This is a genomic window from Spirulina sp. 06S082, from assembly GCF_034932145.1.
Classification (GTDB): domain Bacteria; phylum Cyanobacteriota; class Cyanobacteriia; order Cyanobacteriales; family Spirulinaceae; genus CCY15215.
Genome location: NZ_JAYGHV010000004.1, coordinates 1 through 49,725 on the forward strand (window position 1 = coordinate 1; position 49,725 = coordinate 49,725).

Annotated in this window: 54 protein-coding genes; 29 read left to right on the top strand and 25 right to left on the bottom strand. The window is 43.1% G+C overall.

Features of this window, described 5'->3' with window-relative positions:
- From VB714_RS00805 to VB714_RS00845, 9 genes are all read right to left on the bottom strand, one after another.
- Nucleotides 1-281 (bottom strand): SRPBCC family protein (locus VB714_RS00805; RefSeq protein ID WP_323220194.1); only part of this gene is annotated, 281 nt, incomplete at its 3' end.
- 58 nt (nucleotides 282-339) lie between these two features.
- Complete coding sequence (gene zds, locus VB714_RS00810) at nucleotides 340-1,776, bottom strand: 9,9'-di-cis-zeta-carotene desaturase (RefSeq protein ID WP_416309572.1); 1,437 nt, start codon at nucleotides 1,774-1,776, stop codon at nucleotides 340-342.
- Nucleotides 1,777-1,917: 141 nt separating this feature from the next.
- Nucleotides 1,918-2,265: a phage tail assembly protein gene (locus VB714_RS00815; protein WP_323220199.1), complete on the bottom strand. Its 348-nt coding sequence runs from the start codon at nucleotides 2,263-2,265 to the stop codon at nucleotides 1,918-1,920.
- Nucleotides 2,266-2,335: 70 nt separating this feature from the next.
- Nucleotides 2,336-2,926: a phage tail protein gene (locus VB714_RS00820; protein WP_323220201.1), complete on the bottom strand. Its 591-nt coding sequence runs from the start codon at nucleotides 2,924-2,926 to the stop codon at nucleotides 2,336-2,338.
- 121 nt (nucleotides 2,927-3,047) lie between these two features.
- Complete coding sequence (locus tag VB714_RS00825; protein WP_323220203.1) at nucleotides 3,048-3,518, bottom strand: phage tail protein; 471 nt, start codon at nucleotides 3,516-3,518, stop codon at nucleotides 3,048-3,050.
- Between the two features lie 59 nt (nucleotides 3,519-3,577).
- Nucleotides 3,578-4,063, bottom strand: coding sequence for a phage tail protein (locus VB714_RS00830; RefSeq protein ID WP_323220204.1), 486 nt, complete (start codon nucleotides 4,061-4,063; stop codon nucleotides 3,578-3,580).
- Between the two features lie 66 nt (nucleotides 4,064-4,129).
- Nucleotides 4,130-4,603: a phage tail protein gene (locus VB714_RS00835; protein WP_323220206.1), complete on the bottom strand. Its 474-nt coding sequence runs from the start codon at nucleotides 4,601-4,603 to the stop codon at nucleotides 4,130-4,132.
- Nucleotides 4,604-4,718: 115 nt separating this feature from the next.
- On the bottom strand, nucleotides 4,719-5,192 hold the full coding sequence (locus tag VB714_RS00840; protein ID WP_323220208.1) for a phage tail protein: 474 nt from the start codon (nucleotides 5,190-5,192) through the stop codon (nucleotides 4,719-4,721).
- A gap of 110 nt (nucleotides 5,193-5,302) precedes the next feature.
- Nucleotides 5,303-7,036: a phage tail sheath family protein gene (locus VB714_RS00845; RefSeq protein ID WP_323220210.1), complete on the bottom strand. Its 1,734-nt coding sequence runs from the start codon at nucleotides 7,034-7,036 to the stop codon at nucleotides 5,303-5,305.
- A gap of 287 nt (nucleotides 7,037-7,323) precedes the next feature.
- Between VB714_RS00845 and VB714_RS00850 the strand changes: the two genes are divergently transcribed.
- Together VB714_RS00850 and VB714_RS00855 are read left to right on the top strand one after the other, a co-directional pair.
- Nucleotides 7,324-8,499 carry a DNA cytosine methyltransferase gene (locus VB714_RS00850; protein ID WP_323220212.1) on the top strand — a complete coding sequence of 392 codons (1,176 nt, stop codon included), beginning with the start codon at nucleotides 7,324-7,326 and terminating at the stop codon, nucleotides 8,497-8,499.
- Between the two features lie 13 nt (nucleotides 8,500-8,512).
- Nucleotides 8,513-9,382 (top strand): Bpu10I family restriction endonuclease, encoded by an 870-nt coding sequence (locus VB714_RS00855; RefSeq protein WP_323220214.1) that lies wholly within the window; start codon nucleotides 8,513-8,515, stop codon nucleotides 9,380-9,382.
- A 78-nt stretch (nucleotides 9,383-9,460) separates the two neighbouring features.
- Here VB714_RS00855 and VB714_RS00860 read toward each other — a convergent pair whose 3' ends face one another.
- The gene (locus VB714_RS00860; protein ID WP_323220215.1) at nucleotides 9,461-9,925 is read right to left on the bottom strand and encodes a peptidase C15; all 465 of its coding nucleotides are present in this window, start codon (nucleotides 9,923-9,925) and stop codon (nucleotides 9,461-9,463) included.
- A 38-nt stretch (nucleotides 9,926-9,963) separates the two neighbouring features.
- Nucleotides 9,964-11,046 (bottom strand): alanine dehydrogenase, encoded by a 1,083-nt coding sequence (gene ald / locus VB714_RS00865; protein ID WP_323220216.1) that lies wholly within the window; start codon nucleotides 11,044-11,046, stop codon nucleotides 9,964-9,966.
- A gap of 184 nt (nucleotides 11,047-11,230) precedes the next feature.
- Here ald and VB714_RS00870 point away from each other — a divergent pair, with 184 nt between their 5' ends.
- From VB714_RS00870 to VB714_RS00900, 7 genes are all read left to right on the top strand, one after another.
- Nucleotides 11,231-12,895, top strand: a complete 1,665-nt coding sequence (locus VB714_RS00870) for a DUF3685 domain-containing protein (RefSeq protein ID WP_323220218.1) — start codon at nucleotides 11,231-11,233, stop codon at nucleotides 12,893-12,895.
- A gap of 166 nt (nucleotides 12,896-13,061) precedes the next feature.
- Nucleotides 13,062-14,831, top strand: a complete 1,770-nt coding sequence (locus VB714_RS00875) for an ABC transporter substrate-binding protein (protein ID WP_323220220.1) — start codon at nucleotides 13,062-13,064, stop codon at nucleotides 14,829-14,831.
- A gap of 22 nt (nucleotides 14,832-14,853) precedes the next feature.
- Entirely contained in the window at nucleotides 14,854-15,627 is a 774-nt protein-coding gene (gene larB / locus VB714_RS00880; RefSeq protein WP_323220222.1) for a nickel pincer cofactor biosynthesis protein LarB, read from the top strand.
- A gap of 107 nt (nucleotides 15,628-15,734) precedes the next feature.
- Nucleotides 15,735-16,232: a DUF4079 domain-containing protein gene (locus VB714_RS00885; protein ID WP_323220224.1), complete on the top strand. Its 498-nt coding sequence runs from the start codon at nucleotides 15,735-15,737 to the stop codon at nucleotides 16,230-16,232.
- A gap of 52 nt (nucleotides 16,233-16,284) precedes the next feature.
- On the top strand, nucleotides 16,285-18,495 hold the full coding sequence (locus VB714_RS00890; RefSeq protein WP_323220226.1) for a ComEC/Rec2 family competence protein: 2,211 nt from the start codon (nucleotides 16,285-16,287) through the stop codon (nucleotides 18,493-18,495).
- A 135-nt stretch (nucleotides 18,496-18,630) separates the two neighbouring features.
- A complete protein-coding gene (locus tag VB714_RS00895) occupies nucleotides 18,631-19,065 on the top strand; it encodes an NfeD family protein (protein WP_323220228.1) in 435 nt (144 codons plus the stop codon).
- 2 nt (nucleotides 19,066-19,067) lie between these two features.
- Nucleotides 19,068-20,063 (top strand): SPFH domain-containing protein, encoded by a 996-nt coding sequence (locus VB714_RS00900; protein ID WP_323220229.1) that lies wholly within the window; start codon nucleotides 19,068-19,070, stop codon nucleotides 20,061-20,063.
- 68 nt (nucleotides 20,064-20,131) lie between these two features.
- Here VB714_RS00900 and VB714_RS00905 read toward each other — a convergent pair whose 3' ends face one another.
- Entirely contained in the window at nucleotides 20,132-20,518 is a 387-nt protein-coding gene (locus tag VB714_RS00905; protein WP_204105680.1) for a Fur family transcriptional regulator, read from the bottom strand.
- A gap of 168 nt (nucleotides 20,519-20,686) precedes the next feature.
- On the opposite strand from VB714_RS00905, the gene purS reads away from it, so the two are divergent.
- Complete coding sequence (purS, locus tag VB714_RS00910; protein ID WP_323220233.1) at nucleotides 20,687-20,947, top strand: phosphoribosylformylglycinamidine synthase subunit PurS; 261 nt, start codon at nucleotides 20,687-20,689, stop codon at nucleotides 20,945-20,947.
- 35 nt (nucleotides 20,948-20,982) lie between these two features.
- Here purS and VB714_RS00915 read toward each other — a convergent pair whose 3' ends face one another.
- From VB714_RS00915 to VB714_RS00925, 3 genes are all read right to left on the bottom strand, one after another.
- Nucleotides 20,983-21,423 carry a hypothetical protein gene (locus VB714_RS00915; RefSeq protein WP_323220235.1) on the bottom strand — a complete coding sequence of 147 codons (441 nt, stop codon included), beginning with the start codon at nucleotides 21,421-21,423 and terminating at the stop codon, nucleotides 20,983-20,985.
- Between the two features lie 209 nt (nucleotides 21,424-21,632).
- Entirely contained in the window at nucleotides 21,633-21,890 is a 258-nt protein-coding gene (locus tag VB714_RS00920; RefSeq protein ID WP_323220237.1) for a hypothetical protein, read from the bottom strand.
- A gap of 95 nt (nucleotides 21,891-21,985) precedes the next feature.
- Nucleotides 21,986-22,744: a hypothetical protein gene (locus tag VB714_RS00925; protein WP_323220239.1), complete on the bottom strand. Its 759-nt coding sequence runs from the start codon at nucleotides 22,742-22,744 to the stop codon at nucleotides 21,986-21,988.
- A 40-nt stretch (nucleotides 22,745-22,784) separates the two neighbouring features.
- On the opposite strand from VB714_RS00925, the gene VB714_RS00930 reads away from it, so the two are divergent.
- From VB714_RS00930 to VB714_RS00960, 7 genes are all read left to right on the top strand, one after another.
- The gene (locus VB714_RS00930) at nucleotides 22,785-22,946 is read left to right on the top strand and encodes a hypothetical protein (RefSeq protein ID WP_323220241.1); all 162 of its coding nucleotides are present in this window, start codon (nucleotides 22,785-22,787) and stop codon (nucleotides 22,944-22,946) included.
- A gap of 197 nt (nucleotides 22,947-23,143) precedes the next feature.
- Nucleotides 23,144-24,526: a response regulator gene (locus VB714_RS00935; protein ID WP_323220243.1), complete on the top strand. Its 1,383-nt coding sequence runs from the start codon at nucleotides 23,144-23,146 to the stop codon at nucleotides 24,524-24,526.
- Between the two features lie 27 nt (nucleotides 24,527-24,553).
- Nucleotides 24,554-24,922, top strand: coding sequence for a 2Fe-2S iron-sulfur cluster-binding protein (locus VB714_RS00940; protein ID WP_323220245.1), 369 nt, complete (start codon nucleotides 24,554-24,556; stop codon nucleotides 24,920-24,922).
- Between the two features lie 74 nt (nucleotides 24,923-24,996).
- Nucleotides 24,997-25,848, top strand: coding sequence for an inositol monophosphatase family protein (locus tag VB714_RS00945; RefSeq protein WP_323220246.1), 852 nt, complete (start codon nucleotides 24,997-24,999; stop codon nucleotides 25,846-25,848).
- Between the two features lie 202 nt (nucleotides 25,849-26,050).
- Entirely contained in the window at nucleotides 26,051-26,998 is a 948-nt protein-coding gene (locus tag VB714_RS00950; protein WP_323220248.1) for a DnaJ domain-containing protein, read from the top strand.
- An 11-nt stretch (nucleotides 26,999-27,009) separates the two neighbouring features.
- Entirely contained in the window at nucleotides 27,010-28,245 is a 1,236-nt protein-coding gene (locus VB714_RS00955; protein WP_323220250.1) for an ATP phosphoribosyltransferase regulatory subunit, read from the top strand.
- A complete protein-coding gene (locus VB714_RS00960; RefSeq protein WP_323220252.1) occupies nucleotides 28,245-28,514 on the top strand; it encodes a glutaredoxin family protein in 270 nt (89 codons plus the stop codon). The genes VB714_RS00955 and VB714_RS00960 overlap by 1 nt, the downstream gene beginning before the upstream one ends.
- A 39-nt stretch (nucleotides 28,515-28,553) precedes the next feature.
- Here VB714_RS00960 and VB714_RS00965 read toward each other — a convergent pair whose 3' ends face one another.
- Together VB714_RS00965 and VB714_RS00970 are read right to left on the bottom strand one after the other, a co-directional pair.
- A complete protein-coding gene (locus VB714_RS00965; RefSeq protein ID WP_323220254.1) occupies nucleotides 28,554-29,897 on the bottom strand; it encodes a hypothetical protein in 1,344 nt (447 codons plus the stop codon).
- Nucleotides 29,898-29,901: 4 nt separating this feature from the next.
- Nucleotides 29,902-30,267 (bottom strand): zinc ribbon domain-containing protein, encoded by a 366-nt coding sequence (locus VB714_RS00970; protein ID WP_323220256.1) that lies wholly within the window; start codon nucleotides 30,265-30,267, stop codon nucleotides 29,902-29,904.
- A gap of 235 nt (nucleotides 30,268-30,502) precedes the next feature.
- Here VB714_RS00970 and VB714_RS00975 point away from each other — a divergent pair, with 235 nt between their 5' ends.
- Complete coding sequence (locus tag VB714_RS00975) at nucleotides 30,503-31,099, top strand: peroxiredoxin (protein WP_323220258.1); 597 nt, start codon at nucleotides 30,503-30,505, stop codon at nucleotides 31,097-31,099.
- 71 nt (nucleotides 31,100-31,170) lie between these two features.
- Here VB714_RS00975 and nadC read toward each other — a convergent pair whose 3' ends face one another.
- From nadC to VB714_RS00990, 3 genes are all read right to left on the bottom strand, one after another.
- Nucleotides 31,171-32,025, bottom strand: a complete 855-nt coding sequence (nadC, locus tag VB714_RS00980) for a carboxylating nicotinate-nucleotide diphosphorylase (protein WP_323220293.1) — start codon at nucleotides 32,023-32,025, stop codon at nucleotides 31,171-31,173.
- Between the two features lie 56 nt (nucleotides 32,026-32,081).
- On the bottom strand, nucleotides 32,082-33,089 hold the full coding sequence (locus VB714_RS00985; protein WP_323220260.1) for an HD-GYP domain-containing protein: 1,008 nt from the start codon (nucleotides 33,087-33,089) through the stop codon (nucleotides 32,082-32,084).
- A gap of 107 nt (nucleotides 33,090-33,196) precedes the next feature.
- Nucleotides 33,197-34,081, bottom strand: a complete 885-nt coding sequence (locus tag VB714_RS00990; RefSeq protein WP_323220262.1) for a tRNA (5-methylaminomethyl-2-thiouridine)(34)-methyltransferase MnmD — start codon at nucleotides 34,079-34,081, stop codon at nucleotides 33,197-33,199.
- Between the two features lie 41 nt (nucleotides 34,082-34,122).
- Here VB714_RS00990 and VB714_RS00995 point away from each other — a divergent pair, with 41 nt between their 5' ends.
- From VB714_RS00995 to VB714_RS01015, 5 genes are all read left to right on the top strand, one after another.
- Nucleotides 34,123-34,512: a hypothetical protein gene (locus tag VB714_RS00995; protein WP_323220264.1), complete on the top strand. Its 390-nt coding sequence runs from the start codon at nucleotides 34,123-34,125 to the stop codon at nucleotides 34,510-34,512.
- 128 nt (nucleotides 34,513-34,640) lie between these two features.
- Nucleotides 34,641-36,074 carry an LCP family protein gene (locus VB714_RS01000; protein WP_416309571.1) on the top strand — a complete coding sequence of 478 codons (1,434 nt, stop codon included), beginning with the start codon at nucleotides 34,641-34,643 and terminating at the stop codon, nucleotides 36,072-36,074.
- A 65-nt stretch (nucleotides 36,075-36,139) separates the two neighbouring features.
- On the top strand, nucleotides 36,140-36,712 hold the full coding sequence (locus VB714_RS01005; protein WP_323220268.1) for a DUF3727 domain-containing protein: 573 nt from the start codon (nucleotides 36,140-36,142) through the stop codon (nucleotides 36,710-36,712).
- Nucleotides 36,713-36,765: 53 nt separating this feature from the next.
- Entirely contained in the window at nucleotides 36,766-37,830 is a 1,065-nt protein-coding gene (gene mltG / locus VB714_RS01010; protein WP_323220270.1) for an endolytic transglycosylase MltG, read from the top strand.
- 22 nt (nucleotides 37,831-37,852) lie between these two features.
- Nucleotides 37,853-38,398, top strand: coding sequence for a YqeG family HAD IIIA-type phosphatase (locus tag VB714_RS01015; protein WP_323220272.1), 546 nt, complete (start codon nucleotides 37,853-37,855; stop codon nucleotides 38,396-38,398).
- 200 nt (nucleotides 38,399-38,598) lie between these two features.
- Here the strand turns inward: VB714_RS01015 and VB714_RS01020 are convergent, their stop codons facing one another.
- On the bottom strand, nucleotides 38,599-39,996 hold the full coding sequence (locus tag VB714_RS01020) for a diguanylate cyclase domain-containing protein (RefSeq protein ID WP_323220274.1): 1,398 nt from the start codon (nucleotides 39,994-39,996) through the stop codon (nucleotides 38,599-38,601).
- Between the two features lie 255 nt (nucleotides 39,997-40,251).
- Between VB714_RS01020 and VB714_RS01025 the strand changes: the two genes are divergently transcribed.
- The 5 genes from VB714_RS01025 (at nucleotide 40,252) to VB714_RS01045 (ending at nucleotide 46,383) form a co-directional block, all read left to right on the top strand.
- Nucleotides 40,252-40,575, top strand: coding sequence for a hypothetical protein (locus VB714_RS01025; RefSeq protein ID WP_323220276.1), 324 nt, complete (start codon nucleotides 40,252-40,254; stop codon nucleotides 40,573-40,575).
- 72 nt (nucleotides 40,576-40,647) lie between these two features.
- A complete protein-coding gene (locus VB714_RS01030; RefSeq protein WP_323220295.1) occupies nucleotides 40,648-42,255 on the top strand; it encodes a protein kinase domain-containing protein in 1,608 nt (535 codons plus the stop codon).
- Nucleotides 42,256-42,411: 156 nt separating this feature from the next.
- Nucleotides 42,412-43,224 (top strand): DUF928 domain-containing protein, encoded by an 813-nt coding sequence (locus VB714_RS01035; protein ID WP_323220278.1) that lies wholly within the window; start codon nucleotides 42,412-42,414, stop codon nucleotides 43,222-43,224.
- Nucleotides 43,224-45,509 (top strand): adenylate/guanylate cyclase domain-containing protein, encoded by a 2,286-nt coding sequence (locus tag VB714_RS01040; protein ID WP_323220280.1) that lies wholly within the window; start codon nucleotides 43,224-43,226, stop codon nucleotides 45,507-45,509. Before VB714_RS01035 ends, VB714_RS01040 begins: the two co-directional genes overlap by 1 nt.
- A 67-nt stretch (nucleotides 45,510-45,576) precedes the next feature.
- Nucleotides 45,577-46,383 carry an MBL fold metallo-hydrolase gene (locus VB714_RS01045; protein WP_323220282.1) on the top strand — a complete coding sequence of 269 codons (807 nt, stop codon included), beginning with the start codon at nucleotides 45,577-45,579 and terminating at the stop codon, nucleotides 46,381-46,383.
- A gap of 73 nt (nucleotides 46,384-46,456) precedes the next feature.
- Here the strand turns inward: VB714_RS01045 and VB714_RS01050 are convergent, their stop codons facing one another.
- The 4 genes from VB714_RS01050 to VB714_RS01065 all read right to left on the bottom strand — a co-directional run bounded on the left by VB714_RS01050 (nucleotide 46,457) and on the right by VB714_RS01065 (nucleotide 48,664).
- Nucleotides 46,457-47,362: a cation diffusion facilitator family transporter gene (locus VB714_RS01050; RefSeq protein WP_323220284.1), complete on the bottom strand. Its 906-nt coding sequence runs from the start codon at nucleotides 47,360-47,362 to the stop codon at nucleotides 46,457-46,459.
- 89 nt (nucleotides 47,363-47,451) lie between these two features.
- Complete coding sequence (locus tag VB714_RS01055) at nucleotides 47,452-47,799, bottom strand: DUF5615 family PIN-like protein (RefSeq protein WP_323220285.1); 348 nt, start codon at nucleotides 47,797-47,799, stop codon at nucleotides 47,452-47,454.
- Nucleotides 47,796-48,113: a DUF433 domain-containing protein gene (locus VB714_RS01060; protein WP_323220287.1), complete on the bottom strand. Its 318-nt coding sequence runs from the start codon at nucleotides 48,111-48,113 to the stop codon at nucleotides 47,796-47,798. Before VB714_RS01060 ends, VB714_RS01055 begins: the two co-directional genes overlap by 4 nt.
- Nucleotides 48,110-48,664 (bottom strand): Uma2 family endonuclease, encoded by a 555-nt coding sequence (locus VB714_RS01065; RefSeq protein ID WP_323220289.1) that lies wholly within the window; start codon nucleotides 48,662-48,664, stop codon nucleotides 48,110-48,112. Before VB714_RS01065 ends, VB714_RS01060 begins: the two co-directional genes overlap by 4 nt.
- A 58-nt stretch (nucleotides 48,665-48,722) precedes the next feature.
- Here VB714_RS01065 and VB714_RS01070 point away from each other — a divergent pair, with 58 nt between their 5' ends.
- Nucleotides 48,723-49,538 (top strand): Cof-type HAD-IIB family hydrolase, encoded by an 816-nt coding sequence (locus VB714_RS01070; protein WP_323220291.1) that lies wholly within the window; start codon nucleotides 48,723-48,725, stop codon nucleotides 49,536-49,538.
- The last annotated feature ends 187 nt before the right edge of the window (nucleotides 49,539-49,725 follow it).

The following is a 49,725-nucleotide window of genomic DNA, read 5'->3' on the forward strand; positions in this document are numbered from 1 at the left end:
TCGTAGAAGCGTATCGCCCCACGATTGGGCAATCCATCAACAGATTCCCATTGGATAATCTGATTGGGAACAAGTTTAAGAATACGAGACAACCACGTAAATTCTAAACCAGTTGTTGCTAATTTCCACCGGGAAAGCTCGGGATTGTCTTTTTGAATTGTTACTGAGTCGATCCATTTCATCCAACGAGGCATCTGTTCTAAATCCGACCACAAGCCCCACACTAGATCGATAGGGGCATCCACTTCAATTTGTACGCTATGTTCGAGCCAATCTGTCATTGATTTGATTATTAATTATTGGTTTTTACCTGTTGCCTGTTGCCTTTTGCCTGTTGCCTCATTGTTTAATAGTTTCTAAGATTGCTTTAGCGGCTTTGCGTCCAGAAATGGTGGCTCCCTCCATACTATCGATATAATCTTGCTGAGTGTAACTTCCCGCTAAAAAGAAATTGGCGATCGCGGTCTTTTGATTAGGTCGGTAAGCATCCATCCCCGGCGCTTCTCGATAGAGAGATTGTGCTAATTTAACCACACTATACCAAGTCATATTTAATTCTCGTGCTGAGGGGAACAGTTTTCGCACTTGAGCGAGGACATGATTGGCAATTTCTTCGTTATTCTTCTTAATAAAAGGGTCTCCTGGAGTGAGAACTAACTGCATTAAAGAACCCTGCCCCTCTTTGTAATAATCCCTCGGACTGGTCAGGGCAAGATCGGCAAAACAAGAAAAGTCAGCATCGGCAGTATAAAGAAGGTTATCGAGGCCAGTCGCTTCTTTGAGTTGTCGGCGTTTTTCAGCATTCTTCATTTCCGTTACCCAACCATCAAAACGCAGTTGAACTGTTGCCACGGGAACCGCTTCTAATTTATAAATATTGTCAAATTCCGACCATTTTCGCCAAGATTGAGGCAAGAGGCGTTGAATTCCGGGGACATCACAAGCAGCAACGTAGGCATCTGCGGTAATGGTTTCTTCTGCGTCCCCATTGGCGACAGTAATGCCCGTGACTTGGGGCGCATCTCCTTCGCTATAGTGAATTTCTCGGACGCGACGACGGGTGTAAATTTTAGTGTGACGTGCTTCTAAATAGTCGAGAATGGGTTGGTGTAAGTATTCTTGGGGGGAACCGGCTAACATTCGCAAAACCGAGGCCTCGGTTTTGGCGGCGAAGAATTGGAAAATAGTTAGCATACATCGGGCGGAAATATTTTCTGTATCGATGAATCCTAACGCATAGGCGATGGGGTTCCACATCCGTTTTAAACTGCTATTATTGCCCCCATGTTTGCGAAACCAATCGGCAAAACTAATCGAGTCGAGATTGCGAATTGCTTTCATTGCCCCCTCAAAGTCAATTAAACCGCGTACAATGGGGCTTGTTCCTAGGGCGAAGGAGTTGGCAATTTTATCGATCGCGCTGAGTTGGGAGGTGGTAAAAAAGGCTTTTAAACCGTGGAAAGGGGCACCGGTAAAGAAGCGAAAATCCAGTTCCCCAATGCGTCCACCTTCGTTAATAAAGGTGTGTACGTGGTCTTTGAGGAGTAGGTTATCGATCGCCCCCACTTTCCGCATTAGTTCAAATAGATTGTAGTAGCAGCCGAAAAATACGTGCAGCCCCATTTCCAGGTGATTGCCCTCGGGATCGACCCAACTGCCCACTTTTCCCCCTACAAAAGGGCGAGATTCAAAGATTTCCACCTCGCAACCCGCATCGACTAGATCGATCGCGGTTGCCATTCCTGCTAGTCCTGCGCCAACGATCGCAACCCGCATTCCCTTTATCCTGTTAATTTTTCCTTTACATATTTTAATGGATCGAGGCAAATTGTGGCGATGGCGATCGCAATTCCAGAAAAAAACCACTTTGTTAAACAAGGCGATCGTATCTTTTTTCTCTAAAACCAAGAGAGACAATTAGTCTTCATTCTCTTGATTTTCTGCTAATTTTTGTGGTTCTTCTTCCTCTTCCTCCTCTTCCAATTCGTTGATTTTCCGATAAAACTTTTGTAAATAATTCAAATCTGCCACAAAAAGACCTTCAATAGTTGCAGGGGAAATATTATCTAAAGCACCGAGACGGGTAATCACGCGAGATAAAATAATTGCTGTTGCATACGCGGGATTAGTTTTCACCCGAGGATCGCGCATGGGGACAATTTCATCGATCGCCCTTGCCAAACGCATGACCCCCGTGCGATGAAGATTACCTTCTGTATCTATGTATCCTTTAGGAAGAGAAAATTCAAACTCGGTTTGTATCATTAATTAAGATAATTGGGATGAATTAAAATACTGCGCGATCGCCTTTCTTGAGATTAGATTGAGATTACCTTTACAAACTAAAAAATTGAGCTGATTTATAGGTCAGATCGCTTGCTTCTGCGGAGTATTCACTCGATAGTTCAGTGCGATAAAATTCATCAACCGCTAATTCAAGTTCCTCAATCACAAAATCATTAGTATTCGCATTTAAAGAGCCAATAGTATAACTAATCGGCCAAGCACCCGTGAAGCTATACCGAGCCATTTCAGTTCCCCATTGATTATAAATGACAATATCACCATCGCGATATTGTTCGCTCCATTGTCCTTCCTCTATGGTCTTAAACCAATCCCATAATGTTGTCGTTAATGTTAAACCTCGCTTGAGCGTAATATTCTCACTCTTAGTATTTCCAGGAATTTTGGTTCTCACAACTCGACCATAATTCGTTCCATTCGCCCCCCATTTTTGCGCGGTAACTTCAGCAATTTCAACAACATCATAACTGCGTTTAAATCCCGAGCATTCCGTGAAAAAAGCATCCACAAGTCCAGAAGCATCCACGAGAAGATCGACGTAAAAACGATTGCTAGTTAGGACTTCCGGTAAAGCGTATAGTCCTGTTAATAAAGAGCCTTCTTGAGAATTACTGAGTGTCATAATTGTATGATTTGTTATTTGTTGTTTGTTGTTTATTGTTGCCTGTTGCCTGTTGCCTGTTGCCTGTTTGCCTGTTTGCCTGTTTGCCTGTTGCCTAGCGCATAGCGCTATATTTATGATTTTACGAAATTCGTTTCATTGTCTCATAAGAAAATTCTAGCGTTTCTTCATAAAGACTGGCACTATCAACGGAAAATTGAGAGCATTTGTCACTAACCGGAAAAAGCCCATTCAAATCCCAACGCGCACCTTCACCTCCTCCTTGATCGTAGACGATAATACTTGCAGTTTTCCTTGTTCCACCCAATAATGTTGCTCCTCCAATAAACTTAGACGAATGCGAATTTTTGTACCAATTGTAAAGACTGCTATCCTCTGCCGATCCGACAAAGGCGATCGTGATATTGCTTGTATTAACACCCGTAACTGTAGCCTGCATGAAACTCATCGCATATTTACTTGCTCCATGAGCATTACTGTCATCCGTTGCTTCTAAAGAAGAACCAAGACCGCTTACGCTTTTAATATATAAATCCGAATAAATGCCATCAATATCGACATAAAATCGAGAATTGGCTAAAACTTCTCCCATTGTATCTTGCCTCGCATGAAAAATTTTTTCAAGTAAAAATTCTCTGAAAATAGTAGAGATTAAAAGAAAGAAGCAGGATTGACTCTTTCGATATCTTCACACACAATGTCATAAGTTTCTTTAACGAACTCATTACCATCTGCGGCAAGATCGGAGACAGAATAACTTTGCGGCCAAGCATTCTTAATATTCCATTGTAAAACTGCTTTGTCAGAACTGTTATAAGCCGTTAATGAGCCGCTTTTGCGATACAGTCCCCAATAGCCAGAACCGCCTTCACTGCTTGGCATACACCTTTTATACCATGTATACCAATCCATATCTCCTTTAACCAAATACACCTCAATTGAGATATTGGGGTTATTTTGACGGCCTGCTGTTGATTGCCAGTAATTCATCGTATACTTTGAGGCAGAGAAAGGTTTATCTTGTCCCGATATTTCTCCCTCAAACGTAATTTCTCCCACGCTTGCGACCATTTTTTCCGTTAGTCCATCAAATTCAATATAGAATCGACTGGTGGGAATAGGTTTTAGTTCTGCCATATTTTCCTCCAAATGAGTTATTGGCTACTTTTGAATTTTAAGAAATAGCCAATAATCCATAACCCATTATGCTGTGCGAGACAAGTTTTCGTAAGCAAAATCCAAGGTTTCTTCATAAAGAGCCGCATCTTCTGCTGACAGTGAAGAACCTTTGTAGCTCACGGGAAAAACTCCTGTAAGAACCCAAGTAGCGGCTTCCTCTCCACCTTGGTTGTAGAGAGAAATAGTTCCTGTTTTGCGTTCTCCTTTATTCTCACTTCCTCCCCCCACATATTCAGTAGAGTGAGAGGAATAGTACCAATCGTAAACGCGCTTATCTTCAGCAGTGCCGACAAAAGTAATGGTTAGGTTGGAATTACTAACACCCGTTACCGTTGATTGTACGGCACTTTTTCCGCCCTTGGTGACACCATAAGAAGCATCGGATCCTGCTAACTCAATGGTGGCGCTAATGCCGCTAATGCTCTTAATAATTAGATCGTCGAGTCCGTCGATGCTAATGTAAAACTTGGAACACGCGAGAATTTCTCCGGCTGCCATTGTTTTGCTCCTTGTTAAAAGTAGAAAAAAAAGTAGAAAAATGCGATCGCCAACACGAAACAAGTTTCATGTGCGGGGGGATTATAGAGGAAATTCCTCCCTCTATAAATAGCGTTTAAGTTGTTCTTTTGATATCTTCGCAAACGAGTTCAAAAGTTTCTTTTGCTAAGTCGCTGCCATCGGCAGAAAGGTCGGATAAGCTATAACTCTTCGGCCAAGCATTAGTAATCGTCCATTCTAGAACAACTTCATCGCTGGCATTGAAAGCGGTTAAAGTACCACCTTGGCGGCCTTTCAGTCCAACGCCATCGCCTCCTTCACTTTTGGGAACTATGGATTTAAACCAGTTGTACCAGTCCATATCGCCTTCAACCAAGTAGACTTCGATGGAGAAATCAGGGTTATCAGCAAATCCCGTGGAGGTACTTTGCCACAGGGTTTTTCCTTCTTTACCAGAGGCGATCGGTTTTTCGTGGCCTGCGGTTTTGCCCTCAAAGGACATTTCGCCAACACTGGCGACCATCTTTTCACTTAAATTATCAAAAGCAACGTAGAATCGGCTGGTAGGAATTGGAACTACTTCGGTCATTGTCTTTTAAAGAGTAATAAGTAATGGACAAAAAGTGTGGAAAGAGAAAAGAAAGAAACTTATTGTTAATCATCCTCCCTCTTTCCAACTATCAACTATCAACTATCAACCTAGCCCCCAGGTGCCCACTGACTGATGCGGAAGATGACAAATTCCGCCGGACGTACAGGACATACGCCCACTTCAACGTAAAGACGACCCATCATCATAGTTTCATTGGTGTTGAGTTCGCCGTCGCACTTAACATAGAATGATTCTCCAGGAGAACCGCCTTGCAGGGCTCCCGCACGCCATAATCCTTCCAGGAAGTTATTAACCGTGCGTGTAACTCGCGCCCAGAGATCGCGATCGTTGGGTTCAAAGACGACCCACTGGGTACCGATTTCGATGGATTTCTCAATGTAGCTCATCAAGCGACGAACAGAGATATAACGCCATTGAATATCGGTGGGATCGACTAAGGTACGCGCACCCCAAATCAAATAACCACGATTGTAACTGGCGAAGTTACGAATGCAGTTAATCCCTTTGGGGTTGAGCAGTTCTTGCTCGCGCATATTGGTTTCGTAAGCCAAGCCTAAAACGCCTCTAGGGGTTTCGTTTGCAGGGGCTTTGAAGATACCTCGGCTTTGGTCGGTGCGACACCAAACCCCCATCATGTGACCGCAGGGAGGGACGAAAATGGGGCGGCCTGCGTTGGCGGGGTTGGCGACTTTAATCCAAGGATAGTACAGTGCGCCAAACATAGAGCGGCGGTTGAAAGCTGTCAGCCAAGCGTCAATATCTTGGGGCTTCTGGTTTTCGGGGAGAACAGGATCGTTACCTTTTCCTGGTTTAACTGGTGGTGGATCAAGGACGGCCATGCGATAGGGAGGTCCTGGGAAGGAGTTCTCGCACATACTGACCATCATTTCCATAACCCCGTGTACTTGGTCGAGGTCAAGAATTCCGGTTTGATAAAGGAGCATCAGGTCGGGGAAGGCAACCATCGCGACTTCATCGACTTCAAATAAGCCTTGCATCCCTTTGCGTTCGTTGCGACTGCCAGCAATATCGCGCGTAGCGTTGTCAACGGGAGAGATGTAAGGAGGGGGGGCGATTTCGTAAACACCATTACCGGGTCGTCGCGAGAGTGCTTGTCCGCTTACGGAAATATCGGCAAAGGTCAAATATTCTGATTCTGCTACGGCTGTAACGGCGTAATCGGCTACGGCTGTTTCGACTTCGGGGTTCATGGACAGGTTATCGTATTCCTCGAGAACCTCTTCGCCGAGAACAACTTTCAGATTAAAGTATTGTCCGTCATCAATGGCAGGCTCGGAGTCGTCTTCCGGTGCTTTGGGGGTACTTTCGGAAATAACTACGAGTATTCGTCCCGAATCTCCTGGGGGAAGTGCGGGCGCATCATCACTTTCGGAAGGTTTAATATTCGCACTCAAAGAAGGTTTGCCCCCTGCGGTGAGCAGTTTTGTCGCGACTTCCTCTGCTGGTGGGGGTTCGGCTCCAGGAAGTTTGGTGCCGATGCTAGTGACCCAACAGCGTCCGCCACCGTTAACAAACCAGCCTTGAACGGCAAAGGGGAGGTAAGGATAATAAGTTTGTTCGCTGCCGTCTTCGGCGACTTTTTTATATTCGGTAAATCCATCGGAGTTGGGTTTGCCGAAATATTCGAGATACTGTTCAAAGTTGGTAATCATGATGGGTTTGAACAGTTCGGCATCACCGCGCACGTCTTCGGTGAAGCCGATAAACCCAGCAATACTTAAGCTAATGCCCTCAATTGGGCGACTCCCTCGGTCTACTTCTTCGACGTAGACACCTGGAGCAAAATAATCTAAGGCCATAAGCGGCTGTCCTCCATTAGGATGTTTGAATGCTGAGTTAGATAATATAAGGTCTAGACCGTCTGCGCTCTAGCTTATCCTGAGACGGGCTTCGAGGTTATTAGACTTAAGTCTAAATTCAGTTTGGAGCGCGATCGCATTTCTTAATCTACTGTCTGGGCAAAATCGGCTATTGGTACGGCTGCGGTAATTGGCGATCGCGGGTCTAGTCTAAAATTTCCTCGGTCGCAACAGTGTCGATATTGATATATTAATGAAGTATTTTAACGAGGCTATCTAGAAAATCAATGAAAGTTCTTGACATATTTGCAGGTGCTGGGGGGTTCAGCTTAGGCTTTAAAAATGGTGGCTGCGAAATTATTGGGGCAATTGAAGTAGATACATGGGCTGCTGAAACATTTGCCTTTAATCATCCAGACACAAGAGTTATAAAATCGAATGTTGAAGAAATTGATGATGATACAATCTTAAAAACTTTTCGTACAAGCAAACCGGATATAATTTTGGGGAGTCCACCATGTCAAGGTTTTTCAATCTGTAGTAAGCATAATGGCGATCCTAAAGATCCTCGAAATAGCCTTTTTGAAGAGTTTGTCAGATTTGGAAAAATCCTCAATCCAAAAATTATGATTATGGAAAATGTGCCTAATTTGATCAAAGCTAGAACATCTGAGAAAAAGCTATTAATAGATATTATTAAATCTGAGTTGTCTAAGTATGGATATTTTGTTTATCACAGTATCTTAGAAGCTGTTAATTACGGTGTACCACAAATCAGGAAAAGACTTTTTGTTATTGCATCAAAAAAGGAGCTACATCATCCTTTTCCAAAGCCAACGCATTCACCTACATTAGACGATCTATTTAGTTTCATTCTGAAAAAAACACCAACCTTATGGGAAGCTATATCAGACTTGCCTAATATAGAAGCAAGAGAAGGTGCTGAAGTCATGGATTATACATCAGAGCCTCTCAATGAGTTTCAGAAAAAAATTAGAAATAAAAGCGATAAAGTATACAATCATTTAGCAATGAAGCACGCAAAAAGAACAGTTGAAAGATTTAAATCTATGGAATGGGGGCAATCAAGTGCCGATGTACTTGAACATTTAAAACCCTATAAAAGAAATTCTAATGGTATTCTATCAGAAAAAGTTTACGACCAAAATAATCGCAGGATGCACCCTGATAAGCCATGTCATACAATACCTGCGTCCTTCTATGCTAATTTTGTTCATCCATATCGTCATAGAAATTTTACTGCTAGGGAAGGTGCAAGAATTCAAACATTTCCTGATACATATATGTTCAAAGGCAAACCAACAGTTGTTAGTCATAAATTATTGGAAAGGGAGGGTCGATTTGATGAAAAATATTTATGTCAATACAACCAAATAGGAAATGCAGTGCCACCATTATTAGCTGAAGCAATAGCTCGAAACTTACTCAAACAAATACAATAAAGGTAATTGGTAAATGTTGGTACATGGAAACAATCTTGAACAAAAAGAAAATCATCGAACAAAATATAGAGATGAGGAGGCTAGAAAATATTTGATCGAGATACGTCAAAGATATAACCAGTGGAAAATAGATAATGAGAAGCTAATCGGTCCAACTAAAGAATATATTGACAAAGATGAGTCAATAATCTCCAAAAGAGTTGAATTATTAAACAACTACAAGGACTTTCTTGATCAACAACATTACGCTGAGAAATTTGATTCTCGATCAAATTTACACTCTACTGTATTGGAAGAGTTTATGTATTATCTATTTCGTGATTTGGTTGCTAGTATTTCAGAAAATGCGTTGATAGGAAAATCACACTCATTCAAAGACATATTTTTTAGAGCGCCAAACTATGAAGAAATGGTTAAATCGCCACACGCATTAATTGAAATAAAAGATCATGATTTTTCAATTGGCTGTAGTATTTTAGCATCTATGAAATGTCAAGGAGCAGAAGAAGCAGACGTTTATAGTTGGGATATACCTGCTGTGGCAATTGAATGCAAAACATATTTAGACAAAACGATGTTACAAGATGTTTCTACTGCTGCCGATCAGTTAAAACAAAAACAACCCAATGCAATGTATTTTGTTGTAGCTGAATGGCTAAAACTTACTGAATCTGTAAATCTTAAAAAATATAAAGTCGATCAAATTTACGTTCTAAGAAAGCAGAAGAATACAGATCGAGAGTTTCGCTATAAGGAAGAGTATAGAAAAAACCCTATTTATGATGATGTTGTTTTACACTTATTTGAGACGGTGAGAGAATTTTTAACGAAAGATTGGGAAGGTGGTATCACTCATGGACTTAGTAGAGGATATTTAATTTAACAAGTATCCTGAAATAGGATTTTGCTGCTTTCTATAAATTTTAGCGATCGCCTGAATCTAGAATGGTTAGTTTTAGGATTAAATCAGCGATAAAATATTTTTAAAATCAGCAAAAATCTCTCTCTCATTGGTTTTAGTTAAAATAGGAACATGAACGAATAAGCACTGACAAGAAGAGTGCGAAGATTGCAGATAATTGAGAATTTCAAAATATAACCCTTCGCAAACAAATTGTCCTGCATCGTGACTTATTTCTGTGGTTTTGAGTTGAGAGACTAAATTAGGCAGATCGATCGCGGTTTTTAAAAACTCTTTTCCCTTGCGAGCATTGGACTCTACTGTAAGTATACTGCGTGATTCCGCCATCCCACAACAAATAATGCGATCGCATTTTACCTCTTGTAGTAGTGCGATCGCTTTTTGACTTGCTTTTTGAGTATCAACGGGTAATTGTCGCAGAAAGATTAACTCCAAATCAGTAAAATTTTCCTCTTGAATTCCCGCGAGGAGATCGTCAGAAGAATTAGAATGTTGATGAGACATCCAGGTTTGAAATGAAGTTAAAAGAATCTTTTTCATATTTACAAATCGGGAAACACTTCTTGCACTGCGGGATGAACGATCTGGTTATGTTTAATATTAACCCCCAAAGCTAACGCAGAGTCCATTGTCACCGCTTCTAACCCATAATTTGCCAATTTGACGGCATAGGGTAGCGTACTATTATTCAGAGCCTGGGTTGCCGTCCAAGGCACCGCACCGGGCATATTAGGAATACCCACATGAACCACTCCTTCTTCTATATAAGTGGGATTAGTGTGAGAAGTTGGGCGCAAAGTTTCGATACAACCGCCCTGATCTACTGCTACATCGACGATAACCGACCCCGATCGCATCTGAGCGACTAAACTGCGAGAAACCAATGTGGGTGGGCGTTTTCCTAAGATCAATACGGCACCGATGAGCAAATCGGTATCCTTGACGGCTTCTTCAATATGTGCGGGACTGCTATAGAGTAACTCGACTCGCGACCCAAATAGACTCTCTAAATAATTCAAACGTTCTACATTAATATCGATAATGCTCACTTGCGCCCCCAAACCGACGGCCACCCGTGCTGCTTCGGTCCCCACAACTCCACCCCCGAGAATCGTGACGCGACCCGATCGCACTCCCGGAATGCCCCCTAAAAGGACTCCTCGCCCCCCTTGTTGCTTCTCGAGGTAGCGGGAGCCAAATTGTGTCGCCAACCGCCCGGCAATGACGCTCATGGGGGCAAGGAGGGGCAATTGACCATTGGCGAGTTCTACGGTTTCATAGGCAATAGCGATAACCCCCGATTTCATTAAGGCTTCTGTGAGTTGGCGATCGGCGGCTAAATGGAGATAAGTAAATAAAATCTGGTCTTTTTGTAAGAATTTATATTCTGAGGGGAGAGGTTCTTTCACTTTAACCACCATTTTCCGCTCCCATGCTTCCGCAGCCGTTGCGACGATCGCCCCTCCTGCTTTTTTATAGTCTTCATCGCTAAACCCCGATCCCTGTCCTGCTTGGGTTTCCACGAAAACACGATGATCTTGTCCGCATAATACCCGGACGCTACTCGGACTCAAACCGACGCGAAACTCTTGGTCTTTAATTTCTTTGGGAATACCAATATCCATAATTTTTCTCCAGATTCGCGTTTCTTGTTAAGATGATGCACCCATAACGGGGAAGTTACTTTACTTTACTTTACATTATGCCCGCGATCGCCCCCATATCTTCAAATTACTCCCAAAAAAAATTGCCGAATTGAGGATGAATCACTGATAATGAATAACTGATAATTCATAATTGTTCATTAGGATGAGCGATCGCAACTTTCAAATTCTGCTCATTGACGACGATCCCATCTTTTCCTTGGGTCTAGCAACTGCTTTGGTAACATTGAAGGATTTCCAAATCTGCGATCGCGTCAATACTGCAAGTGCTTTGGCCACATTGGCCACATTAAAGGAAAGAGAAAATTTAATTGCGATCGCGGATATTCCCTCTGTATCCAAAGTTACCAATTCCTTACATTTTTTCCAGCAACTGAAGAAAAATTATCCCGATCTTCCCGTCCTTTTGTTGACGGCAATCAGGGAAACTCGTCTCTTAAAATCAATTCGGACTTTAGGGATTGAAGGATATTGCCCCAAAGGCACAAATATTGAAGAATTAGCCTCAGTTCTTCAGCAAATTATAGCAGGGAATACCCCTTGGCCGGAACAAACTGCAATTACCCAACAAGGTCTCGATTTACAATTATCTGTTCCTAATTCTCCCCCCCAATGGTTATTGAATTTACGGCGATCGGGGTTGTCGCAAATTAAAGATAGTTTGCTGAAAATCGAGAAGCAGTTAGAAAACCAAGATTTACCTAGCTTTGATTGGTTATATTGGCAAGGTCGTCAACGAGAATTAAAAGTGGCGCGATCGCTGATAGATCGTTTACTTCCTGTGGAAGTTATTCTCATTTCTTCCTCAGAGAAAGAGTCTCCCCAAACTTCTCTTCCTATCCCTTCTTCCTCTAGCGAATTAGTTGCGATTCCTTCTCCCTTGGAAAACCTTTTGAGCAAAATTCAATTAGGGGTGAGAAATCAAACACCATTAACCTTAGAATTAGATATTTTAAAACAGAATAAACGGCAAGAATTACTCTATTTAACAGTTCGACAATTACAAGCAGTTTTAGAAGACCTACAAGGGTTAAAAGTCACTCGTGTAGAATTAGAATCAAGAATAGATATCTTTGTTGGGGAAGTTTGGCAAAAAACAACCCTTGAATTTTTCTCTAAATACTATGCTCAAGAAAAAGCCAGTATTTCTATTGTCGAATTAATCCAGCAAAACTCTCTGGCGATCGCCAACAATCAAATTCAGAAAATTCCTTGCGTCCTAGAACTTTTAAGTTACTTACTTTATGATAGTTCTATTGCTATCGATAATGTTACTTATCGCCACAATTCTCCAGAAGCAAAAGCAAGAATAGAAGATTTGTTGGACAATTTTACCATTCAAATTGCCAAAAGAACAATACAATTTCTACTCAATCAATTTCCTGAAGATGAAACCATCAAATATAATCTCTACGATCGCAAATTTATCTCCTCGCGAGAAATTGCCCGCTTGCGAAATGAACTCTCTTGGCAGTTTCGTCAAGATCGCTATTTTCTGGAACCCAAAGCAATTTTTGAGAGTCGCTATCGCTTGTTTGTCCTGAAGGGAAGTATAATTCAAACGAAGTCCATTTCAGCATCCCGTTTGCCAGATTTAGAAACCTTGCGAGGGATTCCTTTTTTTGTTACCTTAGCATTAGAAACTCGAGATGCCCTTGCCCCAAGGGTTCGAGCCATTATTGCCTTTCTAGGTCGTGGTGTCGTCTATGTTTTAACCCAGGTTATTGGCAAGGCGATCGGTTTAATTGGTCAAGGAATTGTGCAAGGTTTGGGGAATGTCGTCCAAGAAACTCGTTACAGAAAGAAGTAAAATCAACTATACTCCCTATATACCTTCTCGCTCTCAACTATCAACTGTCAACTATCAACTATCAACTATCAACTATCAACTATCAACTATCAACTATCAACTATCAACTATCAACTGTCAACTATCACCCTATCAACTATCAACTGTTACCCTATCAACTATTAATATGAGTTTAAGTCGGATTTGGAAACCGGGATTATTTGTTGTTATGGTTATTCTGGCGATCGCCTTATTGGGTCGCAGCGTTTTGACCCGTAGCAGCAATGCTAACGCTATCCCACAATTAGTTTTTGTCAGTCCTAGCGATCCTTCTACTTTTAATACTCCTCTCAATCAATCTGCTTTTAATATTTTTGGCTTTATTAATGAGGGCTTACTAACACAAAATGGAATCACCACAGAATTAGAACCTGCATTAGCAGAATCTTGGAAAATTTCTGAAGATAAGCTGAAAATTGTCTTTACCCTGCGAGAAGGATTGCAATGGTCTGACGGTCATCCTCTCACCGCCGATGATGTAGAATTCTCCTATAATGATATCTATTTAAACGAAAAAGTCCCTACCGGTATTCGGGATATTTTGCGTGTTGGTGATGGCTATCCTTCTGTCCGCAAAATTGACGATCTTCATGTTGAATTTACCGTTCCCGAACCCTTTGCACCCTTTTTACGCTATGCTGGTGGCATTTCTATTCTCCCCAAACACGCCTTACAAAAAGCAGTAGAAACCACCGATGAACAAGGAGATTTAGTTTTATTAACAACTTGGGGAACCGATACCGATCCTCGAGAAATTATCGGGGCTGGCTATTATCGCATGACGGATTATGTTCCAGGACAACGTGTTATTTTAGAACGCAATCCTTACTACTGGCGCAAAGATAAAACAGGACAATCTCAGCCTTATATCGAACGAGTTGTCCTACAAATTATTGAATCTGATGAAACACAATCGATTGCTTTTCGTTCGGGAGAATTAGATAGTTTAGATGTCAAACCGGAAGCATTTGGCTTGCTGAAAAAAGAGGAAAAAAAAGGAAAATATACGATTTATAATGGCGGTCCCTCTGCGGAAAGTCGCTTTCTCAGTTTTAATCTTAGCAAGGCAAAAAACGAAAAAGGTATTCCCTTTGTCGATCCTATCAAGTCTAAATGGTTTAACGATGTTCGTTTTCGACAAGCCCTTGCTTATGGGATCAATCGCGATCGCATGAAAAATAATATTTATCGGGGTTTAGGGGCAGTACAACACTCTCCTATTGGTGTATCGAGTCCTTACTATTTATCCCCAGAAGAAGGGCTAAAAACTTATGATTACAACCCTCAGAAAGCTAAAGATTTATTCCTAGAAATGGGATTTCAATACAAAGAGGACGGGCAATTATTTGATGCAGATAATCATCCTATTCGCTTTAATTTATTAGTCAAATCGGAAGAAAAAACGCGGGTTGATGCTGCCGTCCAAATTCAACAGGATTTAAAGGCGATCGGTATTCAAGCAGATTTACAGGTTCTCAACTTTAACACAGTCTTAAAACACCTTCAAGGTCGGGATTGGGATGCTTATGTCGGTGGTTTTGGTGGTGGTGGTGTTGAGCCTCATAGTAGTTTTAATATTTGGTATAGTGGTGGTTCTTTGCATCAATTCAATCAAGGACCTTATCCTTGGGAAAAATCCCTGCAAGGATGGGAAATCTCTGACTGGGAAAAAGAAATCGATCTCCTTTTTCAAGAAGGTGCAAGAGAGTTAGATGAGTCAAAACGTCGCGAAATTTATGGAGATTTCCAGAAAGTCGTTGCAGAAAATGTTCCCTTTTTATACTTAGTGAATGCTTTATCCTTAGAAGCCGTCCGCGATCGCATTGAGAATATTAAGTTTACTTCCTTTGGGGGAGCATTTTGGAACTTGTATGAATTGAAGGTTGAAGAAGACTAAACACCATGACAACAGAAAATTTATGGAAACATTACAAACAATCTTAGAAGCAGTTTCATCGGGATATATAACCCCAGAAACTGCCCGTAGTAAAATCAAAGCAATGGGTTATGAATCTGTGGCAGAATTTGCCAAAATAGACCATCAGCGTCAAGGACGGACAGGATTTCCAGAAGTGATCTGGGGACAGGATAAAACCTCAGAACAAATTGCTCAAATTATGGAAGTAATGAGCAAGCATCAATCGGTAATTATGGCAACCCGCGTGGAGGTTAAAATTTATGAAGAAATCAAACAAATAATTCCCAATCTCCGCTATTATCCTATTGCCAGAATTTGTGCTTTAGGCAATCCTAAATCTCAGGAAATATTTGGAAAAATCACCATTTTAACTGCCGGAACATCAGATTTACCTGTTGCAGAAGAAGCAGCGATAACAGGGGAGTTAATGGGGTTTCCCGTGCAACGTCTTTGGGATGTTGGAGTGTCAGGAGTTCATCGCCTTTTAAATAATCGTCATCTTCTGGATGAAGCGGATGTTTTAATTGTTGTTGCGGGAATGGAAGGTGCATTGCCAAGTGTTGTGGGAGGATTGGCAAATTGCCCTGTAATTGGCGTTCCCACCAGTATAGGTTATGGTGCCAGTTTTGGCGGTCTTTCTGCTTTATTAGCGATGTTAAATTCTTGTGCTGCGGGCTTAGGTGTTGTTAATATTGATAATGGGTTTGGTGCGGCAATTTTAGCTGGACAAATTTTACGGACGGCAGCCCGAATTGCTGCAAAATCTAAGTTATAATTTAAGCTAATCGAAGCTGAATTAAAACTCTACAAATTACGCGATCGCAAAATATTGCTCAATGTCCCGTTATCTTTTAAAATGATTCAAGACTTGAGATGAGGACAATGGTGATGGAAGCTGTACGAGCAATTTTAATCTCCTATTTAGAGCCGATCGCAGCCTGGTTTCGCACTCTAGGCTTTCCCGAACCCATTATCCATTGGGGACACCCATTGATGATGGGTATTGTTATTTTTGTTTTAGGTAGTTTTACCGCTTGGGTAGGTTGGCAAGGACGCATTTCCCAAGACACAGAAATCTCAATCAAAAATCGGCGATCGCATCGAAAACTTGCCCCGTGGTTATTCTTATTTATTAGTTTGGGTTACACGGGAGGTGTTTTATCTTTGGTCATGCAAGAACAGTCTATTTTTGAGAGTCCTCATTTCTGGACGGGTTCCCTTGTCGTCTTTTTATTAGCACTGAATGGATTCATTTCGGCGACTAAATTTGGTGGCAATAAAGAAGCCTTAAAAACAACTCATGCTTATTTGGGAAGTTTTGCGGTACTAATCATGTTTATTCATGCTTTTCTTGGTTTAAGTTTGGGACTTTCCATTTAACTTTTTAGCTATTAAATACTCACCCACTTAGAAAAATAAGCAATATATAGCGATGAGTCGTCAGAGTTGGGTAATCTTGTGTATTGCCTATATATTAGGACTATTATCGACAGGGATATGGGCTTCTCCTTTTGAAAAAATAACCTTAATACAAGGGTTGGGATTAGCGAGTATTGAGATTGTTTTAGGGGGAATTATTGGCGCGATCGCCTCTCGTTTTTGGCGTAAAAGTCCCCGTCTTCCGATTTGGATCGTCGCGGGAATTCTCGCAGGATTAGCGATCGCGCATTTTCAATTGCGTCTTCCTCAACCTGCTACTAATGATGTGAGTTTATGGCAGGCAAATTCCCGAGAAGAAGTGACAGTAACGGGACAAATTCGCGATCGCCCCAGTTTCAATCGCGATCAAAAATTACGCTTTATTTTAGCCGTTCAAAAAATCAATGAAGATACTAATATTCAGGGCAAATTATATGCAACTATTTCTCCACCAGAGAACTTAGAATTAGTTCCAAGGCAAACAATTACCATTAAAGGGAGATTATACGAACCCCAAAGGGCAAAAAATCCCGGTGGTTTTGATTTTAAGGCATATCTTGCCCCTCAAGGAGTATTCGCAGGATTGTCGGGGGAACTGCTGGAAGTCTCACCTAAACAACCTTGGGGATGGTGGAAACTGAGACAGCGCATTGTTCGCATTCACAATCAAGGTTTATCGGAACCATTTGGCTCTCTTGTGAGTTCTATGGTGATGGGACGCAGGGCGATCGATCTCCCTTTTGAGATTCAGGATTTGTTTATTCAGGCAGGACTAGCACATATTCTAGCCGCTTCAGGTTTCCATGTTTCCCTGTTATTGGGAGGAGTTTTAGCACTAACTCGGACTTTAGAGGAGAAATATCGTTTTGCGATCGCCCTTGTAATTCTCCTTGCTTATACGGGACTGACGGGGTTGCAACCTCCAGTTTTGCGGGCAGTTTTGATGGGAATTGCCGTGTTATTTGCCATGACAATAGAAAGTAAGGTCAAACCCTTGGGGGCATTGCTTTTGGTGGCAACGCTTCTCCTCTTATGCAATCCTCTCTGGATTTGGAACTTGAGTTTTCAATTGAGCTTTATTGCGACCCTTGGATTAGTGATTAGCGTCCCCGCTATCACTCAACGTTTAGATTGGTTGCCCCCAACCATCGCCACTATTATCGCCATCCCCGTCGCTGCCACAATTTGGACGCTGCCCATCGCCTCCTGCTATTTTAGTTCTCTTGCCACTTATGGTATTTTAGTTAACATTTTCACAACTCACCTCGGTTCTCTCATTATTTTAGGAGGGATGTTAAGTGCTGGAATTGGGTTGATTTTTCCTTGGGCAGGAACCGCGATCGCCTCCCTGCTATTCTATCCAACTCTATTTCTTGTCAATATTGTGCGTTTTTTCATCAATTTACCCAACAGTTCCCAAGCTGTGGGTAACTTAAACATTGTCCAGGTTTTGGCCATCTATGGCATTATTTTAGGGATTTGCTGCTGGAAACCGTTGCAGCAAGGGAAAAGATGGTTGGCAATGGCAGTAATTGCTATTTTAATCGCGATCGCGCCTCTTTTGTATGCTAATGCAACTTTAGTGCGAATGACAATACTTGCAGCAGGACAAGAACAAATTATCGTCATTCAAGATCGAGGAAAAGTAACCCTCATTGATGCTGGAAATACCGATACAGCAAATTATACAGTTTTACCTTTTTTAGCACATGAAGGCATCGATCGCCTCGATTTAGCAGTCTCATTGAAAAATTACCGAGAACTGGGCTGGAAACCAATTTTTGATAAATTAGAAGTGAAAACATTTTTACACGCGATCCCAACCTTTGAAGCAGGAGATGAGGAGACTTTAGCAAAGGGGGTGTATCCCTTTGCAGTCGGACAAGAAGCAACCAATCGCAATCTCAAAATTGTTAGACTGCATCCCGCGATCGCGCAACTGCAATTCGGCGATCGCACTTGGCTGTTACTCTATGCCCCCAACGAGGAAATTTTACCCACAGATTTATCAGCACAAGTGTTGCTATTTATGGGAGATTCAGTCAATGAGAAGGTATTAAGAACATTTGCCGGGGATACCGCGATCGCTTCTTCTTCCTACGTTTCCTCCGATACATTTCAAGGGTTACGGCAAAAACAGATTTATGTCTATGTGACGGGACGACATGGGGCAGTACAATGGAGTCCGCAACGAGGATTTACAACTTTGTTAAATTCCGGTTAAATCCTGAAAAAATGTCAAGTATCTTAACAGTTTGGGAGAGTTGAGGAGAAGAAGGTTAAGATCGTATCATCCCAGAAATAAATAGAGTTTGTTTCTCAAATTTTATTTTCTTTCCTTGCTCTCAAAGACATCCTCATGTTTAATGCCACTCTTCTTTGGCTCATTGCTGGTGTAATTCTCTGTTTAATGGAGTTGCTCTTTCCTACAGCATTTGTCGAGTTTATGATGGGAATTGCTGCATTTGTCGTGGCGCTTATTTCGCTGATACTGCCTCACTCTGGCTTACAAATTGCCCTATGGATGATTTTTTCAACATTATTAGTTCTTCTCTCGCGGCGCATTTTTACCCCCAGACGAAAAAGTGCAACAATTGAAGGCAAAACAGAAGGAGAAACCCTCACCGAAATTCCTGCTGGAGAAACGGGACGCATTTTATATGAAGGTAATTCTTGGCGAGGAAAATGCAGCGAGGAAAGTCTGGCGATCGCCCCCAAACAAAAAGTGTATATTGTCGGAAGAGAGGGCAATACTTTAATCGTCCTCCCGAAATCTTTACTCGAAGGAGAATAACAATGGGACAATTTTTTCTACTTATTATCTTAGCATTTGGCGGTTCTGCCCTTGTAGGATCGGTGAGAATTATTAACGAGAAAAACGAGGCTTTGGTAGAAAGTCTGGGCAGTTTCAAGAAAAAACTCAGTCCTGGTTTAAATTTTGTCGTTCCTTTTGTTGACAAAGTTGTTTATCAGGCAACCACTAGAGAAAAGGTTTTGGATATTCCTCCTCAATCTTGTATTACCAAAGATAACGTTGCTATCAGTGCTGATGCAGTTGTCTATTGGAGAATTATGGACATGGAACGTGCTTATTATCGAATTGAAAATTTGCCCCTAGCCATGGAAAATTTAGTTTTGACCCAAATTCGTTCGGAAATGGGAAAACTAGAACTCGATCAAACATTTACCGCAAGAACTGAAGTTAATGAAACTTTATTGCGAGAACTCGATATTGCCACAGATCCTTGGGGAGTCAAAGTAACGCGGGTGGAACTTCGCAATATTACCCCCTCTAAAGCCGTTCAAGATTCAATGGAATTACAAATGGCGGCAGAACGGAAAAAACGGGCATCAATTTTAACTTCTGAAGGCGAAAGAGATTCAGCAATTAATGAGTCTAAAGGTAAAGCGGAGGCACAAGTTTTAGAGGCAGAAGCGGCTAAAACTGCTGCCATTTTGCAGGCTGAAGCACAACAACAAGCGACGATTTTAAAAGCTAAAGCAGAAGCGGAACAGGAGGTTCTGAAAGCGCAAGCAACAGCAAAGGCATTAGATATTATTGGAGGTAAAATAAAAACCGATCCTCAAGCTAAAGAAGCCTTACAATTTCTCTTAGCACAACACTATTTAGAAATGGGTAAAACTATCGGGAGTAGCGAAAGCAGTAAGGTCATGTTTATGGACCCGCGCAGTATGATTTCCACCTTAGAAGGGGTTCGTTCTGTGATTGGTGAAAATCCTAGCAGTTTGAATTTCGAGTTGGAAAAATTCGATCGCCATTCCGCAGAGTAAAATCTACTAATTTTTCGGATAGGGATGTTAAATACAGGTCTATTAAATTTAACGTCCCTACACAAAATTTAACTTTCTTCTTCCTGACAGAGATCGCACATCCCAAAAAACTCTAGGGTATGATAGTAGACTTTAAAATGATGAGACTGTTGTAATTGTTGCTCTAATTGATGAACGGGACATTGTTCAATGGGAATAGAACGATCGCAATTAACACAAGTTAGATAATGGCGATCGCGTTGAACCAGACTGTAGAGAGATTCACCATTCCCCAAAGTTCGTACTCGTACCACACCCTCTAATTTTAAGGCTTCTAAGGCACGATAAACTGTTGCCAGTCCAATATTGTGCTGACCGTTTCGCAGTTCAATATAAAGGTCTTGTGCGGAAATTGGACGATTTAAGGTTTTGAGAAGATTGAGAATTTTTTCTTGGGAACGAGTACGAGTTTTCATGGGGAAGTCTGGCGATCGCGCTTCAGAGTAAAGCAGTTTCTGGCATTTTTCTCAAAGAATTAGAGCGATCTTTTGGCCTTGGGCTACAATTCTATAATATACTGGATTTTGAGTATTTCAGAAACTAATATTAAGCAACGAATAACACGCAATAAACAATAACTAAAAATGCAGTTCCAAGCAAAAATTTACATCACCTTACGCCCTTCCGTTCTCGATCCCGCAGGAGTCGCGGTACAATCGGGATTAAAACAGTTAGGATATGATACAGTGGAAAGGGTGAGAATTGGGAAATATATCGAACTCAATCTCAGTGCTGAGAATGAAGCAGATGCGGGCAAAAAATTAGACCAAATGTGCGATCGCCTCTTAGCAAACCCCGTTATCGAAAATTATCGTTTTGAGTTAAAAGTATTGGCGATCGCGTGAATTTAGGTCACTAAACACTAATCACTAAAAACTAATCACTGTTTAGCAAGATTACGCTGGCGTAACAAATGAGCTAGAAAATGTGCTTCTCGTTGTGCTGCAAAAAGATCGACGCGATGAGAAGATAAAATCAAAGCACCATTTCCTTTTTGACGAATCTGCGGTATCTTAATCTCTCCATAACTACAAATGCGATCGGGGAACCAATAATGTCCCAATTCTTCACGGAAATGAACGCTATTGATATCCACCCGATCGCCAGTTTCTTTAAACTCTGCGATCGCCGCTTCTAATTCTGCCGATAATTGGTTAATTCGCCTCGCTTGACCCTCCAATTGTTGCAGATCGACGGCAAATGTATCCTGGTTTGCGATCGCCGCTTCGGGAGGTTTGGGGATAGGAAAAGACGATCTTTTTGGCGTTTTATTGCCTCCAGGAAGACAGACTAAATGTTTGCTTTTTGGCGATCGAGTCATGACCTTAAATTAAGTAGAATTAATAATCAAGTGGTATAAGAATACCTTAGTATTATTGTTCGTTTTAGTCAAGTCTTTTTTTGATAATTTATTTTGATAATTTATTTTGACAAATATAAAGGCCTCGATCGCGATCGAGACCTCTATTTCCGAGAAAATACAAGGAAACAACAAAACCTATATTTTGCCATTCCTTTTCCTAGCAAAAGCTAATCAAAATCGCGATCGATACTGCCTTCAAAAACAGGTTCAACACGAATAGCTGCAACATTACTTGGGCGAATGACCATGTATTCTCCTTGAACGTTTTTAATCGGTACGCTAATAAAATTGGTGTCATCTGCCTTGGGCATCAGTTCGCCACTATACCACTTTTGAAACTCTTGAATGGTCGTAAAGCGAACTACTTCGCGATGACCCGAAGTTAGCATAATAAACACTGAATAGGAATCTGGTTTTCTAGCCATAGAAATTTCTCCTTATTTTGGCGCAATATTTTAACGCCCCCTTTGCTAAAAACGAGAAGGCAATCCTTCAATTAAAATATCATCAAGTTGGAGGACTAGAGATTAAATCGCTGTAAAAGCGCCTCTAGTAGAGAAGGAAGAGTTTGACGCACTTCCTCAGCCGTCTTGCATGATAACTGTTGATGGCTCGTTAGGTCAAAAGGAAACTGTCCCTGAAGGCGTTCCATTTGCAGGAGAAGAATTTGCCCCTGACGCTTGCTGTGGAGGGCGTAACCCAGTTCAACGCAAACATTAGAACTCAGAAGAAGTTGGGGTTTATCTTCCCTTGTTGTCGTGGCGATCGCCGTCCCATCAGCGATAAAGAGAAGACTTTTGCGAATTTGCCTTAATTGTCCGCTACTGAGGCGTAGAGGGGCATTTTTGGGGCGTTGGGCGAGTTCTAGACTGAGGGGGATACGTGCCGTTTTATTAACTTTGGCGATCGCCGCTTCTAATACTTCCCGAAACAGTTCGCTAGATTCTTTGTACTCTTGTTGATAGCTGAAGAAAATTTTCGGTTCTAAGAAAGCATTCAGTTCTTGCTTAGTGAGATATATTTCGTGAGACTTTAGATCGAGATTGGCGATCGCATAACCGCCGCTTCCTTCAATATAAAATTCGATCGTTTCTCCCTCAATATAGCGTTCAAACCATTTCGAGGTCGCTATTTCCTCCGTCTCATCCAAAATGTCCGCCCGCAACCCCGACTTAAGCAAACTACTGCGACTTAATCGCAGATCGTGAGGACGTTTGACGATCTCCCGAATGGGTTCGTATTGTTCGATATACCAAGCCTTGAGTGCGACGATCGCCATATTGTCACCCCTATCCCGATCTCCTACATTTGTACTAAGAATGACTCATCATAGCATTGACCTTGAAGAATTTTCGAGTAGGTTTAGGAAAATTCCAGAATTGAGGCGTTGCGATCGCACTCCTAGCATTGAGCCAGTTTTTAGCCAAACCTCGGCGCGATCGGCAAAATATACTGATGCTTCTCAACGAAACAATGCCTGAATTTTGATAATATCGAGGCTACTTTCTTCGATCTTCAGTATATTTCCCCGATCCCTGATAATTATACGGGTTTTCTACACCTGTATTTGCAATATTTCTTTACGTTAAATTGAGTGGAATTATGAAGATTTAGCCCACTTTTGCATTAAAATTTAATTAAATTAAGAAAAAATTATTAAATAACTTGGGGGTGCCTGATGCAAGGTACTATAATTGCCAAAAAATGGCGAAATCAAAATCGCCTCAGAAACGCAGAAATTTCACAATCCACTATTTCCCCTGCTCAAACTCATCAACCGGATTTTAACGAGACAAATTTGGACGAGACAAATTTGGACGAGATAACAGTTGAGGAGAACGAAGATAACCGCTTTAAATCCCAATTAGAACGCCTGCAAAAACAGCATTTTACTGGGCGATTGGATATTGATGTCCAAGGGAAAAAATGGAATTTATACCTATCCTTGGGTCGTTTTGCTTGGGCATCGGGAGGATTGCACGAACAGCGACGCTGGCGGCGACAGTTGATTCGCACGGGGATCGATCAAAGTATTCAAGCGCGGAAAAACGATCGCAACGAGTGTTGGGATTATGGACTATTAACCCTCTTATCTCAAAGAAAACTGATTAATAAAGACCAGCAAATTACGATTTTGCGAGGCACAGTAACAGAAATTTTGTTCGAGATCGTTCAAGCAATTGAATTAGCCACCTTAAGCCAAAATGCGGCGCATAACAATCCCAAGAAGATTAAAAAAGCGCACTCTCAAAACAGCGATGGCATTTTTACTCTAACCCCACGTTTGGGGGTACGCCCTTCCCACGGCGATACGGGGATTTTCCCCAGAGATTGGACCTTAGAAATCGAACTGGCTTGGACAATGGCGGAAAGGGCTTGGGAAAGTTGGGCTAAATCTGGTTTAGCTTTATGTTCGCCCAATTTAGCCCCCGTTCTCAAAAATAGAGAAAAATTGCAAGCCCAAGTCTCACCTAAAATCTACCAACATCTGACTAATCTCATCAACGGGAAGCGAACCTTGCGAGATTTAGCAGTCTTGATGAAACAAGATATTTTAGGGGTAACGCGATCGCTACTCCCCTATATTCGCAACCAGGCCATCGGCTTAGTTGAAATCGAAGATTTTCCCCCTTCTGCGACGACTTCCCAAGGACAAAAAAAGAACCCAGAAACTCCCAAAACCGAAAAAGGCGATCGCGGTGTAGTCTTGTGTATTGACGATAGCCCCCAAGTTTGTCGTTTGATGGAAGTCTTATTAACCAATGCCGGTTATCGTGTCGTCACCGTGCAAGAAGCCATTAAAGCTCTACCTACCTTACTCGAATGTAAACCCGATGCGATTTTTCTCGATCTAATCATGCCCATCGCCAATGGTTATGAAATTTGTACGCAAATTCGCCGTGTCGATCGCTTTAAAGATACTCCTATTGTCATTTTGACCGGAAATGATGGTTTTGTAGACCGAGTGCGGGCAAAAATGGTTGGGGCCACAGATTTCCTCACCAAACCGATCGTGCGCGATCGCGTTTTGGCTGCGGTCGAGAAATATGTTAAAGCATAAGGAACGAAGATTTATTTACAGCATCTTATGAACGAATCCCACGCAATTTCCATTCGCGATCGCGCGACAGGAAAAGAATATAATGCTAGAGTGCCAAGCGATCGCTACATTCTGCAAAGTCTGGAAGACCAAGAAATAGAGCTTCCTTTTTCCTGTCGCAATGGTGCCTGTACCACTTGTGCGGTGCGAGTTCTTTCTGGAGATATCGACCAACCCGAAGCGATCGGACTCTCCCCAGAACTGAAAAAAAAGGGGTATGCGCTATTATGCGTGGGGTATGCGCGATCGGATATTCGCGTAGAAACTCAAGATGAAGATGAAGTTTATGAACTCCAATTTGGCCAATATTTTGCCAGGGGACGAGTCCGCTTTGGTTTCCCCCTAGACGAAGATTAATAGGCTAATTCCTACTCCCTACTCCCTACTCCCTCTTCATGGCATAGTTAGAAGGTACACTTTTTCTAAAATCCATGCAGTCAACTTCCGCCGAACAACTGCAAATTATCCTTGATATTGCCACAGAAGCCGCCCTTGCTGCTGGGGCAGTTTTGCGAGACTGTTGGGGTAAAATCGAGTCCGTTGAAGAAAAAGGACGACCAGGCGATCTCGTCACCGAAGTTGACAAAAAATCAGAAGCCGTTATTCTCAAAATTCTCACTCGCCATTTTCCCGATCATCCAATCCTAGCAGAAGAATCGGGACGCATTGGCGGCGATCGAGAACAATATTTGTGGGCGATCGATCCCCTCGACGGGACGACAAATTATGCCCACGGTTATCCCGCTTCTTCCGTTTCTATTGGTTTATTAATTGATAATATTCCTCACATTGGTGTTGTTTACGATCCCGTCCGCGATCGCCTTTACCAAGCAGCCAAAGGACTCGGGGCAACTTGCAACCGCCGTCCCATCAAAGTCTCCTCCACGACTGATTTACGTCACAGCCTCCTCGTGACGGGCTTCGCTTACGATCGCCACGAAACAACAGATAATAACTACGCCGAGTTTTGCTATTTAACCCATTTAACCCAAGGCGTTCGCCGGGGAGGGTCAGCAGCCTTAGATTTAGCCCTCGTCGCTGGCGGTCATTTGGATGGGTATTGGGAACGCGGTTTGAAACCTTGGGATATTGTTGCTGGTATTGTTCTGGTGGAAGAAGCAGGAGGCCGAGTCACCGCCTATGATGAGAGTCCTTTCGATCTCCAATCCGGTCGCATCTTAGCCACCAACAGCCAGATTCATTCTGCCCTATCGCGATCGCTCTTAGCAACGCCTCCCATTAGCGTTTGGTCTAATTTGGCAGAAATGCAAAAATTGACATGAAGAAAGTATTTTCCAGTAGAGAAAAAAATAGAGATAATAAGAGTAAACCTCTAAAAATTCAGAACAGATAGGACGCACGAACGGGCAAGATGCCCGCACTACCCTAAAGATAGAATACGGTAGTGGGAGCGTCTCGCTCCTTAACCATTTCAGTCCTAATACACAATAACTGCAACTAATTCTATTCCCTATCGAGAAAATTATGCCTTTTAACATTCAACGCGGACTTTTTAAATATGACATCACCGATCACTATGCCATTTTAGGTATTCCTGTGAATACCGAGGCCAAAGCGATTCGCAAACAATATCTCAAACTTGCCCACAGTCTCCACCCCGATAAATTAAGAGAAGCCAGCGATCGCGATCGCAAACAAGCCAATGAGATCTTATCCAAATTAGTTAATCCTGCCTACGAAGCCCTACAGGAAAAAGCCAAGAACCGCACAGAATATCATATCGTCCTCGAACAGACAGGCAAGCGTTTAGCCGCCGAAGGATTACCCAGCCTAGAAACTGAGGGGGCCAAAAAATTGGCTCAAGCAGGTAGCAGCGATGTTGATGCAGCCTATAAGCGAGAGATATCCAACTTAGCCTCAAATCAATATAAGGCGATCGGTCAAGTCCTAGAAAACATCGCCGCCCTGAGTGAATTAAATCTAGTTTACCTGATGCGGAAAGAAGGACAAGGAGTGAGAAAATCAACATCGAGTCAGACAGCAGCTAAACCCTCTTCCCCCAAACAAGGACAAAAACCCAGTCCTTCTGGGGAACCCGTCCCCCAAAGTTCCCCAGTCGATCCCTACACTCGTCGGGCGCGGGAATATCTTGAAAAAGGCAATTATGCCAAATCAATCTTAGAATTGCGGGACGGTCTCAAACTCGATCCCAAAAATAGCGCTTGTCATAGTTTAATGGGATTGGCCTATTTAAAACAAAATCAGGTCAGCATGGCGAAAGTACATATTATGAAAGCCCTGCAATACAACCCCAAAGATGAACTCGGACTCAAAGGCAAAGCTGCCCTCGATCGCCTTGCTGGAAAAACCGGGGGCAAACAACAAAGCACATCAACAGGAAAGGGAAAATCCAGCAAGTCCGATAATAAATCGGGGGGAATGTTTGGGTTATTTGGAGGGAAGAAAAAGTAATTAACAATAACATGATCCACCAACCGCCAGCCGGAACTCGAGATTTACTGCCCCTTGACGTGGCACAAAAACGCTGGATCGCCGATCGCCTGCGCCAAGTTTTCCATCAGTGGGGCTATCAGCGCATTATTACCTCCACCTTAGAACGGATGGATGCACTCACGGCGGGAGGGGCGATCGATCCCGACACGGTGATTCAAATTGAAGATACATCGGAAGGTCGGTTGGGGTTACGACCGGAATTGACAGCTTCCATCGCCAGGGCTGCAGTGACTCGCATGGCTGGAAGTACTTATCCTCAACGTTTATATTACAATGCCAATGTTTTTCGCCGCTTTAAGGGGGGACACCACGGACGGCAAATGGAATTCTATCAAACTGGGGTAGAACTATTACACGCCGCCGGAAGTTTGGCAGATACGGAAATTCTCCTCTTATTGGCAGAGGGTTTGCAATCTTTAGGCATGGCAGAATGGCATATTATTCTAGGAGAAGCGGGATTAACGCGATCGCTTCTCTCGATTTTCCCTGAGTCAATACGAACAACCATTCGCCGTTGTATTGCTAATCTCGATCGCGTCACATTGGAATCCTTGGCACATCCAGACTTATCGGAGGGTTTGCGAGAGAAAGCCTTAATGTTATTCGACCTGCGAGGCAAGCCTGCGGATGTATTACAAACGGTTTCAAGTTGGGATTTGGATACTCGAGGAAAAAGTATTGTTAATGACTTAAAAAATCTCTGCGATCGCTTAGAAAAGAGTTCTACCCATCTTCCTATTGTTCTCGATTTGAGTTTAATTGAAACAATTGATTACTATACCGGCATTGTTTTTGAAGTGGTTTCCGCCCAAAATAATCAATACCGAGTCCTGGGCAAAGGCGGACGCTACGATCGCCTCCTCGAACTCTACCATCCTGAAGGGAAAAGCACGCCTGGAGTGGGTTTTGCGTTGAATTTAGAGGAGTTACACGCTTGTTTGCTTTCTAGCGAGGATTTACCGCGATCGACCCCAGCCAGCGATTTCTTAGTCATTCCCACCAGTCCTCAAGCAGAAATTGCCGCGATCGCCCACGCTCAAACTTTGCGGAATGCAGAACCCTCGGTCAGGGTAGAATTAGATTTGGGAGGACGTTCCCCCGAAGGGATTCGCGAATATGCCAAAAGTTCTCGCATTTCCCGTTTAGTGTGGATCGAAGCGGATGGAACGCCAAATATTGAAATTTTAACAGACAAGACAAAATAATGTACTTAATTCTCTATGCAAAACCCGGCTGTCATTTATGTGAAGGATTACAAGAAAAATTAGAACAATGCCTTCATCAAGAGGATTTTGCTGGGGTAGAATTGGTCGTTCGCGATATCACTACGCGAGAGGATTGGTTTGCAGCCTATCAATACGAAATTCCCGTATTAGCAAGGGAAATAGAGGGAAAAGAGCAGATTTTACCCCGTCCTTCCCCTCGTACTTCCCCGCGTCAATTAGAGAAACTGTTGCGGAAATATGGATTTTGATTTTTCCGTAGGGGTTTGGTCTCCAAACCCTCCCCTTGATTAGTATTTTGTATAAACGGGAGGATTAGCTCGTTTCCCAGGACTAGAAATAATACGGGGGATATTTCGTAAAGACAGTTGTAGATTCTCCAAACCCGACTCTAAAGTATCGCAACGGGCTAATATCTTGGTCATTTGGTCATAAAGTTGCATTTGTTGAGTTTCGAGGGCAGATTGGCGCTCTTTATCTTCTTTACTACCCTGTTGCAGCGTCATTTGTTGCTGAGTTAAATGGGATTGCCAACGTTTACGAATCTGTTGTAATTGTTCGCTTAAATGAGATTGCTGAAACTTGAGTTCTTTTTGTTCTCGATTGAACTCTTGAATATGATTTCCTATAAGTTCTTTTTGTTCTCGACTGAACTCTTGAATACGATTTCCTATAAGTTCTTCTTGTTTTTGTTCTTTCTCACTAGAAACCCGATCGCGCTCGGCGATCGCCCCTTCTAATTTGATATTGTCTTCTCTAAGTTGTTGGATTTGAGTTTGTTGTCTAGCGAGTTGAGATTCGAGGCGATCGCATTTAGCCGTTAATGTTGCTTGTAGCGTTTTCCCTTCTTCCTGTTTGCGATCGAGATGTTCTTGTTGTGCAGTAAGCTGAGAATGTAGGCGATCGCGCTCCTGAGAAATTTGCTGAATTTGTGTCGTTACAGTTTCGATTTGCTGCTGAAACTGCTCTTTTAATCGCTCTACTGCTTGAAATTGAGAGAGTTGTAAAGATGTCCGAGATTGCAGTTCCACCCGTAATAGTTCGATATCTCGCATCTGCTCCGGAAGAAGCATTTGCGAAGATCGATTGCTTGTTTCAGTGCTTGTTTTTTCAACTTCTTCTGCGATCGTAGCGGGGTTAGTGTTTTGTAATTGAGCAAATTGTAATTGCAGTTGCGATCGCTCCTCCTCCGCCCGCGTAAAACGTTGTAAAATCCATTCTAGAACTTCTCTTCCTTCCGGTGGAATGCGCTCTAAAGAAGGAATTGAAGAAGAATTTACAGAAGAAATTGAAGACGGGTTTGGTGCAGGAGAAGAGTAAGATGGAGAAGGAATATTAGCTGCAAATTGTTGCGATCGCACTTGTTCTAATTGAATGCGATTTCTTTCTCCCTCTTGTTGAGCATTATTCAATTGTCTTTGTAACTTCGCAACCTGTTCTTTTTGAGCTTGTTGGGTACTCCACATATAATGCGCCCAAGCCTGGATTTTTTCCAAAGAAGACACCGATATCTGATGTTCTACTCGCAAAGGACCAACAATCGATAAACACGAAGAAGAAAGCTCCCAACCACAAACATGACAGCGCTGAACTTTTCCTTTTACATAAGTCGTTTTACAAACCGGACATTCCATAATTTTAGTTATCAGTTAAACTTAATAGCGTGACGAACAAACTAACTAAAATAACTCCCAAGAAAAGCAATAAACCGCGATTTTGCCTGCACCAGAATTGTAATGCTTTCCAACCTTGTAACGGGGGGACAATATCCTCTTGCCAAGAAGCGCGATCGCAGTACATCGTACAAGTTTTCGCATAGGGACGTTGGGGATAGGTGCAGGTTTCATCTTCGTGATAAACACAGCGATCGCATAAAAAAGATTCTCCTTGAGCTTGATAGAGCGGAATTCCTTGATGTCCGTAGGCTTTCAGAATAACACCGCAATGGGGACATTTTATCGCCTCAGAGGTGACTAAATTTTCGCATTGAGGGCAATTGGGCATAATCCTTCGGCCTAGTAAAGTTTACTAACAAAAAAAGGCTACAAATTTTTTATACAACAGATGTCAGTAGATCGCAAAGTTCAAGTAGCGATCGCCCAAAACTTACCCTCACTGCTTGTAACAGTTCTTAAAGTTTGCTTAAATTAAGCAGTGGGCAATAATTGGGATAACTCTAATATGCCAATTGATTTGTGTTGCTCAAAAATCCCCATCCCTAGGTTAAGGAGTGTCAATCATGGAAGGATGCCTCAGAGTCGGTCAACCCGCCCCAGATTTTACGGCAACTGCCGTTTACGATCAAGAATTTAAAACCTTGAAGCTCGCAGATTATCGCGGTAAATATGTTATTCTTTTCTTTTACCCTTTAGATTTCACTTTTGTTTGTCCCACAGAAATTACGGCTTTTAGCGATCGCTATGAAGATTTTAGCAAAATCGACACAGAAGTTCTCGGGGTTTCTGTCGATAGTGAATTTTCTCACCTAGCTTGGATTCAAACCGATCGCAAGGAAGGGGGAATTGGCGATATTGCCTACCCTCTCGTTTCCGACATCAAAAAAGAAATTAGTACAGCTTACAACGTTCTCGATCCCGATGCAGGGGTTGCATTGCGCGGCCTCTTCATCATTGATAAAGATGGGGTTATTCAGCACGAAACAGTGAATAATCTCTCCTTCGGACGTAGTGTAGACGAAACGCTGCGAACCCTAAAAGCAATTCAATACGTGCAGTCTCACCCTGATGAGGTTTGTCCGGCGGGATGGCAAGAAGGTGATAAAACAATGGTTCCCGATCCGAAAAAGTCGAAAGTTTATTTTTCTGCTGTTTCTTAATTCTGCATTTCGGAATCTTTGGGAGGAGGCGATCGCAATGTCGTCTCCTGTTTTTGGTTATATTTGAGAGTTTAAGCCATCAATTTCATGCTGAGATCGAGCCAAGGCGATCGCGTAATGGGTGCGCTACTGGAAATATAATCAACTCCTGTTTCTGCAATAGGATAAATAGTTTTTAAAGTAATATTTCCTGATGCTTCAATGCGGGTTGCAGGATTGCGATCGCGGATAATTTTGACGGCTTCTCCCATCGTTTCAACGGTCATATTATCGAGCATGATAATATCAGCTTGATACTCTAATGCTTCTCGAACCTCAGAAATGTTACTGGTTTCTACTTCAATCGTTAAAGGATAGGGGAGTGTAGCGCGAACTTGCGCGATCGCTTTACCAATTCCCCCGGCTGCTTGAATGTGATTATCTTTAATCATAGCTGCATCATCGAGTCCCATACGGTGATTTATTGCCCCTCCCACTCCTGTAGCATATTTTTCTAAGAGTCTTAAACCAGGAGTTGTTTTGCGGGTATCGACAAAGCGCGCGGGGAGAGTCGCGATCGCCTCAACATATTGGCGAGTTGCTGAAGCAATTCCACTCAAGCGCATGGTTAAATTTAAGGCCACTCTTTCTCCCATCAGCAAGGCATCAAAAGGACCTTCTAAAGCAGCAATAATGGTTCCCTCTGAGCAGCATTCACCCTCTTTAACCTTAGCGGTAAAACGAACCTCTGGATTGAGTAGATGAAAAATGCGAGCGGCGATCGGTAATCCTGCAATCATTCCCGTTTCTTTCACGATCCAATTTGCTTTACCCCAGGGCATTTCTGAGGTGAGTAAACCTTGAGTTGCGCGATCGCCGCGACCAATATCTTCCAAAAGCCAGCTTTTTAAACTAGGATCGAGAACGATCCAAGGGGGTAATATCATCGCCAAAATTGAACCTAAAATTTTGTCTTGTAATTTTGTTTTGCATCGATACCAGTTTAGAACTTCTTGCCCTCTAAAAAAGCACAAAATTGCGCGACTAATTCTGGATTGCGCCATCCTCGCTCGGCTTCTTCCTCAAGAATTGTGAGAGCATTATCGGCAGAAAGTGGTTTTTTGTGAGGACGCTTACTGGTCAGAGCATCATAAATATCAATGATTTGAAAAACTTGAGCTAACCAAGGAATATTTTCTCCCGCAATTCCATCAGGATAGCCACTCCCATCCCAACGTTCGTGATGATGGCGAATAATCGGTAAAGCTCCTTGTAAATCTCGCACGGGTTGGCAGATTTGTTCTCCAATTAAAACGTGCTGGCGAATAAGTTCTCGTTCTTTCAAGGTTAGGGGAGTAGTTTTGAGAAAAATAGCATCGGGAATCGCGATCGTGCCAATATCGTGAAGATGAGCGGCATTTTTGAGATGTTTAATCTCGAGTTTGGAAAGCTGTAAATGTTCGCCAAACTTTTGTGCTAATTCTATTAGCCGTTCCGAAGGGTTTGTCGTATCGCTGCAACGGCATTCGATCGCCCGCGCGATGGAAAAGAGAACTTGTTTGGAGTGGTTTAAATCTTCATTGAGGCGTTTTTGGTGAATCAGAGATTTAACGCGGACCGAGAGTTCGAGGCGATCGATGGGTTTAGCGAGAAAATCTGTGCCTCCAGCTTCAAGTCCATCAAGACGCAGACGGCGATCGTCTGCGAGAGTCATAAAAAGAATAGGAATGTGAGCAGTTTTTTCGTTTTGTTTAAGTCGCCGACAGACCTCGAGACCATCCATTCCCGACATTAAAACATCAAGCAAAATCAAATCTAGATCGTCCTCAGAAGCGATTTCCAGCGCGATCGCGCCCCCTTCGGCCTCCCTAACCTCATAGCCCTCCAATTGCAGCAAATCCACCGCTAATTGGCGTGTTAGAGCGCGATCGTCTACAACCATTACCTTTGGTCGATCTAGATGATGAATGTTGGCGATCGAATCCTCAATCCCCTCGGAGATAGAAATCACTAGCTTAAAAAGAAACCTATTCCAAGTATGCTGTTGGAAACCCATTTTGAGATCGGTTTTTTCACGGAAATTTTGTTACGTGTCAGAATTCCTAATGGTTTTAAGGATTATTCAGACATTGATTTATTCTGCGTCCAACGTTTTTTCCAACGACTTGTTGGTTCTAGATGACTCATTTCTCGTTCTCGCTCTCGGCGTTGCAGAATTGTAGCCGTAGAATCGTTTAAGTTGGGGTCTCGGTAGGGGATAGCAGCACGGGTGTGTAAATGTTCGCGTTCCTGTGGCGATAATGGTGGTAGATCGTCAGGCATAAAACTGGCAATAGTTCCAGGCGATCGCCGTCCCACTCCTTGAGTTGCACCAAAAGATAAACCAGCCTGAGTTAAAGCGGTTCTCACCGCAGCAGCAGAGGAATAGGTTGCGAGTCTTCCCTTGGGGTGCAAGCATTGGGAAACCTGTGCTAAAAACTCTACTGTCCAGAGTTGGGGACATTTGGGGGGAGAGAAAGGATCGAGGAAAATTGCCTCGGCGCAAAATCCCGATCGCGCAACGCGTTGAATCTGCGATCGCGCATCTCCCACATACAAGTCAGCCTGGATTTGCGGCGATCGCAATTTCTGCGTGTCAGCAAATTCACGGAGAAGGGAGGAAACGTCGCCATGAGGAGAAGAAAAAGAATCTAATAAACCTTGACTGGCCGCTTGTTGGGGGACGGTAACATCGAGTTCTAGGGCAACGAGCTTAATATAGCAAGTGGGATGGGCAGACCAAATCGCCGCGATCGCCGCCGCACTGTTATATCCCAACCCGTAGCAAATATCCAGCAAGTGCAAACAGTCGTTTTCTTTCGCTTTCTGGTATAACTGACAAGGTTCGACATATTTATATTCTGCCTCTTGACGCGCTCCATGAAAAGAATGAAAGCATTCATCAAACAATCCAGAATAGAATGTAAAAGAACCATCATCGGTTAATCGGGGTTGCCAACTCATTTCAATTATCAATTATCGGCCATGAGTCCAGAGAAGTAGAAGTGTCATTAACGATCAGTATGAACGATCCTTTTTACGAAAAACCCTTGCAACGACTGCAAGAATATATTTATCTCATTCCCATTTTTGGCGTATTACCCGCCCTGTGGACCCTAAAGCGCGATCGCGGCACTCCCGAACAACGCAAAATCTGTCGTTTGTCCATTACCCTTGCCCTAGGCTGGTTACTCGCTTATGCCCTTCTCTCCTTTGGAGGCAGTCAAACCTCCGAAATTTTTCGCTTTCGCCTTCTCTTTCTCAATAGCTTAGTAGGTTCGGGCTATTTTCTCACCTGCTTGGCCATAATGATACGCCTATTCCGCCGTCAATCTTTGAGAGTTTCTGGGGCGAGTCAAATCGCTGAAGGAATTGTGCGGAAAACCTTGTCTTGAGCTTGAATATTGTTAAATTCAAGCTCAACAGCGATCGCCAGCAATGTAAAAAATTGCGAAGAGTGCGGTTAAAACCGTAAAGTTAACGAACAGTTTACAATCAAAATCGATCGCTAAACTTTTGCCGCATGAGGAAACCCGTGTCAGTGAAAAGAAAGTCAAAACCGAGCGTTCGTCGCTATTCTCAAAAATCTCCCCAGATCGGGAAAGTCCGAAAACGCAAGATCGAGAAAAAAAATGCGCGTTGGCTGTGGATTTGGTTGGGATTAACCGGAGTCGGCATCATTTCTGCCACAGCCGGGGCAATTTTAGCTGTATCCTTATCGGCAACTCCCCTGCGTCAAGTTCTCCTCAGCCCTGAAGATGCGGCTGTATTTAATCAAAAAAAGGCGATCTCCTCTCAATCCCTGCGCTTCCCCAAACTGACTCGCCCAGTTAATATTCTCATTCTCGGCACGAAAGTGCTTACCTCAGACTTAGAAAATCCCCCCCAAGACAATTTGGGCTATCACGCTTTAGTCGATTCTTTTGAAGGATTGACAGATACAATGCTGCTGGTGCGCTTCGATCCAGACAATTACAAACTCTCCGTCCTTTCCATTCCTCGGGATACTCGCACCACCATCGACGGCTTTGGACAAGTGAAAATCAATGCCGCAAATTATCATGGTGGGGCAGCCCTCACTGCCAAAACTATTAGTAATCTTTTAGAAGGTGTTCCCATCGATCGCTATGTGCGGGTTAATATCCAAGCGGTGGAGAAACTGGTCGATGCTTTGGGTGGAATGACCGTTGATGTTCCCAAAGACATGAAATATACCGATCACAGTCAGCACCTTTACATCAATCTCAAACAAGGGGAACAACACCTCGACGGCGACAAAGCCGTTCAATTCCTGCGTTTCCGCTACGATCGCTATGGGGATATCGGTCGCATTCAACGCCAACAAGCCCTAATGCGGGCGGTAGTAGAACAAACCCTCAGACCTGCTACTCTTTTACGACTTCCCGATGTCATTCAAGTGCTTAAATCTAATATCGACACTAATCTCAGTGTCGAAGAAATTGCCGCCCTCGCGGGATTTGTTTCCCATGCCAACCGACAAGATGTACAAATGTTAATGTTACCGGGGGATTTTAACGGCACCGGGGAAAACGAAGTGAGTTATTGGATTCCCAATAGTCGTCGCATTCGCACGATGGTGGCGCAACATTTCGATCAAGGGTATAGTGAATCCTCTCCGATCCGTAAGGGTACAGTTAAAATTGCTATTCAAGATAGCACGGGCAACCCCGAGGCGATCGCCACTCTCAAGCAGATTTTGCGCGAACAAGGTTACGATAATTTCTTCATCGGACAGTCTTTAACCCATCCTCTCAGGGGAACCCGCATTATCGCCCAAAGAGGCGATCGCAACAGTGCAAGCGAACTTCAGTATGACTTAGCATTAGGGGAAGTTCTCGTCGAAAGTACCGGGGAACTTAACTCGGATATTACCATTCAACTCGGAAGCGATTGGTCTCGATTACAAGAGAATGGCGATCGCTGGACAGATAATTGATAGTTGATAGTTGATAGTTGATAGTTGATAATTGGGAATGAATAATTGGTAATAGATCATTGATAATGCCCTCTTTCCCTAAAAATCGTTCCGATCCGCCTCGTAGTCTTACCCTAACTGACGAAGCCGGACAAAGCCTTTGCTGTTCCATCGAGCATTCTTTTATTGAAGATGGTACGACTTATTTTTTGCTTCTGCCCCTGGATACTCCCATCACTATTATTGCTTGGGAAAGCGATCGCGATGATGCCGAAGCGATTTGGGTAGAGGACAGCGAAGAAATTGCTCGGATTTTTGATGATGCTAAAGCGGTTTTAGCCGAACAAAATCTAACTCTCAACCTAGCGGCTTATACTCTGACCGTAAGCGGAGAATTACCCGAATCTGACGAAGATGATATCCTAACCTTAGAAATTGAGACAGAGACAGACCAGCTAGAATCGGAACAGTTTCAATTTTTGACCCATTTTTATCACGAAGAACAAGAGTACGAAATTTATACACCCCTCGATCCCCTGCTCTTGTTCGCCAGACAAACCCCAAAAGGCAATGTGGAAATCCTTTCTTTGGAAGAACTGCAAAATATTCAACCCCAACTCCAAGAGTTACTCGTTCGCGAACTCGATCGCGAGGATTAAATTCTAGTTATTTTCCCTACTCCTAATTCTCCACTCCCTACTTCCTATAATTTATGAATTTTGGCAGTTTCTCTAAATGGTTTTATACCCTAGCAGTTTTACCGGGGATGATGGTTTTCTGCGCTTGGCACAGTACTCAGTGGTGGTATTGGGCGGTTTCTCCTATTGCTCCTGCGGAAGAAGCGGTTCAGATCGATATTGATGTTCCAGGGGAAACGTCAACTCGACAAATTGGTGCAGATTTAGAAGCAACTGGGGTTATTTCTTCAGCTTGGGCGTGGAATATTTGGGCATTTTGGTTATTATTCCAAGATCGAGACGGGTCATTTAAAAAGGGAACTTATACCCTCTCTCCCTCCCAATCTACTCCCGAAATTGCGGCTATGATTTGGCAGGGAAATGTCCGAGAACAAACTTTTACGATTCCCGAGGGTTGGTCGATCGCGCAAATGGGAAAATATTTTGAGCAACGGGGTTATTTTGCCGCAGAAGCCTTTGTACAAGCCACTCGACAAATTCCTCGCGATCGCTATCCGTGGTTGCCCGAGGGACTCCCTCATCTGGAAGGATTTCTTTATCCCGATACCTACCAACTCCCCAACAGTACGGCACAACCCCAACAGGCGATCGCGTTAATGCTGAATCGCTTTGCAGAAGTAGCCCTTCCGGTTTACCAACAAAACCAACAAGAAACCAGCTTGAGTTTAAAAGATTGGGTGACTTTAGGGAGTTTAGTGGAAAAAGAAGCCGCGATCGCCGCAGAACGTCCTAGAATTGCGGGTGTTTATACTAAGCGACTGAATGAGGGCATTAAATTGGAAGCCGATCCAACGGTAGAGTATGGTTTAGGAATTCAGCAAACTGCCGACCAACCCTTAACTTTTGCTCAAGTGGGAACTCCTAATCCTTATAACACCTATCTCAATCAAGGGATGCCACCTACTCCCATTGCCAGTCCTGGGTTATCCAGTCTGCAAGCTGCCCTCAATCCAGAACCCACAGAATACCTCTTTTTCGTTGCTCGTTACGATGGAACCCATGTTTTTAGCAAAACCGTTGAAGAACACGAAGCCGCTAAAAATGCGATTCGTCAAGCCAGAGAAAGCAATAATCAATAACTAATAATTAATTACTAAATATATGTTTTGGGCAGAATTTTTACAACCGGATTTGGTCTTGGAGAATACCGTTATCGGTTTGACCCCGGAACTTCTCCAGCGCTATCAACTGAAGGGTTTGGTTCTGGATGTGGATGAAACTCTTGTTCCCCTCAAAGAACGAGAAGTTTCTCCAGAAGTTGCTGAATGGGTCGGCCAAATACGCCAAATAGCCTCCTTGTGGCTGGTCAGCAACAATATCAGTGAAACTCGCATTGGCGGTATTGCCAAATCCTTACAACTTCCTTATATCTGTAGTGCTGGGAAACCGTCCCGTCGAAAATTAAGAGCGGCGATCGCCTCAATGGGATTTCCTGCCGATCGCGTGGCAATGGTGGGCGATCGCCTGATTACCGATGCGTTAGCGGGAAACCGCATGGGGATGTTTACCATTCTCGTTGAACCCATGGTCGATCCGGCGATCGCAGCTCGTTCTTATCCTCTGCGAACCCTTGAAGTGCGCTTAACTCAAGGTCTCCTCGGGTTTCCCCTCACGGGCAAGCAACAAAACGTTAGGAAGGATTCATAAATCTTGACCAAGTGAAATATAAAGAAAAGATTACGAAATAAAAGTTAAGGCAATTGTTATGACACCATGACAATTATAGAAACGGGGTCAGCCAATATAAAAGACCTTGAAAGATAAAATAAAACAAGAACGCCAGTCACAGAAAGCAATTTCAGGGCTGGCGTTTTGATTGGGGTAAGGGGATCGGGACATTTAGAATCTTAAAATTTTTCCACAATAACTCTATTTCTTCCTTGTTCCTTGGCTTCATATAATGCTAAATCTGCGACACCAATTAACGCTTCTGGTGAAAATTCCTCAGAAGGAATTGTGGTGACAACACCCAAACTTAAAGTAACATAATCTCCTTCCAGCGATCGCGCATGAGGAATTTTTAAACCTTCTACTGCTTCACGAATACCTTCTGCAATTTCTAAGGCTTTCTCTACTTCAGTCTCCGGCAAAATTGCCGCAAACTCTTCCCCACCATAACGCGCGATCGTATATTCCACACTAGATATTTCTCGTTCTTTGAGAACCTTCGCGATCGCGTTTGCAACGCGTTGTAAACACCCATCTCCTGCTAAATGACCATAGCAATCATTATAGCGCTTAAAATAATCTACATCACATAAAATTAAGGAAAGAACCCCTTTGATTTTCATTAAATTTTGCCAAACACTGGCAATTTCTGTATTAAAATAGCGTCGGTTGGCCACATGGGTTAAGCCATCAAGAAGAGCTAGACGCTTTAATTCCTCATTAGCATTTTGCAAAGCAATTTCTGCACGCACGCGATCGGTAATATCATTAGAGAGTGAAAGCAAACATTCTTGACCGTGAATTGTAATAATTTCTGCTGAAAGTAACGCCGTCCGAATTGCCCCAGATTTCGTGCGAAATTGAAATTCATAGTTGCGAATGACCCCATACATCGTTAAATGCTTGAATAAGTCAATTCGCAAATCGGTTTGAACCCATAAATTCAAATCCTTGGCCGTGTGTCCAATCACCTCATCCCGAGAATATTCTGTTACGTTGCAGAAAGTTTCATTAACATCAATATGGCTGCCATCACTCAATCTAGTAATTGTAATTGAATTAGGATTAGAACGAAAGGCTTTCGCAAACTTTTCTTCAGAAAGACGCAATTCTTTTTCGATACGCTGACGTTCGCAAATTTCTTCCGCTAACAGTGCATTCTGCATCATCAAGAGCTTTAAAGCATTGCGAATATTCAGTTGATTTTCAATGCGAGCAAGAATTTCTGCATCGTGAAAAGGCTTGGTAATATAGTCTCTTCCCCCTACAGAAAAGGCTTTAACTTTATCCCAAACGCGATCGAGACTGCTAATAAAGACAACCGGAACTTCTTGAGTGTTGTAATTCGCTTTGAGTTTTTTGCATAAATCGTAACCATTCAGATCGGGAAGATTGATATCGAGCAAAATCAAATCTAGTTCCGATCGCGCTACCTCGGCCAAGGCTTGAGTCCCTTGCTGTAGGATGCGGACGCGATAACCCTGTTGTCTCAAAAGCGCAGCCAAGCGATCGGCATCATCAAGGCAATTATCGACAATTAAAATATTCTGAGTTGATGCACTAAAGTCGGGATTCATATTTGGGAAAGAAATTGACCACCCACCTAAACTCTATAATCTTAAGTACAGCGATTTCAATCGTGAAATTACTTTGTTGAGAGTATTTAGAAAAATTCCCTTTAACTTGTCCTTCAATCTCCGCCTTTTTTCTGTCCCTGCCAACAGAATTGAGAAAAATTTTGCTGAAATCGTCCGGAAACTGGAATTAAAACCAGAAACATGAGATAGAGAACGGGGCAACCCGGACAGTTAGCAGCTTGGTTAAATCACAAAGTGTATTACTCACCTGTCGGACAAATCCTCAAACGTCGTTACGAGATCCTCCAGCTTTTAAACTCTGGCTCCCTCGGACACACCTATCTGGCTCGAGACCTTGCCCAACCTTCCCGCCCTCGATGTGCGGTTAAACACTACCCCGGCGATCGCGAATCTCCTAACCTCCTCAAAACCAGTCGGCGTACTTTTGTTACCGAAGCCGAGACTTTGAAAAAATTGGGATATCACGCCCAAATTCCGCGCTTTCTGGATTGTTTTGAGGAAAATCAAGGGCTTTATTTGGTACAAGAACTGATTATCGGCCATATTTTCAATACGTAATTAGCACTCCTCGATCGCGAAGTTCCCGAACTTGACCCAAAAGACAAGTCCGGCGAACGGGAAGCGAAAGTTATTTATTTTCTACGCGATATTCTCGGGGTTTTAGACTTCATCCACGCCCAAGGAGTCATTCATTGCGACCTCAAACCCAACAATATTTTGCGACGTGCCAAAGACGGTAAATTAATTCTCATTGATTTTGGGGCAGCGCAGCCCGTCCATCGTCAGCTTGTCAATAATAGTATGGGACTATCCTCAACTGTTGCCGTGAGTCCCTCGGGCTATCTTGCCCCCGAACAACTCATTGGACAACCTCAACCCGCCAGCGATCTTTATGGTGCGGGGATTATTGCCATTCAGATGCTAACAGGATTAGACCCCGCCAAGTTGCAACTCGATCTTGCCAGTAACGAAATTAAATGGCAGCGTTTGGCGAAAACTTCCTATAGCCAAGAACTCAGCGCAATCTTAAACCAAATGACCCGCTACCATTTGCGCGATCGCTATATTAGTGCGAGGGAAGTCTTGGCAGAACTCGATCCCTTACTGCCATCGGCACGCCATTCTCTCCTAGAAGCAAGTAGTCATTATCTCGATAATTCGGGCTTAGAGAAAAAAAGTCCCCAGAAAACCCTCATTTCTCCTCCTACTCAATTTTCCTCCAAATTTATTAAAAAACCGACCCCTTCTGAATTTGAAGATTGGCACGATCGCCTTGCACCCGAGCTAGATGCGCCTCAAGAGCAAGTCGAAGCTGATGTCGAACTGCCCTACAACTCAATTACCCCAGTATATTCGTCCGTTCCCCTTGCCAAAGTCTCCCACCGTTCTCTCAATCCTTCTTTAATGAGAACGCTAATGAGAATGGGGGTTCTTGCGGCTCTTGTTAACACCTTTGCCATTGCCCTCGGCTTGTACACCCTTGCCGATAGCAGCGCCACAGATCCAGGAGAGACTCGCTTTGCTAAAGCACAACGCCACCTGCACCAAGGTAAACTCGAAGATGCGATCGCCCTCGCCCGCACCATTTCTCCCGATAGTCCCGTCTACGAACAATCCCAACGGGCGATCGCGCAATGGCAGCAAGATTGGAGTAGGGCTTCCCTGCACTTTAACGCCGCCAAAGAAGCCTTGGCCCAACAGGATTGGCAAACAACAGTCAGTGAAGCCGCTTTAGTTCCCGCGATCGAATACTGGCAGAAGCAACTCGACCCTCTTTTAAAAGAGGCATCTCCTCAAGCGGAACGAGAAGCCGAAAAGCTCTTAAAACTAGCCTTTGGGCGAGCCGCAGAAAAAGACTTTACCGCCGCTTTAATCCATTTAGAAAGTATTTCCCCGCATACGACCATTGGCAAAAAGGTACAACCCAAACTGAAGGAATATAGTCAAAAACAGCGCATTCGTGCCATGTCTCTCTTGCAACAGGCTTATGACCTCGCCGCCGATCGCCAATTTACAGAAGCACTCGAATTTCTGCAAGTGATTCCCCCCAATACTCCCGCCGGGGCGATCGCCAAAGAAAAACAAATTGAATACAGCCAAAAACAAAAAATTCGCCAGCAAACCGTCGGGACAAACTTGGACGATTCTTCTGCACCGATCGCCCAGCAGCCTACCTCATCGCTTTTTGCTTTTAACCCTGGCGATCGGTTACAAGAAATTGCCTTGGGTTTCGGTTAAATATCCTATCTCAACGCGCCACATGACGCATGGCATCAATAGGCGATCGTGAGTTATCGTAGAATTATTAATAAAGTCAATGGAACTCTAAAACATTAATTGTCATCATAGAGAAACAATCGCCTTGAATGTCTCTCAGTCGGAGAAGGATTAAAAATGAGTTTTCGCAAACAGCTTCAATCTCTCGGAATGTTATCTGCCCTGCTGGGTACGAGCCTACTCGTTTACCCGCAGTCTAGCCAAGCAATTCCAGAGTTTCTCGTGAGTATTGATTTTCCCCAAAGCGCCCCTTCGGGAGGAGGAACATTAAGTCGTACCTACGGTGGCGGCTCCCGTACTGGGGCAACCTCTTGTCTCGAAGAAGGAGATAATGTAGAACCGCTAACGGCTCTCATTCCCGAAGATACGTTGGTGAAAACAGCCGATTCTGAGCCAACATTATATGTCTATGTCCCGAAAACAGTGTCATCAGAAGAGATTTCCGCCACTGTGGTGATTTTAACCCCCGGTCAGCCTCGCCAATTACCTGAAGAGGTTTATGTTGGCAAAACTTCCCTTCCCGATACCTTAAATGAGGGAGGCGGCATTGTTCGTTATAAATTAGAGGGTGCAGATTTAAAAGCAGGTGAAACTTACACTTGGTCATTTTCTATCCACTGCGATCCTGATAAATACGATCTCGATCGCTATGTCCGGGGAGTATTTCAGCGAGTGGAAGATTTAGAACCCCTTCCGGCTAATCTTGATAATATGAGCGCTACGTCACTGGTTGCTAAAGCGAATGAATATGCCGCCGATGCTATCTGGAATGAAACCGTGAATTTAGCAGCAAAACTGCGAAGTTTGGATACAGGAGAATGGGCAGGGTTACTCAAATCTGTTAATTTGCCTCAATTTGAATCAATTCCCTTTGTTTCATGTCAAAATAGCGAGTATTGTGTTCCTGAACCAGAAGACTTGGAATTTTAATGGGCAAAGAGAAACAATCTTTTCAGCATTGGGCGTGGCAATGGCGGGGTGTCTTGATCGCAACACCAGCCATTGCTGCGCTTGTGATTCTCCTGCGTTTTTTTGGGCTACTACAAGGGTGGGAATGGGGGGTTTACGATCAATTTTTACGCTTGCGTCCCCAAGAAAAGCGAGACGATCGCATTGTTATTGTTGGTTTAACGGAAGAAGATTATCGCCAGCAAGAAAAGTTAGTCTTTCCCGATGCAATTTACGCGCAATTACTCGAAAAACTCAAGGCGCAAAAACCGAGGGCGATCGGCTTAGACATTTATCGCAGTCAGCCCGTTGAACCAGGTCATGATGAGTTAGTGCGGGTTTTTAATTCAACTCCCAATTTGATTGGCATCCAAAAAGTATCCGGGGATAATGAACGGGAAACTGTCGATCCCCCTCCAGAATTAAAGGCTAAAGGTCAAGTCGGAGCTAATGATAATATCCTTGATGCCGATAATAAAGTGCGTCGAGGTTTGCTCACAGTTGCCAATGCGGAAACCCCCGACCAAGCGATTCCTAGTTTTGCCATGTATCTTGCTGCGCTTTATTTAGAGCAAGAGGGGATTAAATTAGAAATTGCTGAAGGGACGGATAATTGGTGGAAATTTGGCGATACAGTTTTTCCCGACCTCGATGCTAATGAAGGGGGATACATTCGCACGGAAACTGGCGATTATCAAATTATCCTCAATTATCGCAGTTCTTCTCCCGCTTTTGAGCAAGTTTCTCTGACGGACGTTCTCGAAAATAAGATACCTTCAGACTGGGCTCGCGATCGCATTGTTCTGATTGGGGCAGTGGGAGAGAGTGCCAACGATGCCTTTTTTACTCCCTATAGTACGGGGTTGATCGGTCTACCCCAGGCGATGCCTGGGGTGGAAATTCACGGTCATCTCACCAGTCAAATTCTCAGTGCTGTCCTCGATAATCGCGCCCTAATGCGAACCTGGCCCGAACCCTTGGAATGGATCTGGATTTTCCTCTGGTCGGCGATCGGTGCTTCTATTTCCTGGGCGATGCGGCACGTGGGGGGAGATAATCACCTACAGGCAATGAAACGAGGGGTTTCGACGGCGATCGCCGTGGGAATATTAATGGGGGGTAGCTATTGGGCTTTAGTGGGGGGATGGTGGATTCCTGTGGTTCCTCCCCTCTTAGCTTTGGTATCATCGACGGTGGTTATTATTGCTTATATTGCGCGATCGGCGGGAGATATTCGCAAAACCTTCGGACGCTACCTCACCGATGAAGTTGTAGCCAATCTCCTCGAAAATCCTGAAGGATTGAAGATGGGAGGAGAACGCCGCAAAATTACCATTTTAACCTCGGATTTGCGCGGATTTACGGCACTTTCTGAACGGTTGCCTCCGGAACGAGTGGTTAAGATTCTTAACTTATATTTAGGCTATATGGCCGATGTCATCACCCACTATCAAGGAACGATTGATGAGTTTATGGGAGACGGTATTCTCGTTCTTTTTGGTGCGCCCACAGTACGAGACGACGATTCGCGTCGCGCGATCGCCTGTGCGATCGCCATGCAGCAAGCAATGATAGAGGTGAATACTCAAATCAGGGCATGGGAATTACCCGACCTTGAAATGGGCATTGGGATCAATACAGGAGAAGTGGTTGTCGGCAATATTGGCTCAGAAAAACGCACTAAATACGGTATTGTCGGTTCTCAAGTCAATCTCACCTATCGCATTGAATCTTATACGACGGGAGGACAAATTCTTGTATCAGAAACGACTCTCAAAGAAGCTGGTGAGGAAATTCGTATTGATGGACAAAAAGAAGTTTCCCCCAAAGGAGTAACTAAACCCATTACCATCTACGAGATCGGGGGAATTGGTGGGGAATATCAACTATTCCTGACTCAAGAAGAGGAAATATTCTTCACTTTAACTCACCCTCTACTGTTGCAATATACGGTACTCGATGGCAAACATATTGGTGTAGAAGCGATACAAGGAAAATTGATTCGTCTCTCGAATAAAGGGGGGGAAATTGCAATGGTAGATAATGGTGAAGTTGAAAAACCGACAGGATTACAAAATATAAAATTAAATTTTCTCAATATTGAGCCGACCAATACCGATAAAATTACAATAAGCGAGGATGTTTATGCAAAAGTCATGGAAAAGGAAGGTAAAGAGGAAAATTTTTATGTTAAATTTACAGCAAAACCCCCTAAAATAAATCAAAAGTTACAAGAAATCTATCAGGGCTTAGAGGAACAAATTTAGGCTTGTGCGGGATGAACTATCTTGATTTCCTTTCATCCTTGAAATGCAAACACTCACGAAAAGAGCGATGAAGTTGTTATTTTTGGGTTCGGGTTCGGCTTTCACAGTAGGAGCAAACAATTACCAGTCTAATATGCTCTTAATGGATGAGAGAGGTCGCAAACTTTTGATTGACTGCGGTTCTGATATTCGTTTTTCTCTTCACGATCGCGGCTACTCTTACCAAGATATCACTGATATTTACATCAGTCATTTACACGCGGATCACGTTGGGGGTATGGAGTTTATCGGCTTAACAACATTTTTCGATCCTCGCTGTCCCAAGCCCAATCTATATTTGAGTAAGGATGTCGCAGCGAAATTATGGTATGGATGTTTAGCGGGAGGAATGCAGTCCATTGGCAATGAATTAGCGGATATCGATACTTTTTTTAATGTACATAAGGTGGGTCGCAACGAACATTTTATTTGGAATGATATACAAATTTTTTTAGTCCGGGTCGTTCATATTGATAATGGTTATTTTTTGATGCCCAGTTATGGCATCTTTTTTACTATTGGGGGACAAAAAGTTTTTATCACCACAGATGCCCAGATTTCTCTCGATACCACTCAAGAATATTACGAAAATGCAGATATCATTTTTCACGATTGCGAAACGTCACGATTTCCCAGTTCAGTACACGCTCACTACAAAGAATTAGTCGATTTACCGGAACGATGGAAGAATAAAATGTGGTTGTATGGTTATCAACCCGGTCATCTCCCCGATGCCAAATCTGCTGGGTTTCTGGGTTTTGTCCAGCGAGGACAAATTTTTGAATTTTATAATCGCGTTCCCAACCCAGCAATTAGTACGGCGATCGACCGATAAGACAAGTTAAAATATATTTCTCGAAGGGTTGAGAAGGTTTTAGGGGTGCCTACCGATACGGCACAACTTTTCTTCATCGCAATATACCCGATCGCCCTGCTTCTGTATCGATATAAAAGGTAACTTGCAGGGAACCATATCTCAACCGTAATGCTTCTTCAATTTTACGCGCGATGCCTGTGGTTGCTTTTTCATAACGCGGTTCTACAATGAGGTGCATTTGAATATAAACAAATTGTCCTACAATTCCCCTCGTGCGAATTTTATAACAATGAGAAACGCCTCGCACACTTTTAGCGATCGCGGCGATCGCTTCTGAAGCAATTGCATTTTGTTCCAGCATTAAGGGCAAATTCCACGCGATGGACTGCCAAAATTCATCTAAAACCAAAATATAAAGAATAATCGCTAAAACAAGGTCAATTAAAGGTTCTCCCCACCAAACCCCCCAGAGTCCAGCGAAGACTAATAAAGTTAAACCTGCTTCTTTAAATAACTGATTGGCATTAAAGGCAAGAATGGCGTGATCTAAACGCTTGGCTTGATATAAAGAAAAAGAGGCTATTCCTAAAATCGGCAAAGATACAAATCCGAGAAATTGTAGAATTGGAATTTTAATCTCTAAAGGAAAAGGCAAGATTTCTCGTTTTAAAGCGGCTTGAAATTGAGGAATTAATGTTTCAAAGAAAAAGAAAGAAGCGATCGCCAAACTTGCCACTAAAGCAAAGGTCAATACAACTTCTTTTTTGCCATGACCATAAATTTCTCGTCCATCTGGGCGATCGGAACCAATAACGGCTAAAAACCCCAAAAGGGCATTAAAACAAATAATCAGAGTATGTAAACATTGCACTAATAGTCCCAGCGATCGCGCTTCCCAACCTACAGAAACTTTAACCCAGAATACCAACCCCATTAACCAGAGGGTCGCTAATAACACCAAGCGACTGACAAAATAAGCATTTTTCTCTTCGTTCATCCCGTTCGCGATCGCCTTTAACTATCTTTAATTTACACCGATAATAAATTGTGAACCTTAGTAAAGAAGACTATAATTCTACCATCAAACTATAACGGTAGATATTGAACTTGGTTCGCTAAATCTTCTGTCTCGCCAACTTTAGCAATAATTTCTAAATCTCGCACGCAATCTCCAACGGTTACATATTGTTGATGTGCGTAGATAACCCCACTAAAATTAATACCTTCTTTTTGGCGATCGCTGGCTATAGCTAAAAAATCATCGTCTTGGGTAAAGAGAACTCGATTGAGTTCGGTGGCGCGATCGAGTAAAATTGGGTCTGGTGTTCCCATGCGATTATCTTCTTGTACGGTAAGAACGTCTATCCCACGCAATCTTAAACTATTGGTAATTGCTCGGCGCACGTGTTCATCCATATAAAGTGCTATTGTCACTGAATTAACTCTCGATCGCGAAGTTTTTTAACCAAATTTGTTTCCCCTGCTTGTTGACGCAATCGTTCGACTTTTTCAAATCGTTGCTGCATATCGGTATCTAATTCTTCTTTATTGTCCCAATAATAAGCTAAGGCAGAATAAATCTGACTCATGCTTAAATAGGGATGTTGAAATTTAAGTTCTTCGGGACTCCAACCAAAAGTAAGATGACCGGAAATCAATTCAATCACTTTCATTGTTGTTTGGGCAATATAGGGAACTTTGTTTTCGTCAATTTCGATGTATTTGTGTTGGGTTGTTGTTAATTTCATATTCCTGCACTTATAAACAAAGATCGCGCTGTTAAGGAAAATTCTGGGAATAATCCATCGGTAAGAATGCGATCGCCGCGATAGGTGACGGGTAAAGTATTAGGCGCAAAAACTGTAATACTTTGAGATTGAGGGTCTACCACCCAAACCCGCAAAACTCCGGCTGCTAAATAATCTGTTGCTTTTTCTGCCATTCTCCCAAAACTTTGACCCGGTGAAATAATTTCGATCGCCAGATCCGGAGGGATCGGACAAGGTTCATCTCCCAAGACTTGGGGGAGGCGATCGCGATGGACAAAAAGTAAGTCTGGAATAGGTACCCAGTCTCGTCCCTGTCGCTGTAATGTAACCGACCACTCGATTCCCACTTCTCCCCGCGATTCTCCCCAGTTTTCTAAATAATGCAATAAGGCACGTTGAGTTTTAGAGTGAAAGCGTTGGGGTGGCATTTTCGGAATTACTTCTCCGTCAATTAGTTCGTAAGACTCGTGACTTTCTGAACTCGCGAGAAAGTCTTGAAGAGAAATTATTTTAGGAGAAATTTGCACCATAACCCGACCAACAAGCACTAAATTCAGTATAAACAAAAAAAACTACGGGTTTTCTAATATGGGCATTCGTTTATTAGTCTTAGATGTTGATGGTACGATCGCGGGGACATCCAATCAAGTCTCCGAAGTGGTCAAAAGGGCGATCGCCGAAGTTCAAAACCGGGGCATTCAAGTGGCGATCGCGACGGGACGAATGTATCGATCGGCGTTACGCTTTCACCAGGCGATCGGCTCACAATTGCCTATTATTGCCTATAACGGAGCCTGGATTCAAAATCCCATCACCGGAGAAATTCTGCGTCATAGCCCCCTCTCTCTCCAATCTGCGAGGGAATTATTAGATTATTACGAACAACCCCAATGGCGCGATCGCGTTGATATTCATTGTTATTGGGACGATTGCCTCTACGTGCGAGAATCTACCCAATATACTCGCGAGTATATCGCTCGTTCGGGTATTCAGGCAAATGTTACACAAGATTTGCGAACTTTACTGATCGATCCTCCCACTAAAATTTTGGCTTTAAGTCCAGATGTGGATGCAATTCAAGAGATGATGGCGATACTCAAAGATCGTTATTCACCCTCAGAATTATATTTAACCAAATCTTCACCTTATTTTTTAGAAGCGACTTATCCCGGTGTGAATAAAGCCACCGCATTGCATTTTTTAACAACCGAAATTCTCGGTTATGCTGCTGAGAATGTGATGGCGATCGGCGATAATTATAACGATCTGGAAATGCTTGAATATGCTGGGTTAGGTATTGCAATGGGAGATGCACCCCCCGATGTACAAAAAATAGCTAAATGGGTTGCTCCTTCTGTTGATGAAGATGGTGTTGCAGAGGCGATCGCTAAATTTTTACTTTAGTTCTTTCTCAAGAAAAAAAGTAGTTCTAAAGTAATCTTACTGCGAATTTTCAATTGCTTGAATGTAAGCTAAACTCTGATGATAGCTAACTATATTTCCTTGAACAGAAAACAGTTCGGCAGCTTTTTGTAAATCGGCAATTGCCTGTTCCTTTTCTTCCATGCGAGCGTAAACAACACCGCGATCG

Bases quoted from the DNA above. Each gene is read 5' to 3' on its own strand.
- zds (WP_416309572.1), bottom strand. From the start codon at position 1,776: ATGCGGGTTGCGATCGTTGGCGCAGGACTAGCAGGAATGGCAACCGCG.
- VB714_RS00815 (WP_323220199.1), bottom strand. From the start codon at position 2,265: ATGATACAAACCGAGTTTGAATTTTCTCTTCCTAAAGGATACATAGAT.
- VB714_RS00820 (WP_323220201.1), bottom strand. From the start codon at position 2,926: ATGACACTCAGTAATTCTCAAGAAGGCTCTTTATTAACAGGACTATAC.
- VB714_RS00825 (WP_323220203.1), bottom strand. From the start codon at position 3,518: ATGGGAGAAGTTTTAGCCAATTCTCGATTTTATGTCGATATTGATGGC.
- VB714_RS00830 (WP_323220204.1), bottom strand. From the start codon at position 4,063: ATGGCAGAACTAAAACCTATTCCCACCAGTCGATTCTATATTGAATTT.
- VB714_RS00835 (WP_323220206.1), bottom strand. From the start codon at position 4,603: ATGGCAGCCGGAGAAATTCTCGCGTGTTCCAAGTTTTACATTAGCATC.
- VB714_RS00840 (WP_323220208.1), bottom strand. From the start codon at position 5,192: ATGACCGAAGTAGTTCCAATTCCTACCAGCCGATTCTACGTTGCTTTT.
- VB714_RS00845 (WP_323220210.1), bottom strand. From the start codon at position 7,036: ATGGCCTTAGATTATTTTGCTCCAGGTGTCTACGTCGAAGAAGTAGAC.
- VB714_RS00850 (WP_323220212.1), top strand. From the start codon at position 7,324: ATGAAAGTTCTTGACATATTTGCAGGTGCTGGGGGGTTCAGCTTAGGC.
- VB714_RS00855 (WP_323220214.1), top strand. From the start codon at position 8,513: ATGTTGGTACATGGAAACAATCTTGAACAAAAAGAAAATCATCGAACA.
- VB714_RS00860 (WP_323220215.1), bottom strand. From the start codon at position 9,925: ATGTCTCATCAACATTCTAATTCTTCTGACGATCTCCTCGCGGGAATT.
- ald (WP_323220216.1), bottom strand. From the start codon at position 11,046: ATGGATATTGGTATTCCCAAAGAAATTAAAGACCAAGAGTTTCGCGTC.
- VB714_RS00870 (WP_323220218.1), top strand. From the start codon at position 11,231: ATGAGCGATCGCAACTTTCAAATTCTGCTCATTGACGACGATCCCATC.
- VB714_RS00875 (WP_323220220.1), top strand. From the start codon at position 13,062: ATGAGTTTAAGTCGGATTTGGAAACCGGGATTATTTGTTGTTATGGTT.
- larB (WP_323220222.1), top strand. From the start codon at position 14,854: ATGGAAACATTACAAACAATCTTAGAAGCAGTTTCATCGGGATATATA.
- VB714_RS00885 (WP_323220224.1), top strand. From the start codon at position 15,735: ATGGTGATGGAAGCTGTACGAGCAATTTTAATCTCCTATTTAGAGCCG.
- VB714_RS00890 (WP_323220226.1), top strand. From the start codon at position 16,285: ATGAGTCGTCAGAGTTGGGTAATCTTGTGTATTGCCTATATATTAGGA.
- VB714_RS00895 (WP_323220228.1), top strand. From the start codon at position 18,631: ATGTTTAATGCCACTCTTCTTTGGCTCATTGCTGGTGTAATTCTCTGT.
- VB714_RS00900 (WP_323220229.1), top strand. From the start codon at position 19,068: ATGGGACAATTTTTTCTACTTATTATCTTAGCATTTGGCGGTTCTGCC.
- VB714_RS00905 (WP_204105680.1), bottom strand. From the start codon at position 20,518: ATGAAAACTCGTACTCGTTCCCAAGAAAAAATTCTCAATCTTCTCAAA.
- purS (WP_323220233.1), top strand. From the start codon at position 20,687: ATGCAGTTCCAAGCAAAAATTTACATCACCTTACGCCCTTCCGTTCTC.
- VB714_RS00915 (WP_323220235.1), bottom strand. From the start codon at position 21,423: ATGACTCGATCGCCAAAAAGCAAACATTTAGTCTGTCTTCCTGGAGGC.
- VB714_RS00920 (WP_323220237.1), bottom strand. From the start codon at position 21,890: ATGGCTAGAAAACCAGATTCCTATTCAGTGTTTATTATGCTAACTTCG.
- VB714_RS00925 (WP_323220239.1), bottom strand. From the start codon at position 22,744: ATGGCGATCGTCGCACTCAAGGCTTGGTATATCGAACAATACGAACCC.
- VB714_RS00930 (WP_323220241.1), top strand. From the start codon at position 22,785: ATGACTCATCATAGCATTGACCTTGAAGAATTTTCGAGTAGGTTTAGG.
- VB714_RS00935 (WP_323220243.1), top strand. From the start codon at position 23,144: ATGCAAGGTACTATAATTGCCAAAAAATGGCGAAATCAAAATCGCCTC.
- VB714_RS00940 (WP_323220245.1), top strand. From the start codon at position 24,554: ATGAACGAATCCCACGCAATTTCCATTCGCGATCGCGCGACAGGAAAA.
- VB714_RS00945 (WP_323220246.1), top strand. From the start codon at position 24,997: ATGCAGTCAACTTCCGCCGAACAACTGCAAATTATCCTTGATATTGCC.
- VB714_RS00950 (WP_323220248.1), top strand. From the start codon at position 26,051: ATGCCTTTTAACATTCAACGCGGACTTTTTAAATATGACATCACCGAT.
- VB714_RS00955 (WP_323220250.1), top strand. From the start codon at position 27,010: ATGATCCACCAACCGCCAGCCGGAACTCGAGATTTACTGCCCCTTGAC.
- VB714_RS00960 (WP_323220252.1), top strand. From the start codon at position 28,245: ATGTACTTAATTCTCTATGCAAAACCCGGCTGTCATTTATGTGAAGGA.
- VB714_RS00965 (WP_323220254.1), bottom strand. From the start codon at position 29,897: ATGGAATGTCCGGTTTGTAAAACGACTTATGTAAAAGGAAAAGTTCAG.
- VB714_RS00970 (WP_323220256.1), bottom strand. From the start codon at position 30,267: ATGCCCAATTGCCCTCAATGCGAAAATTTAGTCACCTCTGAGGCGATA.
- VB714_RS00975 (WP_323220258.1), top strand. From the start codon at position 30,503: ATGGAAGGATGCCTCAGAGTCGGTCAACCCGCCCCAGATTTTACGGCA.
- nadC (WP_323220293.1), bottom strand. From the start codon at position 32,025: ATGATATTACCCCCTTGGATCGTTCTCGATCCTAGTTTAAAAAGCTGG.
- VB714_RS00990 (WP_323220262.1), bottom strand. From the start codon at position 34,081: ATGAGTTGGCAACCCCGATTAACCGATGATGGTTCTTTTACATTCTAT.
- VB714_RS01000 (WP_416309571.1), top strand. From the start codon at position 34,641: ATGAGGAAACCCGTGTCAGTGAAAAGAAAGTCAAAACCGAGCGTTCGT.
- VB714_RS01005 (WP_323220268.1), top strand. From the start codon at position 36,140: ATGCCCTCTTTCCCTAAAAATCGTTCCGATCCGCCTCGTAGTCTTACC.
- mltG (WP_323220270.1), top strand. From the start codon at position 36,766: ATGAATTTTGGCAGTTTCTCTAAATGGTTTTATACCCTAGCAGTTTTA.
- VB714_RS01015 (WP_323220272.1), top strand. From the start codon at position 37,853: ATGTTTTGGGCAGAATTTTTACAACCGGATTTGGTCTTGGAGAATACC.
- VB714_RS01020 (WP_323220274.1), bottom strand. From the start codon at position 39,996: ATGAATCCCGACTTTAGTGCATCAACTCAGAATATTTTAATTGTCGAT.
- VB714_RS01035 (WP_323220278.1), top strand. From the start codon at position 42,412: ATGAGTTTTCGCAAACAGCTTCAATCTCTCGGAATGTTATCTGCCCTG.
- VB714_RS01040 (WP_323220280.1), top strand. From the start codon at position 43,224: ATGGGCAAAGAGAAACAATCTTTTCAGCATTGGGCGTGGCAATGGCGG.
- VB714_RS01045 (WP_323220282.1), top strand. From the start codon at position 45,577: ATGAAGTTGTTATTTTTGGGTTCGGGTTCGGCTTTCACAGTAGGAGCA.
- VB714_RS01050 (WP_323220284.1), bottom strand. From the start codon at position 47,362: ATGAACGAAGAGAAAAATGCTTATTTTGTCAGTCGCTTGGTGTTATTA.
- VB714_RS01060 (WP_323220287.1), bottom strand. From the start codon at position 48,113: ATGAAATTAACAACAACCCAACACAAATACATCGAAATTGACGAAAAC.
- VB714_RS01065 (WP_323220289.1), bottom strand. From the start codon at position 48,664: ATGGTGCAAATTTCTCCTAAAATAATTTCTCTTCAAGACTTTCTCGCG.
- VB714_RS01070 (WP_323220291.1), top strand. From the start codon at position 48,723: ATGGGCATTCGTTTATTAGTCTTAGATGTTGATGGTACGATCGCGGGG.